Below are 56,464 nucleotides of genomic sequence, written 5' to 3' on the forward strand. Positions count from 1 at the left end.
TCAGACGCATCGACCCTCGCTGACTGTTTAGTCGGCACAGCTTTTTTCTCCCACTACGGGCCTTCCTGCCCGTAGGCGAGGTTGGCCCGTTTTTTCTTGCGAGCCAACCATGTTCCGTCTGTTCTCCGTAGTGATTTTGTCTGTCCTGTGCGCGCTCAACGCAGGTTGTGCGATGGTGCAGGCCTCTCCCGATGTGTATCGCGGATCCGACGTGATGCGCAAAGGCGATATCGCGCAGGTCACCGTGTTGCGTGTCCGCAAGGTCATGATCAGCGGCAATGATGGCTTCATGTCGACCTCGAGCGGCCTCCCGGGGCTGATTGGCGGTGGTGTGAGCGCGTTGCTTGGCGGCAGCATGATCGGTGGCGGCAGGGCGCGTTACTTGGCCGGCACCGCTGCCGGCGCCGTCGGCGGCGTCGTAACCCAGCAGGTCGCGGAGCATCTCAGCAAGCAACCTGGCCTGGAAGTGTTCGTGCGTACCGATACCGGGCGCATGCTTTCCGTTGTGCAAGATGCATCCCAACAGTTCGAGCCGGGTGAGCGCCTGTATCTGCTTTCGAGCAGCATGGGCTATCGCTTGACGCGTTGATCCAACGGGCCGGCTTGCCGGCCCCGTTACTTTGCAAGCCTGAGAGGGCTTGCCCAAGCGCGCACGCTTGGGCAAGCGTTCTTTGATCGCGCCATTGGCGCATCGAAACCCTGTCTGGCTGGCCCAGACCTTCACCCATTGCGGGACACCAGTCCCGTGGGGATGAGGTGTCCCGTGTACCTGGACATCCCATGAAACTCCCCAAATCCTTTCACCTGAGCCGCTCGCCGGACAACACTCAAGCCTGCACTACCCTGAAGCGCGACGCCTCGCGTGTGTTGCGCCGCGTGGCATGCGATCTGGCGTTGCGCCAGCGCGACTACACCATTCGCTCGCACCGGCAACGCCGGCGCCAAGCGGACGTGGTGGCGCTGCACACCGACAACCTGTATCTGGAAATCGCGCACGCGCCGGCGGAGCCGGCCGTATCGGTGCGCTTCCGTACATGCCGTGGTCGAAACGACCTGGCCGGCGGCCGCGACAATGCGGTCTGCCTGCAGTCGCTGGGTTCCCCAGATGGCTACGCTGAGCTGCTGGGCACGCTGCGCGTGCTCGCTGGCCGGCGTAGCTGAGGGGGCCCTATGTCCACGCTCATCAAGGTAACCTTTCGCACCACAAGTGGCGAAGAGACCACGGGGTCGGCGCAGTATGATGCGGATTCCGGCCTTGTCATCTTGCCAGATCGACTCGTCAGTCGAATCGATCTGGCGCGCTCGACGGGCGATCGCTACGCGATCACCGCCTACGAGGGCGGCTATCAGTATCCGCATGGTGCATGCGGAAAGCGCATCGGCTAGAGAAACATCGGAAGGCTAAGTCTGGCTTGCGGCAGTCCATGTGGAAGGCGATCAGCGAGCCAACCAAGGCACAGCGCGAGCAGTATGGCCGCTATCACCACAGCTTGTCGGCCGCATCCGTTGTTGGGATGGTCAGTTGCATCGGGAGCTCGCCGGGCTGGTCCACATCGCACGTTCTGAATGTGCTGGGCCTGTTTGCGGCGGCTGTTGTACTATTCCTCATCGGCGCCGTCCTTTGCAAAGGAGACGAATCATGACGGGTGTTATTGCATTCCTGCTGTCGCTTTGCCTGGCAGCGCTGTTCCTGTGGGCAGACCGGAACGGTCGTCGCGTTCACAAGGACTGAGCACCAGCGATCCTCTCAGGTGTCCCAGATTCTGTCTGGGGACCTCCTCCACGCACCTTCGGGTGCGTTTTTTGTTTCCGATCCTCGCCGGATCCGCGCCGGCGGGCTGGATCTGGGCTTCCGAGGAATCTCTTCGGAGTCCCATATGCAAGTCATTGTTGAGCGTGTGATTGAATTGTCGGCAAAGGGCGATTGCCCCGCCGACGCCGACTTGTTCTTCGCGCTGGTCCAACTGGGCGATCACGCCGGCCTCATTCTGGAGATGGTCCAGGCATTGGAGGCGCTGGCGGCCAGTTGCTGGATCGACTACTCAGCGGACTATTCCCCCGACGTTGATGCCGCCACAGAGAAGGCCCGTGCGGTTGTTGCGAAGCTCGAATCGATCCGCGTCGCGCGCTCTCCCTCCGGGCGCTAGCCGCGCGACGGCCAATCACTGCTTTTTCTTTCACCCGTGCGGGGCAATCCCGGGCGGGGTGGCCTCGCATTCTGCGAGCTCCCAATGTACACAGCACTGAATGCGCGCGGCGACGAAGCATCTGTCGCCGGGCTGACGTTGAATGTTGGCCTCTACGACAATGGCTTTGCACGTCTGACGCTGATCGACCCAGGTAGCCAGCGAGCAGCAGGATCGCTCACGGTGAATCTTCCCGGCGCAGACCTGCGCGACGACGAGATCCTGGTCTCGGCCGACTGGTCCTTGCCTTGCTCGCTGAAGGCGGCGCTGTTGGCCGACGGGCGATTCGTCCGCGTTGGGCACTGGCGCCAAGGGGATTACGGTCCCGGCGAGGTCTGGCGCATTGCCTGTCCTCGCCTGCTCAGGCAGGTCGCCTCGGCACGCGCGGCCGTCGCCGGCCGTCGCGGCCACGGCCTCTTTCTCGCTGCGGCCTGACGCTGCCGCTTCCATCCCATCTGGGGCACGCCCCGGATGGGGGGTGCTCCGTCCTCGGAGTCATCCATGTACGTCATTTCCATCGGCCCGGAACGGGTCGCCTCATGCACGACGCTCGCCGGCGTGCTCGCCTCCCTCCATGCGAAGTCCGGGTGGCGGCCGGGCACCCGCCCGCAGGATGTCCAGGTCCGCCACATTGCCCGCGGCACTATTCCGGTCGTCGCGCTTCCTCAAGGAAAGCTCGGGCTGCGCCCGGCCGGCACCATGCGTACTGTCTTCCAGCAGATCGTCGACGAGGTCGACCAGTATCTGGTCCGTGTCGACGGCAAGATCCTCAGACCGCACGAGATGAGCCGGGCGGCGTGGGAGGCGGTCGCCACGGCTGGATCGCTCGGCTGCTTCGCCGAATGGGTGGTGGATCTCGGCCAGGCTGAGTCGGGGCCGCTATTCGCTACCCGCGACCTGTTCGAGGAGGCGGGCCCGTTCGACCCGCATGCGTTCATGCAAGCGGAGTTCCGCCGACGCTTCGGCTACGGCACCAATGGCCCCGAGTATGCCCCGGGCGCCGGGTGCAATGCCCGGCACGAGGTGCACGTCGCGTACGCGCTGCTGCGCGGAGAGAGGGTGCGCGAGTGCGTCCTCAAGGCATATCGCGACGATCCCGAGATCTGTCGTCATGACCTGCACTGGCTGCGGTTGCTGCTCGACGTGCCAGGCCTGCGCGGAGCGCTGCCGCCTGCGCAGCTTCGCGCGCTGTGCAATCTCATTCGCCACGAGCACCTGGCCACGACACCTGAACATATCTTCAGGATGCTGACGGTGATCCGCCGCTTGCGGGCGGACTGCAGCGCCGTCGCGGTCGATGACGCGCTGTACGAGGCGGGTCTTCTGCCTGCGCGAACGGTGCCGATGCCAAAACTTCCTGAAGGGGAGGCCGCGGCGCCCGTGACGGCGCTGGCCAGCCGGCTCCATGAGCTGGTCACCGAGAAGCGCTACCGGGAAAGCGTGGCGTCGGCTGAGTCGCGGCGCAAGGCTCTGAGTATCAGCCAGCGCGAATTTGAGCGCGAGTTGACCGTTGCGGAGCATGAAAAGCGGGGCTACGGCTATTCTTGGCCGAACAAGCTGGCGCTGGCGGTCATGCAACGCGACGTCGCGTTGCTCCTCGACGTGCTCGACACGCCTGCGGACCGGAACGCGCAAAGCAAAAAGGCCGTCCGGGACGTGCTCGGCATCTCCCTGCTCAACTGCAACGCGTCGACGCGCCGCCGGCGGATTTTCGACATGTGCGGTTTCTCGGAAGAGGAGCAGCGCGTGTGGGAGGACCAGTCTGGCGAGGCACGTGCGGTCGCGCAGCGCGAGCATGCCGTGGCGGAAGCGACTCGCAATGCGGAGGCAGCGCGTTGGCGCATCGAGAGCGGTAGGGTGATGAACGGGCGCGAGTACGTGGACATGTGCATCGCCGAAGGCTTCTCGGAGATCGTCCAGCAGCAGCGCGGCAGCGCGCACGCCTATTACATCCGTGATGCGCACCGCAGCGTGGCGCGGCCGTTGCGCGCCAAGGACGGGACTCTGGCATACGCCCGGGCCCGCCTGCAGGCGGCGCCGGTTGCCGTCGCGGCGTGAATACAATCGAATCCCCCGGCCAGCTGGCCGGGGGGATTCGCCTAGCGCCGCCGAGGAAACGATGCTACGCTTTGCAGCATCAAGCAAGCGTTGTTCGCACTGGAACGATCCAGTTCAAACAACGTTTCACCCGCGTCTCAGACGCATCGACCCTGCCAGCCTCCGGCTGGCGCATTCATTGAACCTCCCACAGGGACACGCTCCCTGTGGAGGACGTGTCTTTGTGGGGATTCCTCTCTGGGAGCTCCCATGAAAGTCACCCCTTCCCAACTGTCTTCCCTGCTCCAGGCGTGCATTCCGGCACGCCTCCCGGTGCTCATCACCGGTGCGCCCGGCATCGGTAAGAGCGATATCGTCGCCCAGGCCGCCAAGGCTGCCGCGCACGATCTTCTCATCTCCCATCCCGTGGTCGAGGACCCGACCGATTCCAAGGGGCTGCCGTTTCCGGCGGCCGATGGTAGCGGAGCCCGGTTCCTGCCCTTCGGTGATCTCGCGCAAGCGATACAGAGCCAGCGTCCGCTCGTCTGGTTCATCGACGACCTGGGCCAGGCGTCGCCGGCCGTCCAGGCCGCAAAGATGCAACTCTTGTTGGCGCGCCGCATCGGCGAGCATGCCTTGCCCGATCACGTCACCTTCCTCGCGGCCACGAATCGCCGCGTCGACAACGCCGGCGTCTCCAACGTACTCGATCCGCTGAAGTCCCGCTTCGCCACCATCGTGGAGCTGGAACCCAGTTTGGAGGATTGGACCCGCTGGGCCGTGCGGAACAGCGTGCCGCCTGTCCTGATCGCTTTCCTGCGTTTCCGCCCGGACCTGCTCGTCAGCCAAGAGCGGATGAGGGAGATCGAGAACCGCGAGTCTCCCCGCACGTGGGGGCACGTGGCGCGCCTGCTGCCGGTCCTGCCGCCAGAGCTTCAGCTGGCCGGTATCACTGGTGCCGTGGGCGCTGGTGCTGCGGGCGAGCTGATCGGCTTCATGCGGGTCTGGCGGGATATGCCATCCGTGGCCGAGATTCTCGCCGCGCCGCACTCGGCGCGGATCCCGGAGACCCTGGCGGCGCAGAACGCCATCGCCACGGCGCTTGGCCATGCTGCCAACGAGAACAACTTCGATCGGGTCATGGTCTACGCGGACCGCTTGGTCGACGCTGGGCTCAACGAGTTCGCGGTGATGCTCGTGAGCGACGCGGTGCGCCGCGACGCGTCGCTTGCCGCGACGCCGGCATTCGTTGTCGCGCAGAGCGGCCCGATCGGGGCGGCGCTGCTCGGCCAGTAGTCCCCATTTTCTTCTCCTTTCCCCCTGACGGCGAGCCATCCGGCTCGCCGTTTTTTCTTTGCCGCATTCATTTCATTCGAGGATTCACCATGAACATTACCAATCTGAACGAGCGCGTCATGCTCGCCACGCTCAACATCTCCGTCTGGAGGGCTCGCCGTTTCGACACCAAGGCCACGGCCGAGGTGGAATCGGCGCACGACACGCGGAACATCGGCCGCTTCAACAAGCGACTGCTGACCGACGGCGCCACGTCGTACAAGGAGGTGTGCAGCATCGCCGGGCGTATGCGCTCCTACTTCGACGCGCATACGCTCGACTACGACCAGCTGGGCGTGCGGCTTTTGCCCACCTCGATCTACATGGAGGTCAACGACCACCTGCGGTACCTGCAGGATGAGTACCGTGGGACGGTGGACGTTTTCCTGGCGGACTACCCGCGCTTGATGGAGGAGGCGCGCGCCGCGCTCAACGGCCTGTTCGATGAGGCGGACTACCCACAAGTTCCGGCGCTGCGGAAGAAGTTCGGGACCAGGCTGGCCATGCTGCCATTCCCGGATGCCAAGCAGTTCGCCGTCGACCTGCCGCACAACGTGTTGGACGTGCTGAAGGCCGATGTCGAACAGCGCGTGCTCGGCGCGGTGAAGACCGCCAACGATGACATGGTCGGGCGGCTCTTCGAAGCGGTGCAGCATTTCGCCAACCGGCTGTATGGGAGCGGGAATGTCCGCCTGGACGTCGCCGACAAGGTGCGCGAGCTCAGCGAGCTGCTTCCGAAGCTGAACTTCTCCGAGGATCCCGCGCTAACCCGCATCCTCGAGGACACGCGCAAGCACTTGGCCTGCCACAGCGGTGCCGACCTGAAGGCGTCGCCGGCGCTGCGGTCCGAAGTGGCCGAGAAGGCCATGGAAATCGAAGCGCAGATGGCAGCGTTCATGAGCGGGCAACCGATGGTGTCCGCCCACTCGCAGGCGGGCGACCCCTTGCTCGAACTGCTGACGGCGTGAGGCGAGCGATGCTGGAACGAATTATCAAGCAACGCACGCAGCTGATTCTGTCGCAGCCATTCTTCGGCGTGCTTCTGATGCGCCTGAAGATCGCGGAGGACGCTTCCTGCAAGACGTTCTGGGTGGATGGCGAGTCGCTGGGCTTCAACCCGGCCTATGTCGAGACCCTCTCCGACCTGGAGTTGCGCGGTTGTCTTGCGCACGAGGTGCTCCACCCGGCCAACGGCCATTGTTGGCGCCGTGGCGCGCGCGATCCGAAGCGCTGGAATCGTGCGTGCGACTACGCCATCAATCCCCTGGTGTTGTCGGCGGGGCTGAAGCTGCCTGTGGGCGTGCTGATTGACGGGCGCTTCCTCGGCAAGTCGGCGGAGGAGATCTACGCGATCCTGCGCCAGGGAGATCGGCAGGCCCCCAAGCCAGATGCGGAGGGCGCCGGCGATGGTGCAGGCGATGCGTCGGTGCCGAACGGCAGTCCCAGCAATGGGGGCGGCGGTCCGGACAGTGGCAACCCGTTCGAGCCCGGAGAGGTCCGCCAAGGCCCGCCGACCGCACAACCGGGGCTGCCCGACGAGTGGCGGGTGGCGACGTTGCAGGCGGAGAAGGTGGCGCGCATGCGTGGACAGCTGTCTGGTGACCTGCAGGCGATGGTCGGGGAAGCGACGAAACCGCCGGTGGACTGGCGTTCGATCCTGCACCGCTTTGCCAGTGAGTCGAGCACCACCGACTACAGCTGGGCGCTGCCGAACCGTCGCTATACCCACATGGGCCTGTACATGCCAGCGCTCGACTCTCGGGCTGTGGGGGATGCGGTGTTCGTGCGAGACAGCAGCGGCTCGGTGTTCGACGAAACGCAGGCACAGTTCGCAGCGGAGATCGAGTGCATGTGGGACCGGCTCCAACCGGCCCGCCTGATCGTCATCGACTGCGATGCGGCCGTTCGCCAGGTGCAGATTTTCGAGCGCGGCGACGCGCTTGATCTCGCGCCCGTGCGAGGTGGCGGCGGCACCCGGTTCTCGCCGCCGTTCGAATGGCTGGCGGAACAGGCCGTGCAGCCCGCCTTCCTGGTGTACCTGACCGACCTGGACGGTGCCTTCCCAGCCCCGCCAGCTTTTCCAACCCTCTGGGCCTCCACCACTCCCCTCAAGCGATGCACGTCGCCGCCGTTTGGTGAGTGTGTGGAGGTTGTGGTTTGACGTTTGATCCCCGGCACCGTCCGGGGATTTTTTTCGTCCCGGCCTCTGCTCTGCAGCAGCGCCGGCATCCGAATGTTCGCAGTGTTTCGGTGTGGTTGGTTGTATGCGCAACGAAACATGTTTCGACCTGTGAGGGTTCTCGCGACGGAGAGGTGCACGAGATGGGCAATACCTATATTGAGATTTCAGACCAGATGGCCGGTGGATTGGAGGATCGGGTCGAACAATGGCGCCATGCCAAGGCGGAGGGAGCGGTTCGCGCCGGCTTCGATAGCTGGCTGGAAATGGTGGTTGCCCGCGAGGGCGCGAGACGCCCTGGAGAGTTGGTGATTTTCCGGCAAGGCCGCGTCACCTTCGGGCTCGAGCACGGCGCCATCTACGAGGTGGAGAGCACTGCCAAGGGAGTGCGTCGCTTCCGCTGCATCCTGGATGGGGCGCTACCCTTGATCGCCTTCGTCGACATCGCCACGGGTGTAGAGCGTCCCTGGGTGACGCTGGTCAAGCTATTCAGTGCGAAGGAGTTGAGGAGCCTGAGTAAGGTCCGATGACCCGGAAAGGTGGCTTGATTCTGATAGCTTTTCGCGTTTGTGCGTCCAGCATGCTGAACGCACTCCCCCAAGCATCTGCCAAACAGCGACCTTCGGGTCGCTATTTTTTTTAAGCCGAGACCGAGCTGACGTCGGCAGCCGGGGTGGGAGCGCTGGCCCCGGGGGCAGCGGGTTGTTGGAGCGCGGCCACGCGGGTGACCCGGCCGTCGAGGCTCGCTGTGGCGCCAAGCCGCAGGGAGCCGGCGTAGTAGATCTCGCCTTTGACGCGGCCGTTGATCTGCAACGAGGCACGGGCTGCGACATCGCCTTCGACGGTGCCGTCGACGATGACGTGCTCGCCTTCGACGCGGCCGCGGACGATCGAGGCCGGGCCGATGTGCACCAGCCCGTTCATCGACTCCACATCGCCTTCGACGTAGCCGAGGCACGAGATGCCATGGTCCGCCGCTACGTTGCCGTGGATGCTCATGCCTTGGTTGATGACGCTGAAGGTCAAGCCTTGTTTCATTGAGTCTCTCCCTCGATGGTCTAGAACAGCTTGATATCGCCGGCGGCGGCGTGCTCGCCCGCTTTCGGCTGGGCGGCCTGGCTGGATGTGCCAGTCCGCGCCCGCGAGGTGGGAGCCTCAGCCTGGGCTTTGGGCTTGCTCTCCGGGGAGGCCTGGCTTCTCTGCATCGCGGCACTGGGCGCCGGGCTTGCCTTCTCGGCGGGGAGAGGCGTCGCGCTTGGTGCCGACGCTGCCGCTGCAGCAGAGGCGGGCTCCTCGATGCCGGCGGCCGGGTTCGAATCGCTGTCCGGGCGCGCGGAAGGCATGTCGTAGGATCCTTGCGACGGCATTGCGGCGACTTGGCCGGCGACGGGGGCCGCGTCCGTGAGGTGGCCGCGGAGGCTGGCCACGCCCATGCCAGCGAGTCCCGCAGCCGCGGCGCCGGCGATCACGAGTAGGGCCGATCGAGTACGCTGGCCCATCGCGTCCCAGCGCTTGCGGGCGGCATCGACCGACACCGCAGAGCCCGGCAGGGCCTTCGGCGCTGCGATGCGCGACGGCATCTCGATGGTGAGAGGAGCTTGGGCGTACTGCTCATGCAGCTTCTGAATTTCCAGCAGTTCCATACGGGGTCTTCAGGGAGGTGGAGTGGAAAGGGAGAGGTGCGCGCGATGCCAGCCGGCGCTATTCAGGCAGGAGCGTACCGTCAGGGGCGAAGCGGTCGTTGTCCGGCATGGCAAGGGCGTGGATTTGCCCGATCAGCTTGCCGGCGGAGGTCATCAGTGTCTCGCGCTGGCCCGACTGCAGCGTTCTCGCTCGGATGGCAAACAGGGTGTAGGCGAAGAGTCGATCGTGCTGATTCAGCAGCCGCACAAGGCGCCCGGAGAGCGGATGCGTGATTTCTACCATTTGCTCGTCGAAGGCGATCTCGAAGGGGCGGCGGTTGATGGCCGAGATGCGGTCGATCGCCGAGGAGTACCACTGTTCCGCATTGCGGAAGCACTCGTCGAGTGCGCGGATTTTGCCGCCGCGTCGGACCGAGGCGACCGAGAACTTGGTGGAGCAAAAGTTGTAGTCGCGCTGAAGGAAGTCCCGCACGAAGACCGAGCAGTAGCTGATGGTGGCCACTGCTGAAGTCTCGGGGATGGTGCGGCCGATGCGTCCGTCGCTCGAAAATCTGGAGATGGGCTTGAGCCCGCTGACGACTGCGTCGTTGGAGGCGGGCGAGGGCGGGTCGACAGGTGGTGGTGAGTCGTGCTCTGTGATGGGTTCAGGCGTAGCGGCCATGATCTGTTCTCGGAATCTCTCTGCATACGATTTTCCTGCAGGAAGTCCAATGTCCAGTTGCCAAAAGCTATACGATTTTCGCGAGCATACGGGGGGTTCGCTTTTCGATTCTTAGGGCATACTAGTTCCATCTTCAGCGTCCCTGACGCATCGACCTTGACTCCCTCGCGAGTCCATCTACTGTCCCAAGCCGTGCATCTGTGCACGCTCCGACCGATTGGCTATCGGTGTGGAATCTTCTTGTTCCGAGTGAATTCGCTTATCACTCCCCATCATCAGCTGTAATACGCGTCTGCTTCAGAGCCACCTTTGTTGGTGTGCGCGAGGGACGCCGTTCGAGCCTGGGAGATCGTGGAATCTCTCTCAAAGGCCCGCCTAGGCAGAACGGCCGTCGTAGGCTGATCCGTGATCCTGCGGAGGACGATTGTCCGAAATGGGTTGTTGTGCAGCGTGACCATGCTGCGCGAGGATGCCTTGACATCCTCACTTGAGCCGCGCCTTGCGCCGCTCCCTGAGTGCCACGCCCCCGGAAGGGGCGTGGCATCCAGGTCTCTTGCAAGCAAGCTCGCTTCCGCACGTCGGGGCGGGCTTTTTTTGTTTGTATGAGACCGCAACAAGGGAGGTGCCACGTGGCCACGTTCCATGAAGCCGAGATCCAGGCCGCTATCGCGGCCACACTCGCCCGCCGGCGGGCCGACTACACCGGCCAGCCGCACGCGTGGCGCAGCCTATGCGAAGCGGCCTACGCCGCCAGCCTTCCGGAGCCCGCGCGAGCGCGGTTCCTTTCTACCGTAACGACCCAGCGCGGGGCCGACACAGCCCTGCGCCTTCGGGAGCATGCTGAGTCGATTCGCGCCGCTGTCGTTCGTCACCTTGAACGCAGGAGATGCGCATGCAACCAGCAATCACCTACAGTGCCTTCAGCCACCGCAGAAGTCTCCTAGAAGAGCGGCCGTCGCGGCCGCCCATCATTGGCAAAATCCGACCCGGCATTCAGGTCCTGACGAAGGCGGCCCGCGAGAACAAGCGAGCCGTGGAAATCCACGACACGCTGCTGGCCCAGGGCGAGTCATTTGAGCGGATCGCCGTCGAGATCGAGCGCCAGACGAAGTTGCGCAATGCACTTCGGCCCAAGAACGTCGGGTATTTCACCTGCCGTCGTTCCGACTTCACCAATCCGGCGGTGGCCGACGAGATCCTCCAGCGCTACGGCGAGGACCGCGGCGACGGGCTCAAGCTCTGGCGCTTTCCGGTTCTGTTTGCCTTTGACGACTGGCTCAGCAACATGCCGAACCAGCTCACGGTCTGGGGCAGCAGTGGTCGCCACTTCTTCTCCGAGTATGGGTCGGATGGATTGCGCTACTGCAAGACCTACGCGCCCGCCGAGCGCGACGATCGCGCCAGCCGCATCAAGCGGCTGTTCGGAGGCAGGACGATCATCCTGCGTCAGGATGATGCGATACCCGACGGTGTGTGCGACCCGCACCGGTGCCCGCAGTACCAGGCGCGCCAGTGCAACCTCTCGGCCAACTTCTACTTCGCCATCCCGGAGATCAAGGGCCTCGGTTTGATCGAGTTGCCCACCAATTCGATCTACGTGCTCCAGAAGGCCTACGCTGCCATGCAGACCGTTGCTCTCGCGCGTGGCGGAAGGCTCGTCGGCATCCAGTTCACGATGTCGAAGCTCGAGGCGGAGATCAGCCGAATCGACGAGGACGGGCGCCCGGTGCGTCAGAAGCAAATGCTCACGACGATCGACGCAGATATCGATCTGGGTGCGTTGCTCGATGGTGCGGATCACATCCCGCATGCCATCGAGGCGGCGAGCCAGGCGGTCTCGGCACTGGAGCAGGGCAAGGACCCTGTGGCGATCGCCGATGGTAGCGGGGCCGATCCCGGTCCAGAGACCACTGGGTATGCATCGGACGATCCCGAAGACCGTCTGCACCGCCTGGAGGACCTGATTGTACGGCTCGGTCTGGCCGGTGAACGCGAGCGGCATTGCCTGCGCGTGTTCGCCCACGTCACCTTCGGCAAAGGTTGGGCGAAGCGCCCAGCGGACGTCGAGCAGCTGATCGCTGAGATGTCGCATGCGCTGGCCAACCCGGCAGCGTTCAGCGAGCAGGTGCGTGCTGTCGCGGCGGACGCCGGCGTCACCGCCTGAAGCCGATGGCGGCCCGTAAGGGCTGCCGTTCGGCGCGGCGCCTGTTTCCCTTCCATCGCCTCGTCCCGAGGCCCTTTCTTTGCTTTGGCAACGCGACGCGATGCCACCTTCCCATGAGGAGCTTTCCATGCGCCACCTTGGCGACCATCTGCTTGTGGGTCATTTCTCCGACCTGCACTATTCGACCGGCAACCTCGCGGAAGCCGATCGCTGTTTCGGCTTCGCGGTGGAGGACGCCATCGCCAGCCGCTGCGCGGTTGGTGTGGTATCGGGCGACTCGACCGACCACCGCCTGGATGCCCACACGCCCGCGCTGCGGGTGTTGGCCGGACGGATCCACCAACTGTCCCGGCACATGCCAGTGCTGATGCTGCAAGGCACCTTCAGCCACGAGCCCCCGGGCACGCTGGATTTGTTTCCCCTGATGAGCGCGGGCTACCCTGTCTACGTGGCCGACCACATTCACCAGGTGGCGTTGCTCGGTGGCGAGTTTGTGGCCTCGGCGGGCTCGCTGTTCACCTCGGAAGAGGTCGATGCGCTGCTGGCGTCCGGGATCCCGGAGGTGGTGTTCACCTGCGTGCCGACCGTCAACAAGGCGGTGCTGGCGGCGGCGGTGGGCGCGGGGCAGGCTGCGACGGCGTTGGGCGATCACCTGGCGGCTTACCTGGGCGCGGCCGGCGCGGTCAACCGCCTGCTGCGCGCGCGTGGCGTACGCACGCTGGGGGTCTCACACGGCACCGTGAATGGATGCCAGACGGAGCATGGTGTCCCGATGGCAGGCTTTGATCACGAGTTCAGCATCGGGGCGCTCTTCGAGGCGGAATGCGACGGCTTCCTGCTTGGTCATATCCATCGCGCGCAGCAATGGGCGCAGGACGGCCGCGTGGTGGCCTACCCGGGCTCGATCGGCCGGTTTCACTACGGCGAGATCGGAGACAAGGGATACCTGCAGTGGGAGCTGGCCCCGGGCCGCGCGGTGGCGCGGCAGGTGGTGACACCCGCTCGCGAGACGCTTTGCTACGACTTCGACGGCCCCCCAGACATGGAGCGGCTCGCCACGGTGGCCGGCGGCGCCGCGGACAAGTTTGTCCGCATACGCTGGACCATCGATGAGGAGCACCGGCAGTTGGTGGACCGCGATGCGATCTGTGCGCTGTTCGGGGCTGCGGCAGAGGTGAAGCTGGAGGGCCGCGTGCTCCCAGCCGTGCGCAGTCGAGCCGAAGGTATCAGCCGGGCGGCCGGTCTCGGCCAGAAGCTGTCGCACTGGGGCGAACTCGCCTCGGTCGACATGGGGCCTTTACTGGATCGTTTGGGCATGCTGGAGACCGCCGACGCGCAGTCGATCACCGACCTGGTGCTGGCGCAACTCGACCAGCGTCCCGTTGAGACGGTGGCGCCGGCGGAACCTGCGGCCACGCCCGAGAAGGCCCAGCCCGTGGCATCGACCGTGGCGACTGCCTCACCGGCGCTCGACTGGCTCAGCGACGACCTGTTTGCGGGAGTGCCCGCCTAACCCTGAACGCGAGAGCCGCGTTCCGACAGCCTATGGGGCTGTCGAAACCTGGTTTCACCTGCGTCCCTGACGCATCGACCTAAGCAGTTCCTTTTCTTCTGACCCTGGCGGGTGCTCCCGTCTGGGGATGCACGCCGCCCAACCGTGGAGTGCATCATGATTCTTTACCCTGCTGGCCCCCAATGGGCACGTTGCTTTGAAACTGACGTTGCGCCGGCCGATATGGCTCAGCGCCTCGTGAACGGCCATGGATTTCATGCGGCGGCTGCGGCAGAGCCCTTCGGCCGCGGCCGAGGCAGCTTGATTGCGACGCGCGAGCACATGCTCGTGCTGGCCGTCGAGTCGCGCGCGGATGCCCACTGGTACTCGGTGGCCCCGACGCTGGAGTTGCAGAACCTGTTGTGGTCGTGGGCCAATGGCTACGCCAACCAGTGGAGCGAGCTCGAGCGCCGAATTCTGACTGGTCGTGTCGGGTGGCCGGACATCCTCGATCTCGCGCGGCAGCAGTTCGCCGCCGCCGTTCGGTCGGTGGAGCGCGCTTTGACCGGCATGCCGGAAAGCGAGGCCGCCCCGGCGCCGGACGATGCCATGTGGATGGAAGGGGAGCCGCTGATGGCGCTGCCTGCCGAGTACCTGGTGCCGATTTCCGGCGCGGAGGTGGTCGAATGCGCCCACTGAAGCTGACCCTTACGGGATTTATTGGCGTGCGCGACGGCATGCGCCGCGAAAGCGTCACGCTTGACCTGGCCAGCCTGCCGGCGGGCCTGATTGCCTTGACCGGACCCAACGGTGCGGGCAAGACGACGCTGATGGACAACCTCCATCCCTACCCGATCATGCCCAGCCACGCCTCGAAGATGAGTGCCGATGCGTTTTCCTATTGGGACCATCTGTATGGGTCTCGCGGGGAAAAAGACCTGGAATGGGAACATGCCGACAAGCTGTATCGGTCGGTTTTCTCGTTCCGCAACCCGGGCAAGAGCCGGAAGGCCGAGTACTACCTGTTCGAGAAGGCGGCGGACGGGAGCTGGAAGCCGTTGGAGCTGCCAGACGGCCTCATGTCGGATGGCAAGGCGGACAGCTACAACCGTTGCCTCGACGCGGTCCTGGGGTCGCCGGAGGCGTTTTTCACGAGCGTGTTCTCGGCCCAGAACCGGCGGCCGATCGCGAGCTACCAGGCGAGCGAGATCAAACGGCTGCTGGCGGAGTTGCTGGGACTGGAGCACTTGCGTGATCTGTCGGCTAAGGCCGGTGACGTGGCGAAGGGCTTGCAGAGACACCTCGATGCCGTCCAACGTGAACTGTTGCTGCTGAGCGGGCGTCGCGATCACCTGACACGTCTTGTTGCGGACATTGGCCAAGCCGAGTCGTCATTGGCGACGGCGCGGCAGCAGCGCGACGCCGAAACGGCCCACGGTGCGAAGCTCCTCCAGGAGCGGGCGACCGTGGCCGCCAAGCAAAGCGCTTCGGCTGCGGCGGAGGCGCGGCTCCGGGAGCTCAAGGTACGCGACGGCGAGTTGGCTGCGCGCCGGCGGCAACTGGAGGCCGATGCTCGGGATGCTGGGACGCGCTCGGCGGCGCGTCAGCGTGAGCTGACGCAGATTGTCTCGGCGCGTCAGGCGGTCCTGGCCGAAGGCGAGGCGATCCGGACCGCCGGCGCTCAGCGTGATGCACTGCAGATGGCGCTCTCCGGGCAGCAAGGGGAGGTCGCTGGACAGCAGGAGGCCATCGCGCGTCTTGAGGCGCTTCAACTGCAACACACTGCGCTGAAGTCGGACCTGCAGGGGCTGGAAGGCCGCGGCGCTTCGGCGGCGCAGCTGGTGCAGTCCCTTAAAGGCCAGGTGAGCGTGATGGATACGGTGCCGTGCCATGGGCATCCCATGCATGACGCCTGCCCACTGCTTGCCCAAGCCCGCCAGGCCGAAGTGCAGTTGTCGGAGCAGACCATCTCGTTGACCCAGCTGCGCACCAGCTACAAGGCCAAGGTGGAAGCCATGAAGCCTATGGCGGCTGCGCTGGAGGAGTTGGCGAGCCAGCGGAAGCGCCTCACTGCCCTGCAAGCGGAAGTGGCACGCGGGCAGCAGGAACTGCAGCGTCTCGCAGCTCTTGCGGCGAAGAAGCCTATGTTGGATGTCGCGCTGGAAGGCCTCTCGCAGGCGCAACGCGATCTGGCGGTGCTGGCCGAGGAGGACGGTCGTCGGCAAGCCAGGCACGTGCGGGATATGCAGGAGGTCGACCACCAGCAAGAGGTCATTCACCGCGAACTGGTCACCCTTTCGCACGTGGATGTCACTGGCGTGCTGGCCGAGCTGGACCTGAAGCTGAAAGCGAGCCGGGAAGAGATCGTGGCATTGGATGGTCGGATCGAAGCACTGATCCGGCAGCAAGCGACGTTCTCGACCGAGCGCGAGCGTGTGGAGGCCGAGCTGGCCGGCATGCCGGGCGTTCAAGGCAAAGCCGAGCGGCTGTCCGACGAGATCGCACGATGGAAGCTGCTCGCCAAGGGGCTCGGCAACGACGGCGTCATTGCTCTGTCGATTGACGATGCGGGGCCGGCACTGACCGGAATCGTCAACGACCTGCTGCTGGCCTGCTACGGACCGCGATTCACCATTGCGATCCATACGCAGACAGCGTTGGCGAATGGCGAGAAGCGTGAGGGATTCGAGATTCGGGTCCACGACGCCGACAACGACAGCGAGAAGGACTTCGCGCATATGTCGGGCGGCCAGAAGATCTGGGTCAACGAATGCCTGACGCGAGGCATCGGTCTCTACCGGGCGCAGGACTCCGGACAGAGCTTCCATACCCTGTTCACCGACGAGGCGGACGGTCCTCTGGACCCAGAGCGCAAGCGCGCGTTCATGCGCATGAAGCGCGAAGTGTTGAAACAGGGCGGCTACGAGCGAGAGTTCTTTATCTCGCACACCCCGGAGTCCGTTGACGAGGCGGATGCCGTCATCGATGTGGTGGCGCTTGCCGTGGCATAGGCAGTGCCGATTGCTTGATACCGAAGCTGGTCCCGGAAACGGGCCGGCTTTCCTACCAATTCTCACCACCATCACCATGAGCAAAACGATGATATCGGCGGCAGAGGCTGCCGGCCTGCTGCCGCGGGGCAAAAAGGTGCACACGTTCATTCGGCCGTTTGGCTGGCACGGATCCGACGTCGACCGCGAGGCGGTTCTCGCGGCCTTCGAGGCCGCCAAGGAAGTGGAGGTTTCAGCCGACGCCGCGATCTTCCACCACCACTTGGCGGTGCAGCTCGAAGGTATTCGCACCTATGTCGAGACACATCCGGCATCCCTGCGCAAGCTTCTTCCGGACATTGCGGCGTCTTTCCGCTCCTCCAGCGTTTGGCGACCTAAGGGACAGCGTCGCGGCGCTCAGCCGGCGGGCGTTCACCTGATGCGCTAGCTATGCACCAGATCGACGGGATGACCCTATTCTTTGGTGCAGACGACGCCCTGAGCAACTGGCATCGGTGCCAGTTTCAGTTCCGGGGATTGCAGTTCACCAGTGTCGAGCAGTTCATGATGTACGCAAAGGCGATGCTCTTCGGCGACCGCCGTGCCGCAGCGGCGATTCTCGCGACAGACGATCCTCGGACTCAGAAGAGGATCGGCCGGCTGGTCAACGGCTTTCAAGAGTCCGTCTGGTTGGCGAAGCGCGAATCAATCGTGACGGTTGGCTGCCGGGAGAAGTTCCGCCAGAATCCCAGGCTCGCGGAAGAGCTAATTGCCACCAGCGGCACGGTCCTTGTGGAAGCTAGCCCGTACGACCGGATCTGGGGCGTCGGGCTGGCCTGGAACGACCCGCGTATCCTTGATTCGCGTCGTTGGCGCGGCATGAATTTGCTCGGCAACGCCCTGATGCGGGTTCGCGACGATTCGAACGTAGCCGATAGCCGCAATCGGGAGGCTCGAACGTGACGCGCTTGGCTCCATTCGGAGCCGCCGGTGGGTTCCGTTTGCATACTATTCGTGCGGGGCGAGAGATCGCCGTGCTCCCCGCCATGTGCAATCCGCAGGAGTGCGACCGGATGCACGATTGAAAAAGCCCCGGCCTCGTGAGAGGTCCGGGGCTTTTTCCATTCTTCGCCTTCCGCATCGCGGCCGACCGTGTCAGTCCTGCCGTCGTGCGGCCGCGCTTGGCGCGTTACAGCGCAGCGTCCTTCAGTTTCTTCATCGGGCGCACCTTGACCTTAACGGTCGCGGGCTTGGCCGGGAACCAGCGCTCTTCGCCTGTGAAGGGATCCTTGCCGAAGCGCTTCTTCGTGGCGGCCACCTGCTGGGCGGTGACCTTCAGCAACCCAGGCAGGGTGAACTGGCCGGCGCCCTTCTTGTGGATGGCGCTGAGAATGGTGTTCTCCAGGTGGGCCAGGACGGTCTTCACGGTCTTAGCATCCAGCTCCGTCGCCGTGACCAGGTGGGCCGTCAAGCTGGCCTTGGTGAAGGTGTCCTTCAGCGGCTTCACGACTGGTGCCGCCGCCGCCTTCTTCGCGGCCGCCGGGCTCCTGGCGGGAGCGGCCTTCTTGACCGGGGTGGCCTTCTTCGCAGGAGCGGCCTTCTTTGCAGCGGTTGTTTTCGTTGCCATGAGTCTGGTGGTCCTTGAGTTGATGGGGCACGTCTGGGACGTGCTGGCGGCCAGCATAGCAAAGCGCTGCGGGCTTGAGGAGAGGCGGGGGCCCGGGTTAGCGCGCAGGCGGCGAGTCGGGGCCGGCTTCGGCGGAAGTCGTCGCAGTAAGTCGGTCCACGGTGCGATTGCTGGCCAGCCCGAGAAGGCGGCTCAGGTCATGGCGGTCGTGGCCGGCCATCAGCGCGCGGCGCGCGAACGTGTTGCGAAGAATCCGCGGGCTCATGTCGGGTGCGGAAACGCCAATGGCGCTCAGAGCCGCCCGCACAATCCGGCCGAAGGTCATCACGGCGACGGGCTCACCGCCGGCCGCCGAGAACAGCAGATCGCCGGCGATGGGCAAGGTGGCTCGCCTGGCCAGCCAGGAGGAGAGCGGAGTGACGCTGAAGGCGGCGAGTGGCACGGTCCGGGTGTCCCGGCTGCCGTGCGCCGGCACTCGGAGGTAGGGCGAGGCGGCTTCTGGGTGAAGGTCGGCCGCAACGGCGGCCCGACCTTCGGCGACGGTGATGCCAGCGCCCAGGAACATGGCAACGACCGCCTTGTTGCGTACGGCGAGGAAGTCGTCAGCGACGCCGGGGCACGTCCAGGCCTGCAGTCTCCCGTCCGCTTCCTCATCGAGGTAGACCGGCTCGGGGTCGCTGGTGGGCCAGGCCGCCTGCTGCATAAACACGGCAGCGGGGTTATCCGCGCGGACCCCGGAGAAGACCAGATGGCGACCAAGCCGATCCAGCAGCTGCAGGTAGCGCGTGCGCGTCGATAGGCTGTGGCCAGCAGCTTCCGGGGTTTCCCAGAACGCAGCGACGTGGTCGGAACCGAAGGTGGCCACCGAAACGCCGGCGGTCTGGAGATGCCGGAGAAAGGCTTCGAACATTGCCTGGTGCTGGACGATGGAACGCGCAGAGAAGGGCCGCTGATCGGCGCCGGCCGCCTCCCGCGCTTGCCAGTCAGCGTAGGCAGTGACTGGCTTCGTTAGCCAGATGGTGTGAATCGCGTCCATGCCGTAATGTTATATACTGAAGTTCGCTTTCGCCAACACCTTGCCGCATCTTCGATGCGGTCCGAGCTACAAGATGCGGGGGCGCCCCACTGGGTACCAGGTTGCCGACGGCCGTCCACATCGAGACACGCTTCACCTTCCCGCGCGCCTGATCCTCCACCTCGATGTCCGCCGGCGGGCCGGCGGGATCGGGGAACAGTTCCCGAATTCGTGCGCGGCGCGCCGCGAAAAGCCAGCTCCGCTGTGTCGCCCACGCGCAAACCACCATAGCTGGCAAAGCGCGGCACGCCGTTGGGAGCCGCACCAATCTGTTCCCGGAAATCGCTGGCCAGCCCATCGAGAAAGCGTCCCAGTTGCGCGCGCTGGACCCCAATGCCACCAGACGTCTCGCGAATGATGGTTCGACGGGACACTCGGCCAAGTCCGGCCAGATGATTCACGGCCGCTAGCATAACGCGCCGGTACTCCGCGCCGCCGGCCAGGAAGATAGTGCTGGCCTCGCTCTGCGGCCACGCCGCAGGATCGTTGAACGCGCGAAAAGGTTCTGGCGCAGTAAGCGAGTTGGGACGAGGCGCCGCGGAGCTCAGGCAGCGTCTATGCGGCCAGAGAGTAGAATTGTTCTGCAGCGGACGGACCGCTCCCCGTAGGGTCCAGCATCTGGCCCTTGGCAAGCATGTGCATCAACTCGATGCCACCCAGCAGGATGCGAGCGCAGCGAAAGTCCTTGAATCCCAGCATCGGCCGGGTCAGGCGCTTGATAGCCCGGTGGTCCTGCTCGACGATGTTGTTCAGAATTTGACTCGCCGCACGGCGATGGGCGTTTCCTGCCCGGCATTGAGGTCGTGCAGCGCCGCCAGGTTGGCCGGACTGCCGTCGATGGTCACCGTGTCTGGCTGGCCGTGCTGGGCGATGGCCCGCGCGAAAAAGCGCCGCGCCGCAGCCTTGGCGCGCTTCGCACGCAGCAGGAAGTCGATGGTGTGGCCCGTCATGTCGACGGCCCGGTACAAGTACTTCCACTGGCCACGCACCAGGATGTAGGCATCGTCCATTCTCCAGCTCTTGCCTACCGGGCGCTTGTGCCGGTGGAAGATCCTGTTCAGAGCCGGTAGCAGTTTCAACGCCCAGCGGTGCACTGTCGAATAGTCCACCGAGATGCCACGCTCGGCCATTATCTCCTCCAGATGACGCAGGCTCAGCGGATAGGCCACGTACCAGCGAACGCAGGTCAGCATCACTTCTAGCGGGTACCCACCGCGCCTGTCCAGGTAGACAATTGCTGGTCGCACAGCAAGTCACGGCGCGGCATGCCGCGCGTGACAAGACAGAAACGAGCCGCACCGCCTACAGCATGCCGCTTGACGCAGAACTAACGACGACTCGCGTCGCACGCAAAAGTCGAGAATCTACGCAGTCAGCCGGATTGTTTACAGCCCTATCTGCCCAACTGTTGCGCGTAAACGTCAGCATGCGCGCCCGCGCGGCCGGCGGATTTATGTAACAACGCCTATCCACTGTCATTGCTATGATTCAGATGAGTAAATAACGTTTTTTGCAAATAAAACAAAATCTTTCCAAGTGGCTATGGCTTTCGTGGATGCTTCGTTTGGAAAGAAATCGATATAAATAATGTCATCTAATTTCTTCTGCAGGCGACGTAATAGACTGGAAATTTCTCTTGGAGTTTTGGAGAAAAGAGTTTCTTTAAATTTTGGCAGTGAGCGAACAAATTCGGCGAATTCCTCGCTCCTGTTGAACATTGAGCGAAGCTCTATTTCTTGTTCGGCATCGAAATGCTGCGCTCGCAAGAGGTGAACAACGCCACCACCTTCCATAATTTCATGAGCCAGTTCTCTTAGAGCGCTTTCCGTCTGCGTGTTCGCCGGCAATAGATAGACCCCGTCTCGTAGCGCTACGCACCCCTTGGTTTTGAGGGTGCGCCAGTAGCGGACTCGAATGGTCGCATTGTTTGCTCGGAGCGTGAGAAGAAGCAATAGCCAAGAATCAAAATTCATAGTAATAAAGACGGCGGCCTACGATCGCGGAACGGAAATGACCTGCCATATCGAGTTCTCCCGGCGATTGAATCTCGATATCTTGTTTGCTGATCCACATGCACCGTGGCAGCGCGGCAGCAACGAGAACACCAACAGTTTGCTGCGCCAGTTTCTGCCCAAGGGCATTGACCTATCGACAGTCACACAGACCCGGCTCAATGACATCGCCAAATTGCTCAACGGCCGACCTCGTCAGACCCTCGGCTGGGATACGCCCGAGGAAGCAATGGCCAAGGAGCTGGAAATCAATGGATTTGCTAAACATTGCACTTGAATCTTAAGACCGCCCTATCACATTCGGCATAGGCGTATAGGCGTATAGGCGTATAGGCGATAGTTGTTTCTTTCACTAATATAAAATTTAATTTTTCTGTAAAAGATTCCTTCATGTTGATTAATTTTGTGTTCCCGGAGTTATGCGAAGCAACGAGGCGGAGGCTCGCTAAAGTACCATTTGCAACTTGCCTTGATTGTGCGGGAGGCCGAATTCACTGTCTTGTCCGTCGCAAAATTCATCTGTGCCCCTAAAAAGCTGTTTCAAAAAGGAGCTGCTGGGTACTGTAACTTCAAAGCGAACCTGTTAACCTCATCCGTTGTGACAACAGGACAGAGAGGATGGGCAAGCCGATCATCGACGACGAATTGTGGGCACTGATCGAACCGCTTCTGCCGCCAGCCAAGCCGAGGCGATTCCGGTATCCGGGTCGCATGCCGGTGTCGGATCGGGCCGCATTGACCGGCATCCTGTTTGTGCTGAGAAGTGGAATTCGCTGGAACGAACTACCCAGGGAAATGGGCTGCGGTTCCGGGGTCAGTTGCTGGCGCCGTCTACGCGACTGGCAAAGCGCCGGGGTGTGGGACCGTCTGCACGAGATCTTGCTTGCCAAGCTACGTGCTGCGGATCGCATCGATTTCTCGCGCGTGATCATCGACTCCTCTTCTATTCGAGCGGTTGGGGCGGGCCAAAAACAGGGCCGAACCCCACCGATCGCGCGCGACCCGGTTCCAAGCACCACGTCGCCACCGACGCCAACGGCACGCCGATCGCGGTCGTCCTGACCGGCGCAAACCGCAACGACGTTACCCAGCTCTTGCCTCTGATCGAAGCCATTCCCGCTATCCGGGGTCGCCGAGGCCGGCCCTTGCGCAAGCCAGGTCGGGTCTATGCCGACCGCGCATACGACCACGACAAGTATCGTCGACCGCTTCATGCTGCAGGCATCCCGACTTCGATCGCCCGGCGTGGCCAGCCCCACGGCAGTGGACTTGGCAAGGTCCGCTGGGTTGTCGAGCGCACACATGCCTGGCTGCACGCATTTCGCCGTCTGCGCACACGCTTCGAGCGCCGCGCCGACATTCACGAGGGTTTCCTCAAGCTGGCCTGTTGCCTCATTTGCTGGCGCACCCTTCAGCGTGACGAGACTTCATTTTGAAATGAGTACTAAGACCTCTCTCGTCAGAGGTCCGCGACTCGCTCCTTCGCGAGCCGATACTCTTCCTTAAGGCGGGAAACGATCTCCGCAACGAGCGGCATATCATCAATTTGGCCTACGCCCTGGCCTGCACCCCAGATGTCCTTCCACGCCTTAGCCTTGGATCGACCGTCAGCAAAACTCATCAGACTTTTGTCAGCGACTTCCAGCTTATCCGGGTCCAGGCCGGCCAGCTCAATGCTCTCGCGGACGTAGTTGCCGTGAACGCCGGAGAAGAGATTCGTGTAGATGATGTCGGAGGCGCTCGCACGCAGGAGCGCCTGCTTATAGGCGTCGCTCGCGTTAGCCTCCTGACTCGCGATGAACCGCGTACCGACATAGGCGAAATCTGCGCCCATTGTCTGAGCGGCAAGAATCGCGTTGCCGGAGGCGATAGCGCCAGAGAGCGCTAGTGGGCCAGAGAAGAGGCGCCGAACCTCACCCACCAGAGCCATGGGAGACAAGGTGCCGCCATGCCCGCCGGCACCCGCCGCGACTAAGATAAGACCATCGACACCCGCTTCCAAGGCCTTGCGTGCATGACGCAAGCTAATGACGTCGTGGAACACGACACCACCGTAAGCATGCACTGCGTCGATGATCTCTCGTGCCGGGGCGCGAAGCGAGGTAATGATGATTGGCACCTGATGACGGATGCAGGTCTCGACATCCTGCTCGAGGCGAACATTCGATGCGTGCACGATCTGGTTGACGGCAATCGGCCCCACCACGACATCGGGGTTGACGGCCTGATAGGCGGCCAACTCCTGCTTCATGTCCCGCAGCCACGCGTCCAACAGCTCTGGCTGCCTGGCGTTGAGCGCAGGAAACGATCCCACGATGCCTGCCTTGCATTGCGCCAGCACCAACTCCGGGTAACTGACGGTGAACATCGGCGACGAAATGACAGGTAGCGAGAGCTTGCGCAGCGCGGGTGGAATATGAGAAGTCATGGACGTTTCGAAGATAGGAGTGGATTTGGACAGGGATTAGCCGAGACGCGCCCAGATGAGAAGGGTGGCGGAATAAACAACACCGACCCAGAGCATATGAACGACCGTGTAGCCCATGATGTCCTTCAAGTGCAGCCGCGATAGTGCCAGTGCAGGGAGCAACCAGAAAGGCTGGACCAGATCGTTCCAGGCATTTCCCAGCATGACCGCCATTGCGGTTTGGTTGAGTGGCGCGCCGAGGGATTTGGCAGCTTCAATCATGAAGGGGCCCTGAACCACCCAGTGGCCGCCGGCGGAGGGGGCGAAAAAGTTGATCAGGAACGAACTGACAATGCCCCAAAGGGTCAGCGTATGCGGCGTGGAGATCTCGACGAACGCATGGGAGATACTTTCCACGAGCCCGCTGCCCGCCATGATTGCCATCAATCCGGCATAGAACGGGTATTGCAGAAGCACGCCCGCCACGGCCTTTACGCCTTCGTTGAGCATTTCCACGTAGCGTGCCGGCGTGCCGAGCAACATGATGCCCGCGAACAGAATGACGAAGTTGATGATGTTGACGTCAAACGGCTTGCCTGCGGCAAAGTATCGATACAGATAGACGGCAGCAACCAGGCCAATGATGATGCTGAGCAACCGGCTGTTGTTGAGGCGCTGTGCAATCGTGATCTCTGCGCGTGTTGTAGCGTTGGCCGGACCGTGACGGCTTTGCTCTTCCTGCGCCAGACTCGGGTGAATAGGAACCACCCCCTCCGGCCGGCGCGGCAGCATCAGAACGTTAAGTAGTGGCAGGGTCACCAGCAAGACAAGGCCTGCTACGAGCATCGGCGTCGAGAAAATGGTTTGGCTCAAAGGAATGACACCCATCGAGCCGGCGAGCGCATGGCCCTTGGCCGAGATGACGATGGGAATCGTCGCCGACAGTCCAATGCCATAGAGCGTGAAGCCGCTGTAAGCGGATGCGATGATCAGCGGATAGTGCACGCCACGCAGCTTTGCTGCGAGTTTCCGGGCAAGAATGCCTCCGACGACCAACCCGAAGCCCCAATTGATATAGCTCGCCACGGCGCCAACGAGCGTCGCGACGACCATGGCAGTGGCGGGGCGTTGCACGCGGCTGGTCAGGCCAGACAACAGCGCGTCAACCAGCGGTGCACGGGCAAGCACATACCCCATCACCAGAATCACGGCCATCTGGGTGGTGAAACCGAGCAGGTTCCAGAAGCCGGCTCCCCAGTTATCGATCGTTGTAACGAGGCTCTGCTGCTCGACCACGATCGCCAGACTCATAGTCAGGATAGTCAAGCCGATCGCGAAGACGAACGGGTCCGGCAAATACTTCCTCATCAACTCGGTGAAGAAGTTCGTCAATGTATTCATCTGTGTCTCCTGCTTATCGTTATGTTGCGTCCGGTTATACGCGCGCCTATGCGTCCCGCTTTAGCACCAGGACATCGCTTTTGCCGTCCTGAATTACAGCCCCGGTTTGGTCAAGCAACTGCAAGCTGCGATTGATACGGCCGACGCGTCGGCTCGTGCCGGCTTCCTTCGCGAGCACGCCCAGGCGCAGATGCAGTGTCTGTCCAATCAGTATGGGGGCGACAAACTTCCAGTCGCTGAGTGACATCATTGCCACTGCTGTTTTTTCGAAGATGCCAAGCTGGTGCATCATTCCCGTGGCCATCGCGATCCCGAGCGCGCCATGCACGACGCGCTGGCCGTATCGCGTCTGCCGTGAGAATTCAGCGTCCGAGTGAATGGGGTTCCAGTCGCCAGACAACATGGAAAACATAGTCAGGTCGGTCTCGGTGACAGTTCTGCCCGTACTTTCAAACGTCTGACCGACTTCAAAATCCTCGAAGTAAAGGGAGGTAGGCATCAGCGCTTCCATTCCTATGGTTTGGCTTGCTCGATCAGGCGCATAGCCATCTCGCGAAGCTTGTTACGTTGCGTCTTCACGCCGTTTGAACTCAGGGTCACCGGGTACTCGGAGACGAACCAGATGCGGGCGGGAATCTTGAAGGGCGCGGTTTGTTCGGCCATTCGGGACATCAGGTCTGGCTCCGATAGCGTTACGCCCGCCTGGGGAATGACGAAGGCCACCACGCGCATGCGCCCGTCTAGTTCGATGGCAACCACCTGTGCGTCCGCGACGCCTTCGAACCGTTTGAGGACGGCTTCGATTTCCACGGGGTTGACGAGGAAGCCACCCAGGCGGATCACGTCCCCCATGCGGGTTTCGTAGACAAACGTCCCGTCCCCGCGAAGATGACCGAGATCCCCGGTGCGAAAGTAGCCATCTGGAGTCGTTGCGCCGGCTGTTGCCTCGGCATCTTCGAAGTAGCCGATAAAGTTCCCGGGAGCCAGAATCTCCAGTTCGCCCGACTGGCCAGGCAGAAGCAGCTCGCCGCTTGCCGTGTCCCGCACGCGCACAGTTGCCTCGACGCCGGCGATTGGTCTGCCTCCTCCCTGGATGCGGGCCTCGACGGGCAGCGTGAATGGTTGTGCCGAGAAAAGCGCCAGTACTTCGCTACTGCCATACAGACCGACCAGAGGGATACCGCGCGACCACGCCTGTAGGGCGTAGGCATCAAAGCTGGATGTGAAGGCGCCAAAGCCAAACAGGCGCGCACTTGGGAAGGGGTGTGCGCCTGAGACGGCATCTGCCATCCGCTGATACATCTCGTCGCTGCCGAAGGTGTGCGTGACCCGATGGTCTTGGGCGAGGCGCGCAGCCCGCTCGCCGTCAAAGGCATCCATCAACACGACGGGGGCGCCGCCAGCAAACGCGGCAAGAGCGCCATTTAGACCGAACACGCCGCAGAAAGGCAGCATTGCCAGCATCACCGAATCGGGCTGGTCCAGTCCATATCCCCGCGCGCAGCGCCTGGCATGCTCAACCAGTGTCCGCTGGGGGTGCATCACCAGTTTGGGTCCTTTAGTCGTGCCCGATGTGGTAAACAGGATCGTAACGACATCCGGATTCGAAAGATCCGGTCCGGGCGCGGCAGCGTTGGCCGCCGATGCCGGGAAGTGATATACCGGCTTCCCAAGCAACGCGGGAGGGGTGTTCTCATCGGCGTCCAGAACGATGACGCCTTTCAGGGCGGGCAACGTTTCCGGAGCGATGCCACTCAAGATCTCTGCGAAGTTGAGCTTGCGAAAGCCGGGCTGGCACACCATCAGGCGAGCCGCGCTCTTTCGGAGGATATGGCTGACTTCCTCGCTCCGGTAGCGAGTGTTGATAGATACCAGGGTCGCTCCAAGCCGCGCCAGCGCAAACAACATGGCAAGCCATTCTGTACGATTGACGAGCCAGACCGCTACACGATCGCCGGGCTTTACACCTTGCGCGTGGAGCCAGGCCAATGTCTGGCAGCAGCGCGCGTGAAACTGCGCGACAGTGACCGTGCGGCCCCCTTCAAAGAAGGCCGTCGACTCCGGCGCGGATTCCATCCTGGCCTCGATCAAGTGCCAGAGGTTGGGTGTATGTTCCAAAAGTTGAGCTCCTTCATTTCGAGGCAATTCACAGTCGGTGCGACCTCGACGGACGTGGGAGATCCTCACGCGTAGCAATGCGTGACCGGTGAGGTAATGTGGGACGGCGATGCTGCTGCATCGCCAAAGCAGAAACTGTGGGGCTGCGGGGGGTTAGCCGAAGTCCCTTATCGCGAGGGGCATGACGTTGTCTCCTGTATGGCGCACTTTTTTTAGTTGGGCGTATGTTTGAGCCCATTATGGGTCGACTGAAGCGTGGCTGTCAATAGTTAAGTCTAAAAATGGCGACAACATAACGCATTGATTTATAATGAAAAAAACCTTTACAAAGCTTTTTTGTCGAAAAAGTAAGACACATGGATCTTGAACTCGCACTGCAGCAGTTGGGCATCACCGGCAAGCTGTACAGCGCCTATCTTGCTTCCCTGGAGCTTGGCGAGGCCACGGTCAATCAAGTCGCGACGCGAGCGGGCCTCGGCCGCACCACTGCATATAGCGTCATCGAACGACTTCAGGAGGAGGGCTTGGTTCTGCTCGTGGACCGAGAGGACAAGCGCCTCGTTGTGCCCGAGGATCCCAATGCGCTGATGCGCCGCCTGGAGGCCCGGCAACGCACCTTGGCCGAGCTCATGCCTCAGTTGCGCTCGCTGTACAACAGCTCACGCACAAAGCCAGCAATACGCTTCTACGAGGGAGAGGATGCGGTTCGCACGGTGTTGTGGGATACCCTCACCGCGCAATCGAAGGAGCTGCGGGGCATCTTGTCCGCCGCCCAATTGCTTGAGTCGGTGGGCACGGCAGCGATGGAGGAATACATCGCAAAGCGCGTCTCGGCAGGGATCCGCTTGCAGGTTCTGCGTTCTTCGTCACAAGACATCGACACACTGTGGCCACATACCGACGATCAGCTTCGGGAGCTGCGCTATGCTCCGGCGCACATCACACTTGCCATCACCACCTATGTCTACGATGACAAAGTCGTGATCTTGTCGTCCAAGCGCGAGGACTACGGCCTGATCATTCAGAGCCGGGACTTTGCAAGTCTCTACGCAGCCATGTTTGATGGCCTGTGGGCGATTTCGCAGCCGGCAAATTGAGTGATTAGCATCCCCCCTGGCGGTGCAGCGGCAAACACAATGCCTGGTCCGAGCCATTTCTCACCTATGCGATCTAGGTGCTCGGGTGAGGTCCGGAATCTGCAGCTCGCAGCCGTGATTCGGCTGGCGGCTACGCTCGGCAACGTGTATGTGGCGATGGATATGGCAGATCAAGTGTCCGCTTTGCGGGTATCCGTAGGACCGCTTAGAATCTGTTTCAAAAAGAGCTGCTGGGTACTGTTAACTTCAAAGCGAACCTGTTAACCTCATCCGTTGTGACAACAGGACAGAGGGGATGGGCAAGCCGATCATCGACGACGAATTGTGGGCACTGATCGAACCGCTTCTGCCGCCAGCCAAGCCGAGGCGATTCCGGTATCGTGAGGTTGCCCCGTTTCATCGACAGATCTGCATTTGAATTGTATGAGGTTGCCCCGTTTCATCGGACAGATCTGCATTTGAATTTTATGTCGATGGGTTTTCTCCTTGTGATGGGGCGGTGTAGGCCCGGTGTAGCGTCGGATTCATGGCACCGACAGGTAGCATTTCAAACTCCTGCGGGGAACGATAGCCCAGGGCGCTGTGCAAGCGGTGCGAGTTGTACCAGCCCTCGATCCACGTGAACAACGCCTGCCGGGCGTCGTCGTGGGTGGTGAAGTGCGAGCGGTTCAGCAATTCGCACTCGAGTGTGGCGAAGAAGGACTCACACATGGCGTTGTCGTAGGCATCGCCCACTGAACCCATGGAGGGACGCACGCCCGCATCCCGACAGCGTTGGCCGAAGGCCACCGACGTGTACTGACATCCCTGGTCGGAATGGTGGATCACCGAAGTAGGATGTCGCTGCTCCAGCGCCATATCCAGCGCCTGCAACATCAGCGCGGTGCGCAAGTGGCTGTCCATGGACCAGCCCACGATGCGGCGACTGTACACGTCGAGCACGACAGCCAGATAGAAGAAGCCGGCCTTGGTCGGAACGTACGTCGCATCGGCAACCCAAAGCTGGTTGGGAGCCTCCGCGCGGAAGTGCCGCTGCACCAGATCGGCAGCGGGCCTGGCCCGCACTGCGCGGTGCGTCGTGCAGACGAAGTGTGGTCGGCATGCCCCGCGCAGCCCGGCCTCACGCATCAGTCTTGCCACACGCTTGCGCCCCACTTGGATGCCCTGACGCAGCAGAGCCGCGTGTACGCGGGGCACGCCATAGGTACCGCGGGAGCGCGAGTGAATCGCTCGGATCTGCACCAGCAGCCGTTTGTCGCGCACGACACGGGGACTCGGACTGCGCCCGTTCCACGCATGGAACCCACTGCGCGAGACCTTAAGCAGCCGGGCCATGGTGGACAGCGGATAACGGGCTTGGTTCGCCTTCATGAATTCGTACCCTTGTCGGGCAGCGAGTCGGTCTCCCGGGCGAACCAAGCCGCGGCTTTTGCAAGTATCTCCCTCTCCATTTTGAGCTGCCGGTTCTCACGGCGTAGCCGTGTGAGTTCCTGGCGCTCGGCACTGGTCAGGCCGTCATGGCGTGTGCCTGCGTCACGCTCGGCCTGGGCGACCCAGTTGTAAATGGTCTGGGCTGTCGGTTCGAATTCTTTGGCTAGATCCTCGGGGCGGCGACCCGCATGAACCAGGTCGACCATTTGCTGACGGAAGACAGTGCTGTACGGTGGGCGCGTTTTCGGCATGGTGCACCTCCTGTTTACTCAAGATAGGCACTGTCCGAAAAAGCGGGTCACCTCCACCCGGCTGTCATCCGGACGGAAGACCGCTTTCTGGCTTCCGCCTTCCCGGAATTCGCCGAATACGCACGCCGTACACCAGCGTTCTTTCCCCGTCTGTCGCTGTATAGGGGGGAGTCGACATGGACGGTCCATGTGTCTTCCTTTCAACGCAATATTGCGGACTCGGTCTGGTTTCTCGGCCTGTCGGTGGTCGTGGAGTCGTTTGATTTGTTCCATGACGCCGGCGTCCTCCGGGCGGTCGTGACGCTTGCCTGATGCGGGCAACTCCGCATACACGTACAGCCATGCACTACGCTCACGTCTCCGATTCTGTTGTCGAGAGCATGCTCGTGATGCTGGTCGGCCTGATCGTCCTGTATGTGGGGTTCGCTGTCTATTTGCGGTGGAAGCATGGGCCCGCCCCCAAGCGTAAGACTGATGAGGGGCGAAAGCGGCACCCCAAAACGAGCAGGCGAAAGCGATAATCGTAATCTGCTCTTAATGCTGGTGATCGAGGATTCATGTAAACTTCGGCGACGGCCCAGCCGTTAGTACTTCAACCCCAAGCCCCCCGCACAGTCTCCCAAGGAATGCGACGTTTCGTTCTGATCTTCGTGCTGCTCATTTTGCCGTTCCAGTTTTCCTGGGCGGCAGCGGCACGCTATTGTCAGCACGAGAAAGCCACGGCCACTTGGCACCTTGGGCACCACGAGCATCGTCATCAGCAGCCGGAAGGTAAAACGGATGCCGAGAAAAAGCCATTCGTGGATACAGACTGCGGGGTATGCCATCTGGTCTCCCTCCCGTTCGTCTATGGACAGACGCAGGACGTGTTGATAGCGAATCGGGTAGAAGTGACCGATACTCAACATTCGTCCGAGTTCTCGTCTCTGAATGCCAGGGCTCCCGACCGTCCTCAGTGGCAGCGTCTCGCTTGATCGGCGAGACGACGACTCTTTTTCTCCTTTCGTCTCTCGCCGAATTCTCCTGGTCACATACCTTGGTGCAATTCGATGCGAAGACTATTTCTGCCGCTCGGGCTGGCGGTAGCATTTCTCAGCCCAAACTTTGCCGTAGCGCAATCTGACACCGGCACGTCCATGGTGCCCGTCTTCCCAAGGGAAGCGGCGGGACCGTTGACCCTCGAGGCCGCGTTGTCGCTGGCGGCAGGAAGCAATTTCAACCTGTCCGCCGCCGCCAAGGAACTCGATTCCACAGAAGGTGGGATCATGCAGGCCCGGGTTATTCCGAACCCGGAACTCCAGACGCTGGTCGAGGACACGCGGAAATCCACCCGTACATCCACCGCCCAGATGAATATCCCCATCGAACTGGGCGGCAAGCGCTCGGCTCGTATCAATGCCGCGGAAAGGACGCGCGAACTGGCGCAGGCAACGCTGGCTGGCGTTCGCGGTGACATTCGGGCGCAGGTAATCGAGAGCTTTTTTTCCGTCTTGATCGCACAGGAACGCGTCAAGCTGGCAACTGGCTCCGCGGATATCGCTGCGAGGGGCGCGCAAGCCGCTTCACGCCGCGTCGCGGCCGGCAAGATCTCCCCGGTTGACGAAACTAAGGCACGTGTCGAACAGGCCAACGCCGAACTTGAATTGGCCGAAGCAACGGCGAGCCTGCAGTCCGCCCGTCAGGCGTTGACGGCGTTGTGGGGCAATGCATCGCCGCAGTTTGCCGAAGCACAGGGCAATCTGGACGCGCTGCCATCCAGGCCGGCGCCTGAACTCCTTCTGAAGGAGCTGGAAAACTCACCGCTGGTGGCCGCAAGCCGCGCTGAACTTGACCGCCGCCAGGCATTGGTGGGCGTTGAGCGCAGCCGCCAGTATCCGGATCTGACAGTCAGTCTGGGTGCCAAGCGAGATACAGAAGCCAACCGCAACATGGCGGTGATCGGTGTGGCGATCCCGTTGCCGATTTTTGACCGGAATCAGGGCAACTTGTATTCGGCCATTCGCCAGGCGGACAAGGCCCAGGATGAATATCTGGCCAATCGCATCAGCCTGACCCGAAATCTCCTGATGGCATCGAACCAGCTGTCGGTATCGCGCGCCTCGGCACAAACGCTGAAGCAGACCGTCTTGCCAGGCGCCGAGCAAGCCTTCAACGCGGCGACCATTGGCTTCGAGGCCGGCAAGTTCAATTATCTGGACGTCCTGGATGCCCAGCGCACGCTGTTCCAGGCACGCATCCGCTATCTCGGCGTGCTTGGACAAACCTATCAGGCGGCGACCACGATCGATCGCATTCTGGGACGTTAAGACGGGATTCATAAAACATGGCTATTTCGAACAAACAAAAGGCTGCCATTGCGGCCATCGTACTGGTGGGCGGCGTCGCGACTGGTGGCGTTCTGCTGAGCGGGCGCTCTGCGCCGGAAGAGCAGGGTGGGCACTCGGAATCCAAGGGGCATGGCGACACCGAGCACCATGGCAAGCAGGCGGCGGAAGCCGACCACAAGGATGACAAGTCACACGGCGACGGCGAGCATCACGAGGTCAAGAAGGGCCCCAATGGTGGCGCGCTCTTTTCGCGTGATGGCTATGACGTCGAAATTGGCACGGCCGAATCCAAGGGCGAGGCCCGTATTCGGCTCTGGGTTAGCAAGTCTGGGAAGGCGGTGGCAAATGGCGTGGCAGCGACAGGCCAGCTCGTGCGGGCTACGGGCGAGTCTCAAGCGCTCAAGTTCGTGGTGTCTGGCGACGCGCTGGAAAGCCAACAGCCAGTTGCCGAGCCCCATGTCTTTGACGTGACCGCAAATGTGACCTTGCCCGGTTCGTCTTCGCCACTCGCCGTGCGGCTCTCGAAAGAGGAAGGCAAGATTGAGTTGACAGCGGACCAGCTGGCCAAGACAGGGGTAGTGGTTCAAACCGCGGGCTCGGCAAAGGTCCAGGCTGGCGTCCAGTTCCCCGGCGAAATCCGTTTCAACGAAGACAAGACAGCCCACGTGGTGCCGCGACTGGCTGGCGTCGTAGAGAGCGTTCCGGCCAATATTGGGCAACAGGTTAAGAAGGGACAGGTTCTCGCGGTCATCGCGAGCACCGGACTTTCTGACCAGCGCAGCGAACTGCTCGCAGCACAGAAACGTCTGGATCTGGCGCGTGTCACTTATGACCGCGAGAAGAAGCTCTGGGAACAGAAGATCTCTGCGGAGCAAGATTATCTGAGCGCCCGCAACGCGCTGCAGGAAGCGCAGATCAGTGTCCAGAACGCGCAGCAGAAGCTGACCGCCATTGGCGCCAGCAACAGCTCGACGGCACTCAATCGCTACGAGCTGCGCGCACCGTTCGACGGCATGATCGTTGAAAAGCATATCTCGCTTGGGGAAGCGGTGGCGGACAACGCCAACGTGTTCACGCTGTCGGATCTGTCGTCCGTCTGGGCCGAGTTCGTGGTGTCTGCCAAGGATGTCGAGCGGGTGCGCATCGGCGAAAAGGCGTCGATCAATTCGGCATCGTCCGATGTGAAGGCAGATGGCACCGTTTCATACGTGGGTTCGCTGCTGGGCGAGCAGACGCGGACGGCGAAGGCCCGCGTAACATTGACCAATCCACAGATGGCTTGGCGACCGGGTCTCTTCGTCACGGTCGACGTATTCGGTGCTGATGTCGAGGTGCCCGTTGCGGTGAAGACCGAGGCCGTCCAGGACGTCAATGGCGAGAGCGTAGTCTTTGTCGCGGTTCAAGGTGGATTCGTGCCGCAGCCGGTGAAGGTCGGCCGGACAAACGGCAAGGTCATCGAGATTGTCGAGGGCCTGAAGCCGGGCGCACGTTACGCCGCCGCCAACAGTTTTGTTCTGAAGGCCGAACTTGGCAAATCCAGCGCCGAACACGGCCATTGATACGGGGGAAACAGCAATGTTTGAACGTATCATTAGTTTCGCCATCCAGCAGCGATGGCTGGTCCTGCTCGCCGTGTTTGGAATGGCCGGGTTAGGGATTTTCAGCTACAACCGACTACCGATCGACGCGGTCCCTGACATTACCAACGTTCAGGTTCAGGTCAATACCTCGGCACCAGGCTATTCACCGCTCGAAACCGAACAGCGTGTTACGTATCCGATCGAGGTCGTGATGGCCGGCCTGCCGGGACTCGAACAGACGCGTTCCCTGTCCCGCTATGGCTTGTCGCAGGTGACGGTCATCTTCAAGGATGGCACGGACGTCTATTTCGCGCGCCAACTCGTCAACCAGCGCATCCAGGAAGCCAAGGACAATCTGCCTGAAGGCGTTGTGCCGGCGATGGGGCCTATTTCGACCGGCCTCGGGGAGATCTATCTATGGACCGTTGAAGCCGAAGAGGGTGCTCGCAAAGCTGACGGGACTGCCTATACGCCGACAGATTTGCGCGAAATCCAGGATTGGGTGGTACGGCCGCAACTGCGTAACGTGCCCGGTGTCACCGAGATCAATACTATCGGTGGTTTCAACAAGCAGTACCTGGTCGCGCCGAGTCTTGAACGGCTAGCGTCGTACGGGCTGACGCTGACCGACGTCGTCAATGCGCTGAACAAGAACAACGACAACGTGGGTGCGGGCTACATCGAGCGTAGGGGCGAGCAGTATCTGGTTCGTGCGCCGGGTCAGGTTGCGTCCGAAGACGACATCCGCAACATTATTGTCGGTACAGCGCAGGGGCAGCCGATCCGCATTCGCGACATCGGGGATGTGGAGATTGGCAAGGAACTGCGTACCGGTGCGGCAACCGAGAATGGCAAGGAAGTTGTGCTGGGCACGGTATTCATGCTCATCGGCGAAAACAGCCGGGCTGTGTCAAAAGCGGTCGATGAAAAGGTCGCTTCCATTAACCGTACGATGCCGGAAGGTGTGAAGATCGTAACGGTATACGACCGGACACGTCTGGTCGACAAGGCCATTGCGACCGTCAAGAAGAACCTTCTTGAAGGCGCGGTGCTCGTCATCGTAATTCTGTTCCTTTTCCTGGGTAACATCCGCGCGGCGCTGATTACCGCGACGATCATTCCGCTGGCGATGTTGTTCACCTTCACGGGGATGGTGAACTACAAGATCAGTGCGAACCTGATGAGCTTGGGCGCGCTCGACTTCGGCATCATCATCGATGGCGCGGTGGTGATTGTCGAAAACTGTGTGAGGCGACTGGCGCATGCGCAGGAACACCATGGCCGGCCATTGACGCGCTCCGAGCGGTTCCATGAGGTGTTTGCCGCAGCGAAGGAGGCGCGTCGCCCACTGATCTTCGGTCAGCTCATCATTATGATCGTCTACCTGCCGATCTTTGCGCTGACGGGGGTGGAAGGCAAGATGTTCCACCCGATGGCGTTCACGGTCGTCCTGGCGCTGCTGGGCGCGATGATTCTGTCCGTGACGTTCGTTCCGGCTGCGGTCGCCTTGTTCATCGGCGAACGGGTGGCCGAGAAAGAAAATCGTCTCATGCTCTGGGCGAAGCGTCGCTACGAGCCGCTGCTGGAAAAGTCGCTCGCGAACACGGCCGTTGTATTGACGTTTGCCGCGGTGTCAATTGTTCTGTGCGTGGCCATTGCGGCCCGCCTGGGCAGCGAGTTCATCCCCAATCTGAACGAAGGCGACATTGCCATCCAGGCGCTGCGCATTCCTGGCACGAGCCTGTCGCAGTCCGTGGAGATGCAGAAGACGATCGAGACGACCCTCAAGGCAAAATTCCCCGAAATCGAGCGCGTGTTTGCGCGGACAGGTACGGCGGAGATTGCATCCGATCCGATGCCGCCGAATATTTCGGATGGCTACATCATGCTCAAGCCTGAGAAGGATTGGCCAGAGCCGAAGAAAACACATGCCGAACTGCTGTCCGCCATCCAGGAGGAAGCCGGCAAGATCCCCGGGAACAACTACGAGTTCTCCCAACCGATCCAGCTGCGGTTCAACGAGCTGATCTCCGGGGTCCGCTCGGACGTCGCAGTCAAGATCTTCGGCGATGACAACAACGTGCTCAGCGAGACGGCGAAGAAGGTATCGGCCGTGCTGCAGGGCATCCCCGGCGCGCAGGAGGTGAAGGTAGAACAGACCACCGGCTTGCCGATGCTGACGGTCAAGATCGATCGGGAGAAGGCGGCGCGATACGGGCTTAACATGAGCGACGTGCAAGACGCGGTGGCAACGGGCGTCGGAGGCCGTGATTCCGGAACCTTCTTCCAGGGCGATCGTCGTTTCGATATCGTGGTCCGCCTGCCCGAAGCTGTGCGCGGCGAGGTCGAGGCTCTGCGCCGATTGCCGATTCCGTTGCCAAAAGGAGTGGACGCGAGAACGACGTTTATCCCATTGAGCGAGGTGGCGACGCTGGAAATGGCGCCCGGCCCGAACCAGATCTCGCGCGAGAACGGCAAGCGCCGCATCGTGATCAGTGCCAACGTTCGTGGACGTGATATTGGTTCATTCGTGCCCGAGGCGGAAGCGGCTATCCAAAGCCAGGTCAAGATCCCGGCTGGCTACTGGATGACATGGGGTGGCACCTTTGAGCAACTGCAGTCCGCCACCACCCGCCTGCAGGTGGTAGTGCCGGTGGCGCTGTTGCTGGTCTTCGTACTGTTGTTTGCGATGTTCAACAACATCAAGGATGGCTTGCTAGTCTTCACGGGCATTCCCTTTGCGCTGACTGGCGGGATTCTTGCCCTGTGGATACGCGGCATTCCGATGTCCATTACTGCAGCGGTGGGCTTCATCGCGCTGTGCGGGGTGGCGGTGCTCAATGGTCTGGTGATGCTGTCGTTTATCCGATCGCTGCGCGAAGAAGGGCATTCCCTCGACAGCGCGGTCCGAGTTGGCGCCCTGACGCGACTGCGTCCGGTGCTGATGACGGCCCTGGTGGCATCCCTGGGTTTCGTGCCGATGGCCATCGCCACCGGTACGGGCGCTGAGGTGCAACGTCCCCTCGCAACGGTGGTAATCGGTGGCATCTTGTCGTCCACGGCGCTGACCCTACTGGTGTTGCCGGTGCTCTATCGACTTGCTCACCGCAAGGATGAGGACGCGGAAGATACTCGCGAGCCAGTCACTCAGACGCATCAACCGGATCAAGGCCGCCAGCCTGCATGACGTAAATCCTTGGGCGGTCATCGTACCGCCCAATTTTTATAGGAGTTTCTATGGGCGCAGGTCACTCACACGACCATCCCGGTGGCAACGAGCGATCGCTCAAGATCGCCCTTGCGCTGACCGGTACGTTCCTGATTGCCGAAGTGGTCGGTGGTGTCATGACGAAGAGCCTGGCGTTGATCTCCGACGCCGCGCACATGCTCACGGACACCGTCGCACTGGCCATCGCACTGGCTGCTATTGCGATCGCCAAGCGACCCGCGGACAAGAAGCGGACATTTGGCTACTACCGTTTTGAGATTCTTGCCGCGGCCTTTAACGCATTGCTGCTGTTCGGTGTGGCTATCTACATCCTGTACGAAGCCTACCTGCGGCTGAAATCGCCACCTCAGATTGAGTCAACCGGCATGTTCGTCGTGGCTGTGCTGGGCCTGATCATCAATCTCATCAGCATGCGCATGCTGTCCTCCGGGCAAAGCAGCAGCCTGAACGTGAAGGGTGCTTATCTGGAAGTCTGGAGCGATCTGCTCGGGTCGGTTGGCGTCATCGCCGGTGCGATCATCATCCGCTTCACGGGCTGGGCGTGGGTCGACTCCGCCATTGCGGTGCTGATCGGCCTCTGGGTACTGCCTCGCACGTGGATCCTGCTGAAGTCGAGCCTGAATGTGCTGCTCGAAGGCGTACCCGATGACGTGGATCTGGCAGAGGTTGAGAAGCAAATTCTGGCGACGCCCGGGGTAAAAAGCTTCCATGACCTCCACATCTGGGCACTTACCAGCGGCAAGGCGAGCTTGACGGTTCATGTCGTGAATGACACGGCCGTCAACCCGGAAATGGAAGTGCTACCGGAATTGAAGCAGATGCTGGCTGACAAATTCGATATCACGCACGTGACCATTCAGTTCGAACTGGCACCATGCGAACAAGCGGATGCAGCTCAGCATTTCAATGCATCGCCAGCACTGGTCGGATCGAAGTCGCTTGCTGCAGGAGGAAACTAAGGTGCGGGTACTTGTTGTAGAAGACGAACCGCGTACTGCGGAGTATTTGCAGAAGGGATTGTCGGAGTCGGGTTTCGTGGTCGACATCGCGAACAATGGTGGCGATGGGCTCCACATGGCGGAAGAGACCGACTACGACGTCATCATCCTGGACGTCATGCTGCCAGGTATGGACGGGTGGACGGTCATCAAGTCCATTCGATCCAAGTCCGAGACACCCGTACTGTTTCTGACGGCGCTGGATGATGTGGCGGATCGTGTCAGAGGCTTCGAGTTGGGGGCAGACGATTACCTGGTCAAGCCCTTCGCCTTTGCCGAGCTCCTTGCCCGTATCCGGCGTTGCTTGCGCCAAAGCACCTCGAAGGAGTCCGAGCGATTGCGCATTGCCGATCTGGACATCGACGTGCTTGGAAGGCGGGTATTCCGGGGAACTACCCGCATTGAATTGACGAATCAGGAGTTCTCGCTGTTGCACCTGCTCATGCGCCGGAGAGGGGAGGTGCTGTCGCGAACCACGATCGCGTCCCAGGTCTGGGACGTCAACTTCGACACGGATACCAATGTCGTTGACGTCGCGATCCGGCGCCTGAGATCCAAGGTGGATGATCCCTTCGATCAAAAGCTGATCCATACCGTACGGGGAATGGGCTATGTCCTCGACCCAGAGCGCGGCCGGTGACGGAATGAGGCCCGGGACTTCGATAACCCCGCTGTCACTGACGAGGCGGCTTGGGCTCTTCTTTGCATTGGTACTGTCTATCGCGCTGGCCAGCATGGGCGCCTTTGCTTACTACTCGCTCGCCGCGCAACTCGAGGCCAGAGACGATGAGGTTGTAAAGGGAAAACTCGAACAGGTCGAGCATTTCTTGCGCGAGGTGGACGGGGTGCAGGGCGTCCCGGCGGCGCAGCATCGCTTCGATGATCTGGTGCGAGGTTACTCGGACCTCATCGTTCGCGTCACGGCGCTGGATGGCCGGCTTTTGTTTCGCACGGGCAACGATGCATTGCTGGAAGGCACTGACCAAGCGGCGGTCACGGGAAAGTCATCGCTCATGTTCCAGTCCGCCGATGCGGTGTTGGGGCGAGACGGTACGCGGGCGACGGTGTTCGTGGCGAAGTCTGGCGAGGACAGGAAGCAGGTGACTGCGCGATTCCGGACGACGCTCGTGCTTGGTACCACCGTCGGTGTGATATTGACGGCCCTGGTGGGGGCGGCCATTACGCGCCGTGAGCTGGAGCCGGCGCACGTACTTATCAAGCAGATCAACCGGATCAGTGTGGAACGGCTGAGCTACCGGGTGGACATGCCACCCAAGCCCACCGAAGTGCGTGATATCGCCTCTGCGTTCAATGCGATGCTGCAACGCCTCGAGGATGGTTATCAGAAGCTGTCGCGGTTCTCCGCCGATCTTGCCCATGATTTGCGCACGCCGCTTAACAACCTCATTGGACATGCCGAGGTCGCCTTGTCACGAGACCGCACCGGGCCCGAGTATGTCGCCTTGGTGGAGGAAAGCCTGGTCGAATACCAGCGACTTGCGAGGATGATCGATGCGATGTTGTTCCTCGCGCGAGCTGACAGTGCCAATGTGGCGCTCGAGTTGACGGAACTCCAGTTGAATGCAGAACTTCGCAAGTTGTCCGCCTACTTTTCGGTGCTTGCAGAGGAGCGAAGCGTCGTAATCAGGGTAAGCGGGGATGCCACCCTGGTCGCTGATGCCATTCTGTTCCAGCGTGCGATCAACAATGTTCTGTCAAATGCGGTCCGTCATGCGTGGCCGAATTCGATGATAGATCTGGTGGTGCGCCGCGAAGCGGCACATTGTTGCATCGACATCACGAACGTTGGAGACCCAATCCCGGAGCGGGAACTTTCCCTCATCTTTGATCGGTTCTTCCGTGGGGATAGGGCGAGATCCAACTCGTCACAGTCCACGGGGCTGGGCCTGGCCATCGTCCTGTCGATCATGGAGCTCCATGGCGGCGACGCGTCAGCCGTGAGCGGCTTGGATGGGAAGACACGCTTTACATTGCGCTTCCCGCTCAACGGTGCTGAAGCCTCAGCGCGGGTTTCGGTGGGTAGGCCGAGTCAGGACCGACCAGTCGTTGGGTAGAGTGGTGCAATGAGCCCGATTGCCTATTTGTAATCGCCGGGCAAGGCTGCAGCATGCGTACAATTTATACACTCGTTTTCATAGATCAACGAAGTCTCTAGAAAGGAGATGACTATGAAAACGAAGAAACACGCCTTGCTGTTTGCGGCGTTGCTGTTGGGTGGGATGTCGGCTTCGTATGCTTTGGAAATGACCGGGTTGAAACCGGGCGTGCCTGCGTCGACGGCGACGGCGCAGGCGATGGCGAAGCGTCACGCGACCTTGTATGGCGATCCAGCCGGCCAATCTCAGGCCAGTCGCATTATCGACGTGAAGCCAGGGATGCGGTATGTCAACGTGGACTCTGGCGAGACGGTGGCGTTTCGGGCCGGCGAGAAGATCGTCGCATGGACCTTCGCCCAGATGGTCAGGGATACGAGTGTGGACCTTGGCTTGTTGATGCCGGATCTGCCGGGTAGCGCTGGCGTGCGCGTCTATATTGATAGAAGCGACCTCTTCACAGGTGGCTGAACGTTGCTGAACCGGTGAACTACAGGCCCCGCACAATGCGGGGCCTTTTTCATCGTCATTGGCGTCGGTTCTGCCGCTTAGCAATACACGAGGCGATGGGAAGTTGTAGCACGCGCCACCGCATCATGAACGGCACCGGATTGACGCCGATGGAGGGAAAAAAAGCTTGCCCTCCGGGGAGGGCAAGCTTCGGAAGCTTTCGCCATCGGGATAAAGCGAAAGAGCACCAAGAGCCAAGCAACTGACGGGTGCCTGGCTCCCCCACAGAGGTCGGTCTGAGTTTCAGGGACGGCTTGCGTCAAATTCCGCGTGCGCCATCGGTGAACACATCACGCGGCCCAATACGCGAGCCGTCGGTAAATACGTCACGCTGGCCGAGGCGTGCGCCGTCGGTGAACACGTCGCGCTTGTCGATGCGTGCACCGCCGGCGTAAATGTCGTTGACTGCGGCGCGTCCGCCGTCGGTGTAGGGGTCGCGGGGACGGTGGATCTGGCCATCAGGGGTAGCAGCGATGGCGGAGCCGGCGGCAGCAATCGTGAGGGCAGCAGCAATCAGGGCAGTGTGAATCGTCTTCATGGAATCTCTCCGGAGTCAATGTTTGTGAGTCTCTAATCGCTCACCGTGTTCACAGTCTAGCTACCGGACCTGCTCCACTGAATTACCCGCGTATTACGATCCTGTCATAAAAAAATGCCTCCCGGTTGGGAGGCACAAACTCTCTTGAATTAACAAGAAAGTGTCGATTCTTTTGAGCTCGCTCAGAACTTGTGGCGTACGCCTACGACGACGCCGGTCTGATCCTTGCCAGGGACAACGTTGGTCGGGCTGCCGGTCGTCGAGTTGTAGCCGTTCATGCCCAGCTGCGAGTTGCCGCGGTTCAGTGCATAACCGACGTTCATATACACATCGGTACGCTTCGAGAAAGCGTAATCTGCCGAGGCAACGAACAGGAACGGGTCTGCGCCAGAATTGCGGCTGTCCGTGTAGTAGGCGGCGCCGGTCAGCGTCAGTGCGGGCGTCAGGCCATAGCGCAGGCCGGCCCAGTAAATGTTAGAACCGTTCGTCGGCAGCGCACCGACATTGCCGTTGTACCAGCGATAACCAATAAATGCCTTAGCCGGTCCGAAAGCGTAGCTCGCGCCAATTAGAGCGCGGCGGTCCTTGCGGTCGGCCGTGGCGACGGTGCTGCCCTGGATCTCGTCGTACACCGCGCCGACAGCGAGGGCGCCGGTTTCATACATGAGCGATACGCCCATGTTTCGATCGACCTTGTAGTTCCCCGGCACTTCGCCGCCGCCGGTGCGGCTAAAGCTGTAGAGGCCGGTGACCGTCAGGCCACTGAAGATGCCACGGTACTTGATAGCATTGTCAGCGCGACCCGCCAAGACGTCATCCATCTTGAAGAGCGAGTAGCGCGGCGCGAAGCCCATCGGGTCGAGTTGCAGCGTGGTGTCATACATTGGTGTCGTTTGACGACCCAACGTCAGTTGACCATATTTGCTACCCAATCCTACGAAGGCACTACGATCAAAAAGACGGGTGCTGTTGTTCTGTGCGCCGGTGTCGAACGAAATGCCGCTTTCCAATTCGAAGATGGCTTTCAGACCGCCGCCAAGGTCTTCGACGCCACGCAGGCCCCAACGCGACGTCGACATGTTGCCGGAGGTCATGCGAACCTGGTTCGAGCCACCGGGCGAAGCCGATGGGACGTTGCTCAGATACTCGATACCCGCGTCGGCCACACCATACAGCGTGACGCTCGATTGAGCGAATGCGGTTGTAGCGAACAGACCGAGGGATGCGACGGCAATGCGACTAATCTTCATGGATTCTCCTCATTAAGACCCGAAATTAATTTGGTGGGGGCGAGTATAGAAATCTGCAGATGACGGTCAGATTGCGTGACCTTGCCCCTGTTCCACGAATCCCATAACCGAGGGAATTAGGCAGCCCGGTGTTGCTGAGCTGCGGACCAGTTTTTCTCGAACGTCATGGGGCTGACGTAGCCCAGCGTCGAGTGGAGTCGGCTGGCATTATAAAAGCCAAGCCAGTCAATTACCTCGTCCATTGCGGCGCGGCGGGTAGCGAACTGGCGACCGTGCAGGCGAGCGACCTTCAACGACCCCCACAGACTCTCAGTCGGCGCGTTGTCCCAGCAATCGCCCCTGCGGCTCATTGACGAGCGCATGCCATACGCCTTCAGGGCGTCTTGAAACAGATGGCTGCAATACTGGCTTCCCCGGTCGGTGTGCACAATCACACCGGCTTCCGGGCGGCGCCGGAACCAGGCCATGCGCAGCGCGTCCGTGACCAATTCGGCCTTCATGTGTGGTTGCATCGACCAGCCAACCACCTGCCGGCTGAACAGGTCGATGATGACCACCAGGTAGAGCCAGCCTTCGGCGGTCGCCACATAGGTTATGTCGCTCGTCCAGACTTGATTGGGTGCTGCTGGGCTAAAGTCGCGTTGCAGCAGATTGGGGGCCACCGGCAAATCGTGGTTCGAGTTGGTTGTCGCGATGTACTTGCGCTTGTGGCGGGCACGGATGCCGTGCAGCGCCATCAGCTTGCGAACACGCTCCTTGCCCACCCGCACCCCACGCGCCAGCAGTTCCTTCCACATGCGCGGCCAGCCGTACTCCCCCTTGACCCCGGCGTGAATCGCCTTGATGTGGGCCAACAAGGCATCGTCACTGAGTCGGCCTCTATCTGGCCTGTCGGTGCTTACTGTGCGTTGCTTGCGCTGGTGATAGCCGCTGGGGCTGACCCCTAACAGCTCACACAGGACCGAGACCGGCCAGTAACGTCGGTTTCGCTCGATGAACGCATACCTCACACCGACTCCTTCGCAAAGTATGCTGCGGCTTTTTTTAAAATATCGCGCTCCATCTTCAAGCGCGCCACCTCCGCCCGAAGCCGGGCCAGCTCCATCTGCTCCGGGCTGACCGGCTTCATACCCGCACCAGTCAGCTTGCCTTCCCGCTCCGCCTTGACCCAGTTATGCAGCGTCTGCGCTCTGATGCCCAGGGTCGCGCTAACCACTGCCATGCTCTGCCCGCTCTTCACCAGCCGTACCGCTTCCAGCTTGAATTCCAGCGTGTACTGCGCCCGCTTTGTCTTGCTTGTCATCACATCTCTCCTTGCTTCAGTTTAACCTCAGCAAGGGATTCGTTTTGCGGGGGCAAGCTCAGCGAAGTAATTACGTGGGGTCACTTCGTCGCGTGATGACGACAAGGTGGAACGTACCGGGGTTATGTGGATTGACATGGCTTTCGCGCGGACGCGTCAACCTGTGTGCGCGCGAACATTGCGGGCCGGTAATGGGAAACTCACGAAAAGAGGTCGCTTCTCTCGAAGCAAGATCGACTGCCTTTGCAATACGCTGCGGGTTCCGATCTAGTTGGAGAGTAAGGATGGACACGCCATACGTCGCAAAATGGGCGCGTAGCGAAGACAGCGTTCATGAGCAAGCGCTGCGACTTCGCACACGGAGGTTCGAGCTGCTGTCTGCAAATATTGCAAATGCGGATACGCCGAACTACAAGGCGCGCGATATCGACTTCAGCGCCGAGTTGGATAGGGTGATGGGCAGTGGCCAGAATTTTGCGGGCATGACCATGACTTCGCCGCGACACATCGAGGCAAGCAAGCCCGCGCTGGAAGAGGATCTGATGTATCGCGTCCCCCTGCAGTCGAGTATGGACGGCAACACCGTGGAGATGGACGTCGAGCGTGTGGCGTTTGCAGAGAACGCGCTGCGGATGCGGTTCTCCATTCAAAAGACTGCCGACGAGTACAAGGACATGCTCAAGCTCTACCAGGACATGCGGCCCTAGCGGGGAAACCGCGACTACTGGCAGGGCGGCTTGGGTGCGGCGACAGCGCTGGACGCGTCTCTGGAAGACGGCTCCGGTGTGCTCGCTGCGGATTCCTGCTTCGACGGATGTTTGGCTGTGCGATGTCGCGGGTTGGCCGCCCAGGCAACCCGTTGGTCGCGGGAGGCGTATCCCGTGTCTGAATGTCCAATGGCGAGGGTGTGCCACTGGGTCGGCTTCTCGCTGAGTCGATCACCGGTCGCAGGAGCCGGCAAAGCGTAGGCCAGCAAGGCAGAGCATGCGACGGCGCTAATCATCTGTATGGTTCCTGGACGGATGACATGAGGATCCTGTCATCCGCAAGATAGTACGCTCAGATTGCGGGCACATTACCAACGCATTACGGCGGGGCATTGGGGCGCTGACTCGTTGAGCTTTGTTGTTGCAATGCGGGGCACACTAGTTGCTAATAGTGTGCAACGGCGTGAATGCCGATTCAGACTGACTGGAGCCCGCGACAATGACCGAAAAGCTGCGCCTGGACATTCCTGTCTTGCTTCCTGGCCTTCCCGATTCCTCTGATCCCTGTGTAGAACGGTTGCTGTCCGAACTGAGAGGGAAAGAGGGCGTCGAGGCGGCGCATATAAAAACTGCAAATGTTGATAGCGATTCACAGATATGTGTCCACTACGATCCCGCAGCGATTTCCCTTGCCCGCATCCGGGAGCTGGTGACAAGCACGGGTGCGGTGATTTCGTCGCGGTTTGGTCATGTGCTTTGGCAATTGAAGGGCGTCTGGCACGAACGACGAGCGCGAACCGTAGCTAGCCAACTGCGGGCCTTGCCCGGCGTCATCGAGGCCGAAGTCAGCGCCTCCGGCATAGCGCGCGTCGAATTCGACAACGATCGGATCTCCGCGGCAGGGATCGAGCAGGCCCTGTCAAAACGCGGGCTCGCGCCGGTTGAGATCGGTGCCCGGAAGAGCGGTCATGCAGACCATGAACACCGCGAAGGCGTCAAGGATCATGCACATGGGGAAGGCGAGGGGCATGAGGCCCACGCACACGGCAGCGTGTTTGGCCCGAATACTGAGCTAATCTTCTCCCTGATCTGTGGGGCCTTGCTTGGTCTCGGATTTGCCGTTGGTAAGCTGTTCGGCAGCCTGCCAGCATGGATTCCGGTTGCCTTCTTTGTCGGCGCGTATTTTTTTGGTGGTTTCTATACCGTTCGGGAAGCGATAGAGAACCTCCGGCTAAAGAAGTTCGAAATCGACACACTGATGCTGGTAGCCGCCGCAGGGGCGGCGGCGTTAGGCGCTTGGGCGGAAGGCGCGCTACTTCTCTTTTTGTTCAGTCTCGGCCACGGGCTCGAACACTACGCCATGGGGCGCGCCAAGCGGGCGATCGAAGCGTTGGCGGCGCTCGCACCGGCTACAGCAAGTGTGCGGCGTGAAGGCGAGGTACGAGAGGTCCCCGTCGAGGAATTGCAGGTGGGGGATGTGGTGGTGGTTCGGCCGAACGAACGCCTCCCCGCCGATGGTTTTCTGGTAAAGGGGGCTTCCGCAGTCAATCAAGCGCCGGTTACTGGCGAAAGCATCCCGGTCGACAAGCAGCCCGTGGATGACGCCGCCGCAGCCAGGAGGAAGCCCGATGCCGTAGGGGCCGTGTCCCGCGTGTTCGCCGGAACCATCAATGGCGCCGGCGCCATTGAAGTGGAAGTGACGCGCCTTTCCACGGACAGCGCCCTGGCGAAAGTCGTCAAGATGGTCAACGAGGCCGAAGCGCAAAAGTCACCGAGCCAGCGGTTCACTGAGAAGTTCGAACGGATCTTTGTTCCTGCAGTGCTTGTGCTGGCGGTATTGCTGCTGTTTGCAGGGCTAGTGATCAATGAGCCGTTCAGTGCGACCTTCTACCGCGCCATGGCGGTGCTGGTTGCCGCCAGCCCATGCGCGCTCGCCATCGCGACACCGAGCGCGGTGCTGTCGGGGGTAGCGCGCGCCGCTAGAGGGGGTGTACTGATCAAGGGCGGGGCGCCGCTCGAAAACCTGGGTTCACTGAAAGCCATTGCATTCGATAAGACGGGGACGCTGACGGAGGGGCGCCCCCGTATTACCGATGTGATGGTCGCCGAAGGAGTAGCTGAAGCGGAATTGTTGAGCGTAGCGGTCGCCGTGGAGTCGCTCAGCGACCACCCGTTGGCTGCGGCCATTGCCCGCGATGGCCGCAAGCGCCTGGAAGGCAGTTCCATCCCGGAAGCGTCTCATCTCCAAAGCTTGACCGGACGCGGGGTCACGGCGACGTTGTGCGGTAAGACCGTCTGGATTGGCAAGCCTGACATGTTCGGCGCCGACGGGATTGCACCGCTTAGCGAATCGATGGCGAGCGCAGTGCAGACGCTGCGCAGCACTGGCCGCACGACAATGATCGTCAGGCAGGGAGATCGGGACCTCGGCGCCATTGGGCTGATGGACACGCCGCGCGCCTCGGCGCGCGCTGCCCTCGAGGCACTGCGCAGGCTGGGTATCACACGCATGATCATGATCTCCGGCGATCACCAGCGCGCAGCCGAAGCCGTCGCCAAGGACGTAGGTATCGATGAAGCCTGGGGCGATCTGATGCCTGAGGACAAGGTCAAAGCCATCCAGACGTTGCGCGCGGAAGCCAAAGTGGCCATGGTCGGCGACGGCGTCAACGACGCGCCGGCAATGGCCAACGCCACGGTGGGCATCGCAATGGGTGCGGCAGGTTCAGATGTGGCACTGGAAACGGCGGATGTTGCGCTGATGGCCGACGACCTCCAACACCTGCCTTTTGTGGTCGGTTTAAGCCGACATACGCGGGCCATCATCCTTCAGAACGTGTATATCAGCCTCGGCGTCGTGGCGTTCCTTCTGCCAGCCACGATCCTCGGCCTCGGTATCGGGCCCGCCGTGGCCATGCATGAGGGGTCGACGCTGATCGTCGTGTTCAATGCGCTTCGACTGCTAGCCTATCGCGACAAATCCCCATGACGGGCCCCGGCCGCAATGATGGCGATGCCAGATGCGGCGGCAGCTATGGCCGCCGACTCATTTGGCGGCATTGCCGCAACTTCCACAGAACTTTGCGTCGCGTGGGAGTAAGGTGCCGCATCGACTGCACGGCGCCGGAGCCAGTGAACTGCCGCATTGCTGGCAGAAGCGCGCGCCCTGGGCGCTCACCGTGCCGCAGTTGGGGCAGTGGACGCCGGCGGGGCTTTGTGGTGGCAAAGGATTCCCATAGCCGTAGCTGCCGCCACCATCATGATGACCTCCTCGACGACCGTGCTCACTTCCGCCGCCGTGATGACCGCCGCTGTGACGGCCCATGAGCCTTTCCAAGAAACCCATCATTCCTCCTAAGTGGATGGATCGTCGCTGCGGCCCCGTGGTGTCGGGTGCTGCGACGACTTGCGCTGCTACGCGTCAGCCAATGCCTGTAGTAAATAGTCTGTAGTGACTACAGGGTCAATGGTCGGTGGATGCGAAGAACGGAATAAGTTGAATACGAGGCTCTTTCTTTCGAAAACGTCATGATCCCGATAGTTGCTGGCCATGTCGTGAGAGCGCATGGAAGGCGGGCTGTCTATCGGCTTGGCGCAAGGGTTTCCGTGAGGATGGCATCCCGCTGAGGAGCCTCGGGGAGGCCAGGAGCTTTGCCTTCCGGGCATCCGGGTGCGTGAAAGATTGCTGCAGGCGGGGTGCCACCCCGTGTCGCTGCGGCCACCTGCCCCGGCTCAGCGGTGGGGGTGCCGGGGCCGATCGGCGCCGTATAGCTTGCCACCAGATACACCGGCCGCCGCTTGACTTCATTGAACAGACGCCCAACATATTCCCCGAGCACGCCTAGGAAAACCAGTTGCAGGCCGCCCAGCAGAAGCAGGGCGGTCATCATGGATGGGTAGCCGTGTACGGGGTCGCCGTAGAGCAGCGTCTTGCCAACGATGAAGGCGGCCATGCCAAAGGCGGGAACGGCAACAAGCAGGCCGATCGAGGTTGCAAACTTGAGCGGCACGGTGGAAAAGGCAGTGATGCCATCCACGGCAAAACGCAACAGCTTGCGGTAGTTGAACTTGGTCGTCCCGGATGCCCGCGCGTCACGCCGATACAAGACGGCCGTCTGCCGGAATCCTATCCAGGCATACAGCCCCTTCATGAAGCGGTGCTGCTCCCGGAGTTGTCCGAGTGCGGCAACGGCACGACGGCTCATGACGCGGAAGTCGCCGGTGTCGGCCGGAATCTCCGTATCGCTGAGCTTGCCCATCAGGCGGTAAAACCAGTGCGCGGTGAACTTCTTGAGGAACGATTCGCCATCCCGGGAAGTGCGCGTGGCGTACACCACGTCGAACCCCTCGCGCCATTTCTCGATCAACGACGGAATCAGTTCGGGCGGATCCTGCAGATCGGCGTCGATGATCACAACGGCGTCGCCGCTTGCCACGTCGAGGCCCGCCGTTAGCGCGGCTTCCTTGCCGAAGTTGCGACTCAGCTCGACAATGCCGACGCGCGCTTCGGCCGCCTTGAGATTGTGTGCAACCGCCAGTGATCGATCGCGGCTGCCATCGTCCACGTAGATAATCTCGTAGTCCGATGCCAATCCATCCATCACGCGGAGAAGCCGAAAGTGAAACTGTGGCAGGACAGCTTCTTCATTGAAGAGCGGTACGACGACCGAGATCTTCTCTGGCAGCAGGCTGGCGGCATTCATCGCATCGCTCCATTCATGAACGTCCAATTTGCATGGAGTACGTAGTTGACCAACATGACGAAAATTGTCGAGAGGATTTGAGCAACCAGGTAGTGAAGCCCCAATGCTAGTCCAGCCCACATCAGAAGTGAGTTAAGAAAGAACGCCAGCGCGGAAACGAGAATGAACCGTCCGAAAGTGGCGCGTTGTGGTCGGACTGGTGTGAACACCCATCGGCTGCTGATGCAGTAGTGCGTCAGAAGGCCTGCAACACTGCCGGCGGCAGACGCCGGTAGCGCTGCAACCCCGAAACCGACCAGCGTGATCAGTGTTGCGTAGTGTGTAGCGGTTGCCGTCGCCCCCGCGCCCAGAAACCGTACAAATCGTGATGGGATGTTCATGGTTTTTGCACCAGAACGTTGACGCCATGTCGTCCGATCACAGTTGTGTTGCCGCCGAGCAGCGGTCTCAGTCGATGAAACGTCTCGTGCCGCATGACCGCGAGCTTGTGACCAGGGGTCAGCCATCGCTGCGCAAAAGCTTCTTCATTAGCAATCCACTTGTCGGGCTCGACCGAGAAGCCGAGATCCAGCTCGGATCTGGCCCCGACAATGATCGGTTCTCGTTCGGCGTAAAACGCCAGACCTCGGTCAATCTGGCCCACGTTGAACAGTTGTGTGTTGTCGCGGGACGCCGCCTTGGCTTCCAAGCCAAGTGGTTTGATGGAGAGGGACCCAAACGCCCGAGACGCCATCAAGCCAGCCTGAAGGCTGGCCAGCGTCGCCAGCGAAGCGACGGCAACCGCGCAGAGCCTGTGGCCGCGCAGGGCGATCCCAAAGGCCAGGAAGCCACCGATGACCAGAATGCCCATCGTGATGGCGCCCCAGGTATGCAATGAGGCCGGATTGCTGATATTGAGCTTCAGTACCGCATTCGACATTGTCGGATGCCATAGCAGCACGGCGATGGCAACGCCGAGCACAGGCATGGCAAGAAAGCTTGCCGCCAGTGTGGGGCGGGCTGCAGTCATGGATCTGTACGCGAGCAAGACGGCCACCGGTGGTAAGGCGGGCAGGATATAGAGCGGCAGCTTCGAGCGCGAAATCGAAAAGAAGGCAATGACAACGACTACCCACAGCGACAGAAACAGTCGTGCGTCGAAGCCAGGCGTTGCCTGTGCGCTGCGAGAGCGGAGTGCGATAGCACGGGGAATCAAGCCCATGAACGGCAGGACGCCTGCCGCACCAACGGCCAGGAAGAACCAGAATGGCTTGTCCCGCTCGTGAACCGAGGACGAGAATCTCGCGAAGTGTTCGTGGATGAAGAAGTAATTCAGAAATTCGGGGTTGCGCTGGGACACCACGACAAACCAAGGCATGGTGATGGCCACCGCAAGCAGGCTCCAGCGCCAGAATCTCGCGCTAAAAAATGCGGAAAATTGTCGAGTGACCGCCCCGTATAGCAGCAGCGTGATTCCTGGCAGTACCAGGGCAATCAGGCCTTTGGCAAGAAATGCCAGACCGACCAACAACCAGATCAGGGGGTATAAGCGAGGTTCCCGATTCTGGTAGGCCACGGCGAAAACGAGAGCGGCACTGCCGAGCAGTGCGCCGACACCAATGTCTGTTGTTGTCAGATTCGAGCCGAGAATCCAGAGGGGAGCGCCGATGAGCACCAGCGCTGAGGCGAGGCCTATGCGCGTGTCATAGAGCGATCGCGCCGCCCACCATGCGGCGAGTGCGCCCAGCAGTCCCACAAGCGCACTCCAGATCCTTGCTGTCCACTCGGACGGCCCGAAGAGCGTATAGGCGCTGGCGGTCGCCCAATACTGCAGGGGCGGCTTGTCGAAGAACTTGATGCCGTTCAACCGCGGCGTGACCCAATCGCCGGAGACGAACATCTCGCGCGGAACCTCGGCGTAACGACCCTCGTCGGGTTCATAGAGGGGACGCACGGATAGCGTGGACATCCAGAGGACCACCGTGAGTGCGATGGTCAAAGCCATGAAAATCTGTCGCTTCAAGAGACTGCCCGTCCAGGTGTGCGGTGGCCACTGCTACCGCGCTTGGTCAAATGCTCTCAGGGCGCAACGACATAGATGCCGGATGTGGTTCGTCGCCGTCGTGATGTTGGATCATGGAGCAGTTCACGCGGCGCCGCTTGACGCCCCACGAGCCGAGGATGCGATTCACGCGGGAGTCCGAAGGATGGCGACTTGGCCAGCAGAGAGCGAACAGCGGGATTCTAGGGCGCTCACCTGTCGGGGGGGTTACGAGATGATGACGGCGCAGTCCGCCGTCGAGTGCTTTGCGGCAGAAGAAGTTGCCTGACGAAGCGTCAGCGTTAGCTCATGGTAACCCAAGTGCTTCGGAGAACGGGCGTCGGGTTCGATGCGTTGGTGCGTAACCATTCGGCAATGTCGCCGCAATGTTCTGCATAGTAAACTTGACGCCCCGCAGTTGTCAGCGGGCCTCATCACCCTTAGTGCTCAAGCCTAGGAAGTCGCTTTCCATCAGATGTTCTTAGGCGCAGCCTCTTTCGAAGGTGCTTGTCTTTCGCGCTGCGCTTAGATCCGGGGTGTTCGTTGTCAACCCCAAAAAGTCGCAAGGACTTCGCTGCTATGCGGTCGAGACTGACGGCACTTCTGATGGCAATCTCGACCTATCAGGCGTGGGATTTCTACCACCTTGCAACGCGAACACCGGACGCTCATGTCGTCGCCGACGCAGTCGCGTAGGTAGTGGGCGGCCTCGCGATCCTTTGGTTCGTGATTCGAAAACGGTGTCGTCGTGTCAGCCCAAACCGACCTGTTTCTGAGGCGCTACCTGGCGCAGCCAAGGTACGAGGGCAGGTGATGGCGGAACGAAACGAGGTGGCAATTCAGGCGACGCGGCAGTTGTTGCAGTCGATGCTGCTGCAGTTCGAGCGCTGGAAATATACGCCATCGGAAACGGAAGTGGCGATGCTTCTCATAAAAGGGTTGACCCTTGAAGAGTGCGCTCACTCGCTAGCGTGGCATGATGTGACGGTGCGGACAATTGCCGCGGGCGTATTCGCCAAGGCGAACCTCAGCAATCGCCATCAATTTGCCGCCTACTTTTTCGGTGATCTGTTGGTTGAGCCGATCGAGCCTGCACCTCGATCAAAAACCGGTGAGTGTAGGCACGACGCCGGCATGTAAGTTGTCGCGCTTGACCTTCAAGCAAAGACCGGAACGGTAAAAATCCGATTATTGGTATCTGTGCCACAGTACGGTGCTGTGGCTGTATCTCTATTTCGATGAACAAACTTCTTCAAGCTATACACGAAAGCTTGCCGCAGTGGCTGGCAGATTGGTTCGACATTCTTGTTCCCGCTATCGAGGTCGTGCTGATTGCGGCTGGCGCATGGTTAGCAGTGCGCATCGCGCGGCGGTTGCTTAGAAAGCTGACCAATACATATTCTCTGCCAGGAAAAGTTGCGGCGCTGTCTTTGCGTGTGGTCGCGACCATCGTGTACGTAGCTGCCACGCTCTGGGCTCTGGAGCGAATGGGCGTGTCTGGAACCGTCCTGTGGACCGCATTCACGGGATTTGCCACTGTCGGGGCGGTCGCGTTTTTCGCCGCGTGGAGTGTACTCTCGAACCTGTTCTGCGCGCTCCTGATATACGTCACCGGTGCGTTCCGCATTGGGGATGTTGTGGAGCTTCTTGAGAACGGGGAAAAGCCGGGAATTAAGGGCCGTGTGCTCGACGTAAATCTCGTCTATACCACCTTACTGGAAACAACAGTCGAAGGACAAGAGGTGGTGCTGCAGCTGCCGAACAGTCTGGTGTTTCAACGTGTGCTACGAAGGTGGAAGTAACCGCAAGGGTGGCGCGGTCAGGCAAGGACGGAGACCGGCGCAAGAAGGGAAGCCCCGCTTCGCTTTTTTGAGGCCGAGCAAACTACTCAAGACCTTAAGCCGCTGGCGTCCGCGATGTCGGCGGACGCCGCAATACTGCTTGACTTCAGTGGCAGTGACGAATGCCGGTCTTGTGGTCCATATGGCAGCCTTGGCTGTCAGTCCCACCACTATGCGCCCACACGCCGCCCGACGCACAGGCCAGAACGGCCGTGAGAATGATGGTGATCCGTTTCAAGAAAGGTCTCCCTGGAGTGTTGGTTAGCGGTCTCAGTCTGCCGCAAGTTCCACACTATCATCACTGCGATTGCCAGCCCTCCCCGCCGCGGTAGGGCTGTTGCGGCTGTGTCACAACTGTCTGCGCTCGCTACGGCCAACGCACCTCAGCAACTTAACGAAAATGCTGACGGCCGCTGGCGCCCAAGTTTGTAGGTGAATCGACGCATAGCGTCCCCGCAATCCCGATGGCCTCGCCGATGGCCAGGCCATCAGGGTTCTGCGTGCTCTGCCTGCGCCGCAGCCACAGGTCACCGACGACATTGAACTGTGGCTGGCACCGCGGGCCGTGCGCGCATTGCGAGCCCACGGCATTTCCACACTGGCGGACCTGACCGTGCGCGTGCCGCGCCGGCGCCGCTGGTGGGGCGCGATCCCGGGGCTGGGGCAAGCGAGCGCGCGGCACATCGAGGCCTTCTTCCACGCCCATCCGCGGTTGACGGAGCGTGCGCGTGCCCTGATCGTCGGCGCGCCGCCAGGCGAGGTGGTCCCGTGGGAGCGGCTGAAACTGCCCGACGAGGTGGACGGCTCGCGAGGCAGCTTCCGGGCACCGCGACAGGCCTGCACGCTCGACGCATCGAACGACTACGAAGCCGTGCAGGCCTGGCTCGCCCTGCACGAAACCCAGACCACGCAGCGCGCCTATCGCAAGGAGGCGGAACGCCTGATCCTGTGGGCGATTATCGAGCGCGGTCGGGCGCTGTCGTCGCTTACGACCGAGGACGCCATCGCCTACCGCGGGTTCCTGCGGCGACCAACTCCGCGTGAGCGCTGGATCGGGCCACCGCGGGCACGCAGCGCGCCCGACTGGCGCCCCTTCGCACGGGGGCTATCGGCACGTTCGACGGCCTACGCCCTCACGGTGCTGGGCGCCATGTTCCGATGGCTGATCGAGCAGCGCTATGTATTGGCCAACCCGTTTGCCGGCATCAAAGTCCGCGGCCGCACGCGGGTCGCGCCACTCGATACCACACGTGGCTTTACTGAGGGCGAATGGCTGCTGGTGCGCACCATTGCCGATGGCCTGGAATGGTCGTACGGGTGGGACGTGCCCGCAGCGCAGCGCTTGCGCTTCATTCTCGATTTTGCCTACGCGACCGGCCTGCGGGCCAGCGAACTGGTTGGCGCGACGCTGGGCGATATCCGCACTGACGAGCGCAACGACCGCTGGCTGCACCTGGTCGGCAAAGGTGGGCGCCCGGGAAAGGTGGCGCTACCGCCACTTGCGCGAACCGCACTCGATCAGCATCTTGTACAGCGCGGACTGCCGGTGACACCAGCCCGTTGGGACCCCAGGACACCCTTGATCGCCAGCCTGGAGCAGGACAGCGTCACTAACATCACCGGCACCCGGCTGTGGATGGTAATGCGGCGCTTCTTTGGCCAGGCCGCGGACATCATCGCCGGCGACCACCCGACACTCGCCGAAAAGCTGCGCCGAGCCAGTCCCCACTGGACGCGGCATACCCACGCTACACACGCCCTCGCTCGCGGCGCGGAACTGACCACCGTGCGCGATAACCTACGCCACGCGTCGGTGGCCACCACCTCGATTTACTTGCAAAGCGACGAAGTCAAGCGGGCACACCAAATAGGTCAGGCCTTTGCCGCTCGGTAGCCGACGTCCGTGCCGACTGGCTTAGCGTGCAATATTTTCCGTTTTCTGAAGCGACCCCAATGAGCTGATGGTGGTCGGCCCGCTGCGCGTGCGCAGCGCCTGCTCGCATCACCTGTGTCCGGTGATGGGGCGCGCTTGGGTCGGGGTGATGCCAAATCAGGAGTCACAACTGATCGGCCTGTCGAAATATGCCCGCTTGATCGACTGGGTGATGAGCCGCCCGCAAATCCAGGAAGAGGCGATCAAGCAGATCGCCGACCTGCTGGAGGAGCGCATGGCACCGGACGGCCTGGCCGTTGTGCTGGAGGCAGAGCACTACTGCATGCACTGGCGCGGCGCGAAGGACGACGAGTCACGCATGGTCAGCAGCGCGATGCGCGGCGTGTTCCTGACGGATGCCAATTTGCGGCGGGAATTCCTGGCGCTGCTGCCCGGCCGCAACAACGAATGAGCGTATTCACACCCACAGAGGGCGCAATTCGAACATCCATCACTTTTTTCGGCAGCGCATCGCGGTGGTCGGCTCGGGTATCTCCGGGCTGGCCGCGGCGCATTTTCTTGCGAAGAGTCACGCCGTGACGCTGTTTGAGTCGGCTCCTCGACTGGGAGGGCACACGAACACGGTCGACATCGAGGAGGGCGGCCAGGTGTTCGGTGTCGATACCGGCTTTCTCGTCTTCAATACGCGCACCTACCCGAACCTGATCGCCTTGTTCGATGAGTTGGATAGCCATCTTCTGGGCCAGGTCCGGGCGGTGGAAGATCTCGCTCATCGTGCACCTTAGGATAAATTATTCAATTTTAATAATTAGTCGGCCCTGAATAATTCCCTCTGCGGGCTCGCCGAGCGCTTCAGCGAAGTGATGTGGCGAGCTGCTCGAGATGTAGGGAGCAAAGAAACCAGGCAAAAAGAAGCCGCAGCTTCCGCAAGATCAACCGGATGTTATGGCCTGCGCCGCAGAGGACTGCATGCAGGGCATCGCCGAGTGTGCCCTTCAGCCAATTGCGATCGAGCTTGCCGTCGGCCTTCATGTGCCCAATGGCAGGCTCGATCGCACTGCGCCGCCTAATCATCGCTTTGATGACTCGGGTAACACCTCGCTTTTGGCCTGAGCGCAGGATGCGGATGCCATCCACCTCTGCACCGCGATAGCCGCGGTCCACCACGGCAATCTCCGGACGGACGTTAGAGAGAATCTGGGCCTGCTCGAGCGCCTCGTAGAGCGTGTGACCGTCATACGGGTTGCCGGGCATGGAGCGAGAGCCAATCACCAGCCCTTCCTTGTGCGTCGTCGTGATCGACACCTTCACACCGAATTCATACGGCTTGCGGGCTTTGCCCTT

53 protein-coding genes and 5 pseudogenes (1 of these 58 cut by a window edge) are annotated in these 56,464 nt (G+C 61.5%); 37 read left to right on the top strand and 21 right to left on the bottom strand.

The annotated features are described in order from the left end of the window. The first annotated feature begins 109 nt into the window (after window positions 1–109). The 10 genes from BKK79_RS38160 (at window position 110) to BKK79_RS38205 (ending at window position 8,267) form a co-directional block, all read left to right on the top strand. A complete protein-coding gene (locus BKK79_RS38160; protein ID WP_232346508.1) occupies window positions 110–589 on the top strand; it encodes a hypothetical protein in 480 nt (159 codons plus the stop codon). Between the two features lie 191 nt (window positions 590–780). Further along, window positions 781–1,161 (top strand): hypothetical protein, encoded by a 381-nt coding sequence (locus BKK79_RS38165; RefSeq protein ID WP_071022964.1) that lies wholly within the window; start codon window positions 781–783, stop codon window positions 1,159–1,161. 9 nt (window positions 1,162–1,170) lie between these two features. Next, entirely contained in the window at window positions 1,171–1,386 is a 216-nt protein-coding gene (locus BKK79_RS39915; RefSeq protein WP_084085836.1) for a hypothetical protein, read from the top strand. Window positions 1,387–1,877: 491 nt separating this feature from the next. After that, a complete protein-coding gene (locus BKK79_RS38175) occupies window positions 1,878–2,147 on the top strand; it encodes a hypothetical protein (RefSeq protein WP_071022962.1) in 270 nt (89 codons plus the stop codon). Between the two features lie 84 nt (window positions 2,148–2,231). Continuing rightward, a complete protein-coding gene (locus BKK79_RS38180) occupies window positions 2,232–2,621 on the top strand; it encodes a hypothetical protein (protein WP_071040819.1) in 390 nt (129 codons plus the stop codon). A gap of 66 nt (window positions 2,622–2,687) precedes the next feature. Next, complete coding sequence (locus BKK79_RS38185) at window positions 2,688–4,244, top strand: hypothetical protein (protein WP_071040820.1); 1,557 nt, start codon at window positions 2,688–2,690, stop codon at window positions 4,242–4,244. A gap of 249 nt (window positions 4,245–4,493) precedes the next feature. Next, window positions 4,494–5,519: an ATP-binding protein gene (locus tag BKK79_RS38190; protein ID WP_071040821.1), complete on the top strand. Its 1,026-nt coding sequence runs from the start codon at window positions 4,494–4,496 to the stop codon at window positions 5,517–5,519. A gap of 89 nt (window positions 5,520–5,608) precedes the next feature. Continuing rightward, window positions 5,609–6,526 carry a hypothetical protein gene (locus BKK79_RS38195; RefSeq protein WP_071040822.1) on the top strand — a complete coding sequence of 306 codons (918 nt, stop codon included), beginning with the start codon at window positions 5,609–5,611 and terminating at the stop codon, window positions 6,524–6,526. A gap of 8 nt (window positions 6,527–6,534) precedes the next feature. Continuing rightward, on the top strand, window positions 6,535–7,719 hold the full coding sequence (locus tag BKK79_RS38200) for a vWA domain-containing protein (RefSeq protein ID WP_071040823.1): 1,185 nt from the start codon (window positions 6,535–6,537) through the stop codon (window positions 7,717–7,719). Window positions 7,720–7,880: 161 nt separating this feature from the next. After that, window positions 7,881–8,267, top strand: a complete 387-nt coding sequence (locus BKK79_RS38205; RefSeq protein ID WP_071040824.1) for a hypothetical protein — start codon at window positions 7,881–7,883, stop codon at window positions 8,265–8,267. 109 nt (window positions 8,268–8,376) lie between these two features. Here the strand turns inward: BKK79_RS38205 and BKK79_RS38210 are convergent, their stop codons facing one another. The 3 genes from BKK79_RS38210 to BKK79_RS38220 are packed head-to-tail and all read right to left on the bottom strand — an operon-like array spanning window position 8,377 to window position 10,041. Next, window positions 8,377–8,775 carry a bactofilin family protein gene (locus tag BKK79_RS38210; protein ID WP_071022945.1) on the bottom strand — a complete coding sequence of 133 codons (399 nt, stop codon included), beginning with the start codon at window positions 8,773–8,775 and terminating at the stop codon, window positions 8,377–8,379. Between the two features lie 20 nt (window positions 8,776–8,795). Next, window positions 8,796–9,380, bottom strand: coding sequence for a hypothetical protein (locus BKK79_RS38215; RefSeq protein ID WP_071040825.1), 585 nt, complete (start codon window positions 9,378–9,380; stop codon window positions 8,796–8,798). A 58-nt stretch (window positions 9,381–9,438) separates the two neighbouring features. Beyond that, window positions 9,439–10,041 (bottom strand): hypothetical protein, encoded by a 603-nt coding sequence (locus tag BKK79_RS38220; protein ID WP_084085838.1) that lies wholly within the window; start codon window positions 10,039–10,041, stop codon window positions 9,439–9,441. A 602-nt stretch (window positions 10,042–10,643) separates the two neighbouring features. On the opposite strand from BKK79_RS38220, the gene BKK79_RS42465 reads away from it, so the two are divergent. From BKK79_RS42465 to BKK79_RS38250, 7 genes are all read left to right on the top strand, one after another. Continuing rightward, the gene (locus BKK79_RS42465; RefSeq protein WP_084085840.1) at window positions 10,644–10,985 is read left to right on the top strand and encodes a DUF7696 family protein; all 342 of its coding nucleotides are present in this window, start codon (window positions 10,644–10,646) and stop codon (window positions 10,983–10,985) included. After that, the gene (locus BKK79_RS38225) at window positions 10,934–12,205 is read left to right on the top strand and encodes a recombination directionality factor (RefSeq protein ID WP_071040826.1); all 1,272 of its coding nucleotides are present in this window, start codon (window positions 10,934–10,936) and stop codon (window positions 12,203–12,205) included. The genes BKK79_RS42465 and BKK79_RS38225 overlap by 52 nt, the downstream gene beginning before the upstream one ends. Before the next feature lie 127 nt (window positions 12,206–12,332). After that, on the top strand, window positions 12,333–13,718 hold the full coding sequence (locus BKK79_RS38230) for a metallophosphoesterase family protein (protein ID WP_071040827.1): 1,386 nt from the start codon (window positions 12,333–12,335) through the stop codon (window positions 13,716–13,718). A gap of 156 nt (window positions 13,719–13,874) precedes the next feature. Further along, window positions 13,875–14,396 (top strand): hypothetical protein, encoded by a 522-nt coding sequence (locus BKK79_RS38235; protein WP_071040828.1) that lies wholly within the window; start codon window positions 13,875–13,877, stop codon window positions 14,394–14,396. Continuing rightward, window positions 14,384–16,708: a nuclease SbcCD subunit C gene (locus BKK79_RS38240; RefSeq protein ID WP_071040829.1), complete on the top strand. Its 2,325-nt coding sequence runs from the start codon at window positions 14,384–14,386 to the stop codon at window positions 16,706–16,708. The genes BKK79_RS38235 and BKK79_RS38240 overlap by 13 nt, the downstream gene beginning before the upstream one ends. 10 nt (window positions 16,709–16,718) lie before the next feature. Beyond that, window positions 16,719–17,135, top strand: coding sequence for a hypothetical protein (locus BKK79_RS41860; protein ID WP_232346510.1), 417 nt, complete (start codon window positions 16,719–16,721; stop codon window positions 17,133–17,135). A 2-nt stretch (window positions 17,136–17,137) separates the two neighbouring features. Beyond that, the gene (locus tag BKK79_RS38250; RefSeq protein ID WP_071040831.1) at window positions 17,138–17,650 is read left to right on the top strand and encodes an NADAR family protein; all 513 of its coding nucleotides are present in this window, start codon (window positions 17,138–17,140) and stop codon (window positions 17,648–17,650) included. 226 nt (window positions 17,651–17,876) lie between these two features. Here BKK79_RS38250 and BKK79_RS38255 read toward each other — a convergent pair whose 3' ends face one another. From BKK79_RS38255 to BKK79_RS41000, 4 genes are all read right to left on the bottom strand, one after another. Continuing rightward, complete coding sequence (locus BKK79_RS38255) at window positions 17,877–18,314, bottom strand: HU family DNA-binding protein (protein ID WP_071040832.1); 438 nt, start codon at window positions 18,312–18,314, stop codon at window positions 17,877–17,879. Window positions 18,315–18,411: 97 nt separating this feature from the next. Next, complete coding sequence (locus BKK79_RS38260) at window positions 18,412–19,350, bottom strand: tyrosine-type recombinase/integrase (RefSeq protein WP_071040833.1); 939 nt, start codon at window positions 19,348–19,350, stop codon at window positions 18,412–18,414. A gap of 594 nt (window positions 19,351–19,944) precedes the next feature. Further along, a protein-coding gene (locus tag BKK79_RS38265) for an IS6 family transposase (protein ID WP_157128714.1) occupies window positions 19,945–20,582 on the bottom strand; the annotation gives its coding sequence in 2 pieces (ribosomal slippage) (window positions 19,945–20,153 and window positions 20,153–20,582; 639 coding nt in all). 288 nt (window positions 20,583–20,870) lie between these two features. Next, the gene (locus BKK79_RS41000; protein WP_198173450.1) at window positions 20,871–21,362 is read right to left on the bottom strand and encodes a Chromate resistance protein ChrB; all 492 of its coding nucleotides are present in this window, start codon (window positions 21,360–21,362) and stop codon (window positions 20,871–20,873) included. Between the two features lie 7 nt (window positions 21,363–21,369). Here BKK79_RS41000 and BKK79_RS39925 point away from each other — a divergent pair. Both BKK79_RS39925 and BKK79_RS39930 read left to right on the top strand, forming a co-directional pair. Beyond that, window positions 21,370–21,678 (top strand): annotated as a pseudogene (locus tag BKK79_RS39925) (IS30 family transposase); the annotation flags it as partial. Between the two features lie 341 nt (window positions 21,679–22,019). Beyond that, window positions 22,020–22,837 (top strand): IS5 family transposase gene (locus BKK79_RS39930; RefSeq protein WP_232346512.1). Its coding sequence is split into 2 segments (ribosomal slippage): window positions 22,020–22,368 and window positions 22,368–22,837, totalling 819 coding nucleotides; the frame shifts between segments, so codons are not numbered across the junction. Between the two features lie 23 nt (window positions 22,838–22,860). Here BKK79_RS39930 and BKK79_RS38270 read toward each other — a convergent pair. The 4 genes from BKK79_RS38270 to BKK79_RS38285 are packed head-to-tail and all read right to left on the bottom strand — an operon-like array spanning window position 22,861 to window position 27,327. Further along, a complete protein-coding gene (locus tag BKK79_RS38270) occupies window positions 22,861–23,829 on the bottom strand; it encodes an NAD(P)H-dependent flavin oxidoreductase (RefSeq protein ID WP_071040834.1) in 969 nt (322 codons plus the stop codon). A 36-nt stretch (window positions 23,830–23,865) separates the two neighbouring features. Further along, the gene (locus BKK79_RS38275; RefSeq protein WP_071040835.1) at window positions 23,866–25,209 is read right to left on the bottom strand and encodes a short-chain fatty acid transporter; all 1,344 of its coding nucleotides are present in this window, start codon (window positions 25,207–25,209) and stop codon (window positions 23,866–23,868) included. A gap of 46 nt (window positions 25,210–25,255) precedes the next feature. Next, the gene (locus BKK79_RS38280; protein ID WP_071040874.1) at window positions 25,256–25,708 is read right to left on the bottom strand and encodes a MaoC family dehydratase; all 453 of its coding nucleotides are present in this window, start codon (window positions 25,706–25,708) and stop codon (window positions 25,256–25,258) included. Window positions 25,709–25,722: 14 nt separating this feature from the next. After that, the gene (locus BKK79_RS38285; RefSeq protein WP_232346513.1) at window positions 25,723–27,327 is read right to left on the bottom strand and encodes an AMP-binding protein; all 1,605 of its coding nucleotides are present in this window, start codon (window positions 27,325–27,327) and stop codon (window positions 25,723–25,725) included. 356 nt (window positions 27,328–27,683) lie between these two features. On the opposite strand from BKK79_RS38285, the gene BKK79_RS38290 reads away from it, so the two are divergent. Beyond that, complete coding sequence (locus BKK79_RS38290) at window positions 27,684–28,424, top strand: TrmB family transcriptional regulator (RefSeq protein WP_071040836.1); 741 nt, start codon at window positions 27,684–27,686, stop codon at window positions 28,422–28,424. A gap of 295 nt (window positions 28,425–28,719) precedes the next feature. Then, window positions 28,720–28,842 carry a hypothetical protein gene (locus tag BKK79_RS41005; protein ID WP_442873325.1) on the top strand — a complete coding sequence of 41 codons (123 nt, stop codon included), beginning with the start codon at window positions 28,720–28,722 and terminating at the stop codon, window positions 28,840–28,842. Window positions 28,843–28,889: 47 nt separating this feature from the next. Here BKK79_RS41005 and BKK79_RS39935 read toward each other — a convergent pair. Further along, window positions 28,890–30,106 (bottom strand): IS3 family transposase gene (locus tag BKK79_RS39935; protein ID WP_232346514.1). Its coding sequence is split into 2 segments (ribosomal slippage): window positions 28,890–29,848 and window positions 29,848–30,106, totalling 1,218 coding nucleotides; the frame shifts between segments, so codons are not numbered across the junction. Window positions 30,107–30,157: 51 nt separating this feature from the next. Here BKK79_RS39935 and czcN point away from each other — a divergent pair. The 9 genes and pseudogenes from czcN to czcE all read left to right on the top strand — a co-directional run. Next, a pseudogene (gene czcN, locus BKK79_RS39940) lies at window positions 30,158–30,418 on the top strand (heavy metal efflux RND transporter CzcN); the annotation flags it as partial. 314 nt (window positions 30,419–30,732) lie between these two features. Next, on the top strand, window positions 30,733–31,080 hold the full coding sequence (gene czcI, locus BKK79_RS41010) for a CDF family cobalt-zinc-cadmium transporter CzcI (RefSeq protein WP_011229345.1): 348 nt from the start codon (window positions 30,733–30,735) through the stop codon (window positions 31,078–31,080). 75 nt (window positions 31,081–31,155) lie between these two features. Then, a complete protein-coding gene (gene czcC, locus BKK79_RS38315) occupies window positions 31,156–32,412 on the top strand; it encodes a heavy metal efflux RND transporter CzcC (RefSeq protein WP_071040839.1) in 1,257 nt (418 codons plus the stop codon). A gap of 17 nt (window positions 32,413–32,429) precedes the next feature. Further along, window positions 32,430–33,992: a heavy metal efflux RND transporter CzcB gene (gene czcB, locus BKK79_RS38320; RefSeq protein ID WP_004635340.1), complete on the top strand. Its 1,563-nt coding sequence runs from the start codon at window positions 32,430–32,432 to the stop codon at window positions 33,990–33,992. A 16-nt stretch (window positions 33,993–34,008) separates the two neighbouring features. Then, window positions 34,009–37,200: a heavy metal efflux RND transporter CzcA gene (gene czcA / locus BKK79_RS38325; protein ID WP_004635342.1), complete on the top strand. Its 3,192-nt coding sequence runs from the start codon at window positions 34,009–34,011 to the stop codon at window positions 37,198–37,200. A 50-nt stretch (window positions 37,201–37,250) separates the two neighbouring features. Further along, a complete protein-coding gene (locus tag BKK79_RS38330) occupies window positions 37,251–38,201 on the top strand; it encodes a cation diffusion facilitator family transporter (RefSeq protein ID WP_004635344.1) in 951 nt (316 codons plus the stop codon). Window position 38,202: 1 nt separating this feature from the next. Continuing rightward, on the top strand, window positions 38,203–38,880 hold the full coding sequence (gene czcR / locus BKK79_RS38335) for a heavy metal homeostasis two-component system response regulator CzcR (protein WP_008646724.1): 678 nt from the start codon (window positions 38,203–38,205) through the stop codon (window positions 38,878–38,880). 4 nt (window positions 38,881–38,884) lie between these two features. Beyond that, window positions 38,885–40,315, top strand: coding sequence for a sensor histidine kinase CzcS (gene czcS / locus BKK79_RS38340; protein WP_011229349.1), 1,431 nt, complete (start codon window positions 38,885–38,887; stop codon window positions 40,313–40,315). A gap of 108 nt (window positions 40,316–40,423) precedes the next feature. Then, entirely contained in the window at window positions 40,424–40,825 is a 402-nt protein-coding gene (gene czcE, locus BKK79_RS38345) for a copper-binding periplasmic protein CzcE (RefSeq protein ID WP_011514820.1), read from the top strand. Between the two features lie 298 nt (window positions 40,826–41,123). On the opposite strand, the gene BKK79_RS38350 is transcribed toward czcE, so the two are convergent. The 3 genes from BKK79_RS38350 to BKK79_RS38360 form a co-directional block, all read right to left on the bottom strand. After that, window positions 41,124–41,402, bottom strand: coding sequence for a hypothetical protein (locus tag BKK79_RS38350; protein WP_008646716.1), 279 nt, complete (start codon window positions 41,400–41,402; stop codon window positions 41,124–41,126). Window positions 41,403–41,584: 182 nt separating this feature from the next. Continuing rightward, on the bottom strand, window positions 41,585–42,652 hold the full coding sequence (locus BKK79_RS38355; protein WP_011229350.1) for a porin: 1,068 nt from the start codon (window positions 42,650–42,652) through the stop codon (window positions 41,585–41,587). Between the two features lie 116 nt (window positions 42,653–42,768). Further along, window positions 42,769–43,955, bottom strand: a protein-coding gene (locus BKK79_RS38360) for an IS3-like element ISRme13 family transposase (RefSeq protein WP_085960481.1) whose coding sequence is annotated in 2 segments (ribosomal slippage) — window positions 42,769–43,700 and window positions 43,700–43,955 — 1,188 coding nt in all. Because the reading frame shifts where the segments join, the coding sequence is not laid out codon by codon here. A gap of 284 nt (window positions 43,956–44,239) precedes the next feature. On the opposite strand from BKK79_RS38360, the gene flgB reads away from it, so the two are divergent. Together flgB and BKK79_RS38375 are read left to right on the top strand one after the other, a co-directional pair. Further along, the gene (gene flgB, locus BKK79_RS38370) at window positions 44,240–44,662 is read left to right on the top strand and encodes a flagellar basal body rod protein FlgB (RefSeq protein ID WP_008650726.1); all 423 of its coding nucleotides are present in this window, start codon (window positions 44,240–44,242) and stop codon (window positions 44,660–44,662) included. Between the two features lie 499 nt (window positions 44,663–45,161). Then, window positions 45,162–47,651 carry a heavy metal translocating P-type ATPase gene (locus BKK79_RS38375; RefSeq protein WP_011514822.1) on the top strand — a complete coding sequence of 830 codons (2,490 nt, stop codon included), beginning with the start codon at window positions 45,162–45,164 and terminating at the stop codon, window positions 47,649–47,651. Window positions 47,652–47,708: 57 nt separating this feature from the next. Here BKK79_RS38375 and BKK79_RS39945 read toward each other — a convergent pair whose 3' ends face one another. From BKK79_RS39945 to BKK79_RS38385, 4 genes are all read right to left on the bottom strand, one after another. Next, a complete protein-coding gene (locus BKK79_RS39945) occupies window positions 47,709–48,011 on the bottom strand; it encodes a zinc ribbon domain-containing protein (RefSeq protein ID WP_008650724.1) in 303 nt (100 codons plus the stop codon). A gap of 232 nt (window positions 48,012–48,243) precedes the next feature. Next, entirely contained in the window at window positions 48,244–49,365 is a 1,122-nt protein-coding gene (locus tag BKK79_RS38380; RefSeq protein ID WP_008650723.1) for a glycosyltransferase family 2 protein, read from the bottom strand. After that, window positions 49,362–49,745, bottom strand: a complete 384-nt coding sequence (locus tag BKK79_RS39950) for a GtrA family protein (RefSeq protein WP_008650722.1) — start codon at window positions 49,743–49,745, stop codon at window positions 49,362–49,364. Before BKK79_RS39950 ends, BKK79_RS38380 begins: the two co-directional genes overlap by 4 nt. Continuing rightward, window positions 49,742–51,349: a glycosyltransferase family 39 protein gene (locus BKK79_RS38385; protein WP_008650720.1), complete on the bottom strand. Its 1,608-nt coding sequence runs from the start codon at window positions 51,347–51,349 to the stop codon at window positions 49,742–49,744. The genes BKK79_RS39950 and BKK79_RS38385 overlap by 4 nt, the downstream gene beginning before the upstream one ends. Before the next feature lie 849 nt (window positions 51,350–52,198). Between BKK79_RS38385 and BKK79_RS38390 the strand changes: the two genes are divergently transcribed. Beyond that, window positions 52,199–52,525, top strand: a complete 327-nt coding sequence (locus BKK79_RS38390; RefSeq protein ID WP_049768032.1) for a helix-turn-helix transcriptional regulator — start codon at window positions 52,199–52,201, stop codon at window positions 52,523–52,525. A gap of 98 nt (window positions 52,526–52,623) precedes the next feature. Further along, the gene (locus BKK79_RS38395) at window positions 52,624–53,187 is read left to right on the top strand and encodes a mechanosensitive ion channel family protein (protein WP_012435773.1); all 564 of its coding nucleotides are present in this window, start codon (window positions 52,624–52,626) and stop codon (window positions 53,185–53,187) included. Between the two features lie 145 nt (window positions 53,188–53,332). On the opposite strand, the gene BKK79_RS41015 is transcribed toward BKK79_RS38395, so the two are convergent. Beyond that, window positions 53,333–53,410, bottom strand: coding sequence for a YHYH domain-containing protein (locus tag BKK79_RS41015; RefSeq protein WP_223819874.1), 78 nt, complete (start codon window positions 53,408–53,410; stop codon window positions 53,333–53,335). Between the two features lie 297 nt (window positions 53,411–53,707). Between BKK79_RS41015 and BKK79_RS38400 the strand changes: the two are divergent. From BKK79_RS38400 to BKK79_RS39955, 3 pseudogenes are all read left to right on the top strand, one after another. Continuing rightward, window positions 53,708–55,120, top strand: a pseudogene (locus tag BKK79_RS38400) (phage integrase family protein); the annotation flags it as partial. 58 nt (window positions 55,121–55,178) lie between these two features. After that, window positions 55,179–55,571: pseudogene (folE, locus tag BKK79_RS38405) on the top strand (GTP cyclohydrolase I); the annotation flags it as partial. Window positions 55,572–55,605: 34 nt separating this feature from the next. Next, window positions 55,606–55,845, top strand: a pseudogene (locus BKK79_RS39955) (FAD-dependent oxidoreductase); the annotation flags it as partial. Between the two features lie 127 nt (window positions 55,846–55,972). On the opposite strand, the gene BKK79_RS38415 reads toward BKK79_RS39955, so the two are convergent. After that, window positions 55,973–56,464, bottom strand: partial view of an IS5 family transposase gene (locus tag BKK79_RS38415; RefSeq protein ID WP_071037935.1) — the 3' end only. The gene runs 831 nt beyond the window's last position; 492 of the gene's 1,323 nt are visible here — the last part of the coding sequence; the start codon falls outside the window, past its right edge; it ends in the stop codon at window positions 55,973–55,975.

Source organism: Cupriavidus sp. USMAA2-4, assembly GCF_001854305.1.
In the GTDB taxonomy this organism is placed as follows: domain Bacteria; phylum Pseudomonadota; class Gammaproteobacteria; order Burkholderiales; family Burkholderiaceae; genus Cupriavidus; species Cupriavidus malaysiensis.

Bases quoted from the DNA above. Each gene is read 5' to 3' on its own strand.
- BKK79_RS38160 (WP_232346508.1), top strand. From the start codon at position 110: ATGTTCCGTCTGTTCTCCGTAGTGATTTTGTCTGTCCTGTGCGCGCTC.
- BKK79_RS38165 (WP_071022964.1), top strand. From the start codon at position 781: ATGAAACTCCCCAAATCCTTTCACCTGAGCCGCTCGCCGGACAACACT.
- BKK79_RS39915 (WP_084085836.1), top strand. From the start codon at position 1,171: ATGTCCACGCTCATCAAGGTAACCTTTCGCACCACAAGTGGCGAAGAG.
- BKK79_RS38175 (WP_071022962.1), top strand. From the start codon at position 1,878: ATGCAAGTCATTGTTGAGCGTGTGATTGAATTGTCGGCAAAGGGCGAT.
- BKK79_RS38180 (WP_071040819.1), top strand. From the start codon at position 2,232: ATGTACACAGCACTGAATGCGCGCGGCGACGAAGCATCTGTCGCCGGG.
- BKK79_RS38185 (WP_071040820.1), top strand. From the start codon at position 2,688: ATGTACGTCATTTCCATCGGCCCGGAACGGGTCGCCTCATGCACGACG.
- BKK79_RS38190 (WP_071040821.1), top strand. From the start codon at position 4,494: ATGAAAGTCACCCCTTCCCAACTGTCTTCCCTGCTCCAGGCGTGCATT.
- BKK79_RS38195 (WP_071040822.1), top strand. From the start codon at position 5,609: ATGAACATTACCAATCTGAACGAGCGCGTCATGCTCGCCACGCTCAAC.
- BKK79_RS38200 (WP_071040823.1), top strand. From the start codon at position 6,535: ATGCTGGAACGAATTATCAAGCAACGCACGCAGCTGATTCTGTCGCAG.
- BKK79_RS38205 (WP_071040824.1), top strand. From the start codon at position 7,881: ATGGGCAATACCTATATTGAGATTTCAGACCAGATGGCCGGTGGATTG.
- BKK79_RS38210 (WP_071022945.1), bottom strand. From the start codon at position 8,775: ATGAAACAAGGCTTGACCTTCAGCGTCATCAACCAAGGCATGAGCATC.
- BKK79_RS38215 (WP_071040825.1), bottom strand. From the start codon at position 9,380: ATGGAACTGCTGGAAATTCAGAAGCTGCATGAGCAGTACGCCCAAGCT.
- BKK79_RS38220 (WP_084085838.1), bottom strand. From the start codon at position 10,041: ATGGCCGCTACGCCTGAACCCATCACAGAGCACGACTCACCACCACCT.
- BKK79_RS42465 (WP_084085840.1), top strand. From the start codon at position 10,644: ATGAGACCGCAACAAGGGAGGTGCCACGTGGCCACGTTCCATGAAGCC.
- BKK79_RS38225 (WP_071040826.1), top strand. From the start codon at position 10,934: ATGCAACCAGCAATCACCTACAGTGCCTTCAGCCACCGCAGAAGTCTC.
- BKK79_RS38230 (WP_071040827.1), top strand. From the start codon at position 12,333: ATGCGCCACCTTGGCGACCATCTGCTTGTGGGTCATTTCTCCGACCTG.
- BKK79_RS38235 (WP_071040828.1), top strand. From the start codon at position 13,875: ATGATTCTTTACCCTGCTGGCCCCCAATGGGCACGTTGCTTTGAAACT.
- BKK79_RS38240 (WP_071040829.1), top strand. From the start codon at position 14,384: ATGCGCCCACTGAAGCTGACCCTTACGGGATTTATTGGCGTGCGCGAC.
- BKK79_RS38250 (WP_071040831.1), top strand. From the start codon at position 17,138: ATGCACCAGATCGACGGGATGACCCTATTCTTTGGTGCAGACGACGCC.
- BKK79_RS38255 (WP_071040832.1), bottom strand. From the start codon at position 18,314: ATGGCAACGAAAACAACCGCTGCAAAGAAGGCCGCTCCTGCGAAGAAG.
- BKK79_RS38260 (WP_071040833.1), bottom strand. From the start codon at position 19,350: ATGGACGCGATTCACACCATCTGGCTAACGAAGCCAGTCACTGCCTAC.
- BKK79_RS41000 (WP_198173450.1), bottom strand. From the start codon at position 21,362: ATGAATTTTGATTCTTGGCTATTGCTTCTTCTCACGCTCCGAGCAAAC.
- BKK79_RS38270 (WP_071040834.1), bottom strand. From the start codon at position 23,829: ATGACTTCTCATATTCCACCCGCGCTGCGCAAGCTCTCGCTACCTGTC.
- BKK79_RS38275 (WP_071040835.1), bottom strand. From the start codon at position 25,209: ATGAATACATTGACGAACTTCTTCACCGAGTTGATGAGGAAGTATTTG.
- BKK79_RS38280 (WP_071040874.1), bottom strand. From the start codon at position 25,708: ATGCCTACCTCCCTTTACTTCGAGGATTTTGAAGTCGGTCAGACGTTT.
- BKK79_RS38290 (WP_071040836.1), top strand. From the start codon at position 27,684: ATGGATCTTGAACTCGCACTGCAGCAGTTGGGCATCACCGGCAAGCTG.
- BKK79_RS41005 (WP_442873325.1), top strand. From the start codon at position 28,720: ATGGGCAAGCCGATCATCGACGACGAATTGTGGGCACTGATCGAACCG.
- czcI (WP_011229345.1), top strand. From the start codon at position 30,733: ATGCGACGTTTCGTTCTGATCTTCGTGCTGCTCATTTTGCCGTTCCAG.
- czcC (WP_071040839.1), top strand. From the start codon at position 31,156: ATGCGAAGACTATTTCTGCCGCTCGGGCTGGCGGTAGCATTTCTCAGC.
- czcB (WP_004635340.1), top strand. From the start codon at position 32,430: ATGGCTATTTCGAACAAACAAAAGGCTGCCATTGCGGCCATCGTACTG.
- czcA (WP_004635342.1), top strand. From the start codon at position 34,009: ATGTTTGAACGTATCATTAGTTTCGCCATCCAGCAGCGATGGCTGGTC.
- BKK79_RS38330 (WP_004635344.1), top strand. From the start codon at position 37,251: ATGGGCGCAGGTCACTCACACGACCATCCCGGTGGCAACGAGCGATCG.
- czcS (WP_011229349.1), top strand. From the start codon at position 38,885: ATGAGGCCCGGGACTTCGATAACCCCGCTGTCACTGACGAGGCGGCTT.
- czcE (WP_011514820.1), top strand. From the start codon at position 40,424: ATGACTATGAAAACGAAGAAACACGCCTTGCTGTTTGCGGCGTTGCTG.
- BKK79_RS38350 (WP_008646716.1), bottom strand. From the start codon at position 41,402: ATGAAGACGATTCACACTGCCCTGATTGCTGCTGCCCTCACGATTGCT.
- BKK79_RS38355 (WP_011229350.1), bottom strand. From the start codon at position 42,652: ATGAAGATTAGTCGCATTGCCGTCGCATCCCTCGGTCTGTTCGCTACA.
- flgB (WP_008650726.1), top strand. From the start codon at position 44,240: ATGGACACGCCATACGTCGCAAAATGGGCGCGTAGCGAAGACAGCGTT.
- BKK79_RS38375 (WP_011514822.1), top strand. From the start codon at position 45,162: ATGACCGAAAAGCTGCGCCTGGACATTCCTGTCTTGCTTCCTGGCCTT.
- BKK79_RS39945 (WP_008650724.1), bottom strand. From the start codon at position 48,011: ATGATGGGTTTCTTGGAAAGGCTCATGGGCCGTCACAGCGGCGGTCAT.
- BKK79_RS38380 (WP_008650723.1), bottom strand. From the start codon at position 49,365: ATGAATGCCGCCAGCCTGCTGCCAGAGAAGATCTCGGTCGTCGTACCG.
- BKK79_RS39950 (WP_008650722.1), bottom strand. From the start codon at position 49,745: ATGAACATCCCATCACGATTTGTACGGTTTCTGGGCGCGGGGGCGACG.
- BKK79_RS38385 (WP_008650720.1), bottom strand. From the start codon at position 51,349: ATGGCTTTGACCATCGCACTCACGGTGGTCCTCTGGATGTCCACGCTA.
- BKK79_RS38390 (WP_049768032.1), top strand. From the start codon at position 52,199: ATGGCGGAACGAAACGAGGTGGCAATTCAGGCGACGCGGCAGTTGTTG.
- BKK79_RS38395 (WP_012435773.1), top strand. From the start codon at position 52,624: ATGAACAAACTTCTTCAAGCTATACACGAAAGCTTGCCGCAGTGGCTG.